The sequence below is a fragment of the Actinomadura meyerae genome, from assembly GCF_900188445.1.
GTDB classification, from domain to species: domain Bacteria; phylum Actinomycetota; class Actinomycetes; order Streptosporangiales; family Streptosporangiaceae; genus Spirillospora; species Spirillospora meyerae.
The window spans coordinates 1-54959 of the sequence record NZ_FZOR01000006.1 but is presented as its reverse complement, the minus strand read 5'-3'; the positions used below and the strand labels follow the sequence as shown (position 1 = coordinate 54959).

The following is a 54959-nucleotide window of genomic DNA, read 5'->3' as shown; positions in this document are numbered from 1 at the left end:
AGCACGACCGGGCGGCGGAGGAGATCATCCGTGAGGTGCTCGCCAAGGAGACCCCGGGCAGCCTCGTCGTGGGCGAGGAGGGCGGCGCGCGCGCTTCGGACGGCGCGCAGGACGGCGGGCGGGACGGCGGGGAGGACGGCGGGGAGGACGGCGTCCGCTGGTACGTCGACCCCATCGACGGCACCGCCAACTTCGCGGTCGGCCTGCCGTTCTTCTGCGTTTCCATCGGTGCCGTCGCGGGCGGCGAGGTCGTCGCGGGGGCGGTGTACGACCCGGTGCGGGACGAGATGTTCAGCGCGTCGCTCGGCGGCGCGACCTGCGACGGCGAGCGGATCGAGAGCCGCGGCGCGGACCGCGACGCGACGGCCGTCCTCGCCACGTCCTACCCCAGCGCGCGCGAGCTGGAGCTCGGCCGGGACGAGGCGCTGCACCGCTTCGGCCGGATGGTCGACGCGTTCGCCACGCTGCGCCGCCCCGGCAGCGCCGCGCTGACCCTCGCGCACGTCGCCGCCGGCTGGACCGACGTCGCCTACGACCCGTCCATCAACGCCTGGGACATCGCCGCCGCGCTGCTGCTGGTCCGGCAGGCGGGCGGCACGTACCTGCCGCTCGGCGGCGAGCCCGGCGCGCCCGACCACGAGGCGCCCGGCTACCTGGCGCACGTCGGCGGGTTCGACCTCGCCGGCTCGGTCCTGAGCGAGGTGGCGGGCGCGGCGGCCCCGGGCGGCCGGCGCTCCGCGCGGGGGAGCGCCGACGAGTAGCCGGCGCCGCGGTACCCGCGGCGGTCACAATGCCCTGACAGATCGTTGACACGCCGTCCTGACCTTCAGCAGACTCGGCGGGGCCGGAGCGCGTCCCCGAAGAGGGTGAGCTGATGATCAAGGATCGTGTCGCCGGAGCCCCGATCTCGTGGGGGGTGTGCGAGGTGCCCGGCTGGGGCCACCAGCTCGCGCCCGCGCGGGTGCTCGCGGAGATGCGCGACCTCGGGCTGGCCGCCGCCGAGTTCGGGCCGGACGGCTTCCTGCCCGCCGGGGCCGCCGAGCGCGCGGCGCTGCTCGCCGGGTACGGGCTGCGCCCGGTGGGCGGGTTCGCGCCGGTCGTGCTGCACGATCCGGACCGCGACCCGCTCCCGGAGGTGCGGAGGATCCTGTCCGGCTTCGGCGCCGGGCCCGGAGCCGGCGTGGAACGCTCCAGTGAGCGCCTCACGCTGGTGCTGGCGGCCGTCACCGGCCTGGCCGGCTACGACGAGCGCCCCGCGCTCGACGCCGCCGGCTGGGCGGCGCTGCTCGGCAACCTCGACCGGATCGGGGCCGCCGCCGCCGGCGCCGGGGTCCGCGCGGTCCTGCACCCGCACGCCGGGACGATGGTGGAACGGTCCGACGAGGTCGCCCGCGTGCTCGACGGGTCGTCCATCCCGCTGTGCCTCGACACCGGGCATCTGGTCATCGGCGGCACCGACCCGGGTGGCCTCGCCGCGCGCGTCCCCCACCGGATCGCGCACGTCCACCTCAAGGACGTCGACGCCGCGCTCGCCGCCGCCGTCCGGACCGGCGCGACCGCCTACACCGACGCCGTCCGCGCCGGCATCTACCGCCCGCTCGGCGCGGGCGACATCGACATCGGCGGGATCGTCCGCTCCCTCGAGGGCGCCGGCTACGACGGCTGGTACGTGCTCGAACAGGACATGATCATCGACACGGAGCCCGCACCCGGCTCCGGCCCGGCCGCCGACGTCCGCGCCAGCGTCGACTTCCTCACGGCGCTCCGCGCATGACCGGAGGAGGGCATATGGGCACGAGACTCACCGTGGGCCAGGCGGTCGTCCGCTTCCTGGCGGCGCAGTACAGCGAGCGGGACGGCGAACGGCGGCGCTTCTTCGCCGGATGCTTCGGGATCTTCGGGCATGGCAACGTCGCCGGGCTCGGCCAGGCGCTGCTGGAGCACGCCGACGACCTCCCCTACTACATGGCCCGCAACGAGCAGGCGATGGTGCACACGGCGTCCGGCTACGCCCGGATGAACGACCGGCTGTCCACGTTCGCCTGCACGGCGTCCATCGGGCCCGGCGCGACCAACATGGTGACGGGTGCCGCGCTGGCGACCGTCAACCGGCTGCCGGTGCTGCTCCTGCCCGGCGACATCTTCGCGACCCGTCCCGCCAACCCCGTCCTGCAGGAGCTGGAGGACGCGCGGTCCTACGACGTGTCGGTCAACGACTGCTTCAAGCCGGTGTCGAAGTACTGGGACCGCGTGAACCGTCCCGAGCAGCTCCCGAGCGCGCTGCTCGCGGCCATGCGCGTCCTCACCGACCCGGCCGAGACCGGCGCCGTCACGCTCGCCCTGCCGCAGGACGTCCAGGCGGAGGCGTACGACTGGCCGGACGAGCTGTTCGCCCGCCGGGTGTGGCGCGTCCCGCGCCCCGTCCCCGAGCCGGCCGCGATCGAGGAGGCCGCCGCCGTGCTCCGCTCGGCCGAGCGCCCGCTCATCGTCGCGGGCGGCGGCGTGATCTACTCGCGGGCCACCGCCGGCCTGCGCGCCTTCGCCGAGCGGACGGGCATCCCCGTCGCCGAGACGCAGGCGGGCAAGGGCGCCCTGCCGTGGGACCACGAGTGCTCGGTCGGCGCGATCGGCGCGACCGGGACGGCGGCCGCGAACGCGCTCGCCCGCGAAGCCGACGCCGTCATCGGCATCGGCACCCGCTACAGCGACTTCACCACCGCCTCGCACAGCCTTTTCGCGGACCCGGGCGTCCGGTTCGTCAACATCAACGTCGCGCGTCCCGACGCCCTCAAGCTCGCCGGGATACCGGTCGTCGCCGACGCCGGGGAGGCGATCGGCGCGCTCGACGCGGCGCTCGACGGCCACTCCGTGCCGGACGCGTACCGCGCCAGGGCCCGGGAACTCGCCGGGCGGTGGAACGCCGTCGTCGACAGGGCGTTCGGCGACGGGGCGTTCGGCGACGGGGCGTTCGGCGAGCGCCGCGGCGGCCCGCCCGCGCAGGCCGCGGTCATCGGGGTCGTCAACGAGGTGTCCGGCCCCCGCGACGTGGTCGTCTGCGCGGCCGGGTCCATGCCCGGCGACCTGCACAAGCTGTGGCGCACGCGGGACCCCAAGGGCTACCACGTCGAGTACGGCTACTCCTGCATGGGCTACGAGATCGCCGGCGGCCTCGGCGTGAAGATGGCCGCCCCCGACCGCGAGGTGTTCGTCCTCGTCGGCGACGGCTCGTACCTGATGATGGCGCAGGAGCTGGCCACGGCCGTCGCCGAGGGAGTCAAGCTCGTCGTCGTCCTGGTCGAGAACCGCGGCTACGCCTCCATCGGGAACCTGTCCGAGAGCGTCGGCGCCGATCGGTTCGGCACCCGCTACCGGGTTCGCACCGGCACCGGGCTGGACGGCGGCGTCCTGCCCGTCGACCTCGCCGCGAACGCCGCCAGCCTCGGCGCCGACGTGCTCCGCGCCGAGGGCGTCGACGGGTTCCGGGACGCCCTGCGCGCGGCGGTCGCGTCGCCGCGCACGACCGTCGTCCACATCGAGACCGACCCGCTCGCCCCCGCCCCGGACAGCGAGGCGTGGTGGGACGTCCCCGTCGCCGAGGTCTCCGCGCGGGAGTCCACCGCACGGGCCCGCGCCCGCTACGACGACGACAAGAAGACCCAGCGCCACCACCTGTGATCCTTCAGTGATCTCCGGGCCGCGCACGGCCCCGCGACCGGAGAGTGCCCTGGGGCTTCGCCGGACGGCCGACGGCCGTTCACCGGCGGTTCAGGGGCGGCGGCCAGGCTCCCGCGTGATCCCCACACGTGAAGGAGTCCCCCATGTCCGTCACCCGTCGCGGAGTCGTCAAGGGCGGCGCGGCCGGCGCGCTGTCCATCGCCCTCGCCGGAAGCCTGGACGGAATCTTCCAGACCTCCGCGGGCGCCGACACCGGCGAGGCGTTCGGCTACGGCCCGCTCGTCCCCGACCCCAAGGGCATCCTGGACCTGCCCAGAGGCTTCCACTACAAGGAGCTGTCGGTGGAAGGCGACCCCATCTCCGAGGGCGTCGTGGTCCCCGGACACCACGACGGGATGGCCACCTTCCCCGGCAGCCGGCACGGCCGCACCCGGCTGGTGCGCAACCACGAGCAGGGCACCAACGGCACCCGCGCGGTCGGCCGCCCCGAGCTGACCTACGACCCGGCCGTCAACGGCGGCACGACCACCCTGGAGGTCGACAGCCGCGGCAACCTGCTGTCGCAGTACGTCTCCCTCGCCGGGACGGCGGTGAACTGCGCCGGCGGACGCACCCCCTGGGGCACCTGGCTGACCTGCGAGGAGACCGAGGGCGTCGGCGGCGAGACCAAGAGCCACGGCTGGGTGTTCGAGGTCGACCCGGAGGGCCGCCGCACCGAGCCCGTCCCGCTGACCGGCCTCGGCCGCTTCGCGCACGAGGCCGTCGCCGTCGACCCGCACACCCTCACCGCCTACCTCACCGAGGACGCGTCCGGGCCGTTCGGACTGTTCTACCGGTTCCGGCCCCGCGCCCACCGCGGCGGCTACCACGCCTACCTGCGGGGCGGGAAGCTGGAGGCGATGAACGTCCGCGGCGTCGAGGACCTGTCCCTCGTCACCGAGCCCGGCACCCGGCTGCGGGTCGAGTGGCTGGACGTCCCGGACCCGTCGGCGAAGAAGACCTCCGTCCGCAGGCAGTTCGACACCGTCACCCGCAGCCAGAAGCTCGAAGGCTGCTGGTGGGGGCACGGGAAGGCGTACTTCGTCGCGAGCTTCTCGAACACCGGCGACGGCGCCGCCCGCGACCACGCCGGGCAGGTCTGGACCTACGACCCGCGCCGCGACACGATCGAGCTCCAGCTGATCTTCAAGCCGGGCGGCCGGTTCGACGGCCCGGACAACATCACCGTCTCCCCGTACGGCGGCGGCGTGATCCTGGCCGAGGACGGCGACGGCGAGCAGTACCTCGTCGGCACCACCCGCAAGAACAAGCCGTTCGCCATGGCCCGCAACGCCCTCAACGGCAGCGAGTTCACCGGTGTCACGTTCTCCCCGGACGGCCGCACCCTGTTCGCCAACCGCCAGTCGGACCCGGGCGCGACCTACGCCATCACCGGCCCCTGGCACCGGCTCCGCGGCTAGGCACCGGTTGGGCACCGGTTGGGCACCGGTTGGGCATCGGCGCCGGGAACGGGCCGCCGGGATCAGGCGAGGCCCCGGCGGGCCACCGCCGGGGGGCGGGTGCCCTCGATGGACGCGACCATGTCCAGGACCTGGCGCATCCCGTCCGCCTGGGACTCCGGCACCCGGAACCACACCGCGCCCAGCCACGCGTAGACGGACGCCGCGGCGAGCAGCCCGGGATCGGGCTCCCGCGCGTCCGTCTCCAGCGTCACGAGCACGGCGCCTCCGGAGGCGGCGAGCCGCTCCACCCGGCTCGCGGGGGGCGCCGTACCCGCGTCCACCGCACCGTCGGGAACCGGTGCGCCGGGTGGAAGGACCATCCGCCGTTGCATGCTCATACCGCCAAGCGTGGCACGATCGGAGTCCGGGGAACGTCTCTCACAGGGACGCAGGCAGATCGGAGCGTGATGGTCACCGTGGTGCTCGTCCTGGCCGGCCTGGCCGTGCTGGGCGCCGTCGTCGCCCTCGCCATGGGGCGGGGCGGCGAACTCGCCGAGACCCATCCGGACTATCCGCCGCTCCGGGTGGGCACCGACGGGCGCCCCATCCTCCCGGAGGGCTCCCGGCTCAGGTTTCCCGCGACGATCTGGGGCTACCAGATGCAGGTGACGGACGAGGCCGTCCACCGCCTCACCGAGGCCCTGCGCGAGCGCGACGCCCGCGTGGCCGACCTCGAACGCCAGCTCGGCGACCTGCGGCGGCGGACGGGCGGGGACACCCCGGCGATCGGCGCCCTGCACGGTCTGGAGGAGCCCGGCGGGCAGGTCGTCCTCCGCAAGGACGACCCGCCGGAGAGGGAGAACCCGCCGGAGAAGCAGACCGTGCCGGAGAAGCAGACCGTGCCGGAGAAGCAGACCGTGCCCGCCGAGAAGGGGGCCGCGCCCGCCGAGGACGAACCGGGGGAGGAGCACCGATGAGCCGAGTCGCCGTCCACGCCGAGGCGGTGTCCGCCGCGCCGCCCGAGCGGGTCTTCGAGATCCTCGTCGACTGGCCGCGGCACGCCGACTGGATGCCGTTCACCACCGCCGAGGGCGGCACGAAGCCCGGTGACGAGATCAGGGCGCGGACGGGCGTCGGCCCGGTCGGGTTCGTCGACACGATGGTCATCACCGACTGGCAGGACGGCCGGCGGGTCGCCGTCCGGCACACCGGCCGCGTCGTGCGCGGCGAGGCGTGGTTCAAGGTCGTTCCTGAGGGGACGGGCAGCCGCGTCGTCTGGGCCGAGCGCATCGACCTGCCCCTCGGCCCGCTCGGCCGCGCCGGATGGCTCGTCGCGGGCCCGGTCGTCAAGGCGTTCCTCGGCCTCGGGCTCCGCCGCCTCGCCGTCCTGTCGGAGGCGTGAGGTAGAACGGGCGGGTGAGCACCGCGATCATCGGCGAGGACGGGCTGGGCCGCTGCCCGTGGGGGCTGTCGACGCCCGACTACGTCGCCTACCACGACCACGAGTGGGGCCGTCCCGTCCGCGACGACCGGGGCCTGTACGAGAGGCTCTGCCTGGAGGCGTTCCAGTCGGGCCTGTCGTGGCTGACCATCCTGCGCAAGCGCGAGAACTTCCGGGCCGCGTTCTGCGGCTTCGACCTCGAGAAGGTCGCCGGGTTCGGCCCGGACGACGTCGAGCGCCTGATGGGCGACGCCTCCATCGTCCGGAACCGGGCGAAGATCGAGGCGGCGGTGGGCAACGCCCGCGCCGCGCTCGACCTCCCCGGCGGCCTGGCCGCGGCGGCCTGGCGCTACGCCGACCCCGCGTCCCCGGCCTACACCGACACGGCCGACGTCCCCGCCTTCACCGACGCCTCGAAGGCGCTCTCCAAGGAGCTGAAGAAGCACGGCTTTCGCTTCGTCGGCCCCACCACCGCCTACGCCCTGATGCAGGCGTGCGGTCTCGTGGACGACCACCTCACCGGCTGCCACCGGCACGGCGCGTACCGGTAGCCCGCCCCGGCTCGGCCCGACCCCGGCGCGCTCCGTCTCCGGCGCGCTCCGTCTCCGGCGCGCTCCGTCTCCGGCGCGCTCCGGCCCCAGGCCCCCGCTACTCCGACTTCGCGGCCTCCAGCACGGGGACGCCGGCGGCCCGGCGGGCCGGGAGCGCGGACGTCGCCAGGGCGACCGCCGCCGCACCGGCGATGACGGCCGGGAACAGCCACCACGGCGGGTCCGGCGACAGGAACGAGCTGCCCGTCGCGACGTGCATCAGGAACACGCTGCCGAGCGCCGTCCCGACGCCGAGCAGGCCGCCGAGCAGCACGACGGTCGCGGCCTCCCAGCGGACGATCGCCCTGATCTGGTCGACCGTCGCGCCGACCGCGCCGAGCAGCCCGAACTCGCGGGTCCGCTCCCCGACGCTCATCGAGACCGTCGTCGCCATCCCGAACACGGCGAGGACGAGCGCCATCCCGATGAACCCGTAGAAGACCTTCAGCCCGCTCGTCATCGCGCTCTTGGCCGTGTCGACGTAGGCGCCCTTGCCGAGGACCTCGACGCCGGGCGTGTCCGCGAACGCGCGGGCGAGGTCCCGCTCGGAGCCGCCCCGCGCGAGGACGACCTGGGCGGGCGCGTCGGGATCGAGCCGGTCCATGGTCGCCGCCGACACCAGCGCCTGGTCGGCGAACAGGTGCGACGGGTCGTGGTAGGCGGCGGCGACCGTCAGCGGCACGCGGCCCTCCGCCCCGCGCACGACGATCTTCTGGCCCTTCCTGATCTTCTGGCCCTCCATCACGGCGGAGGTCAGGGCGATCTCGCCGTCCCCGAGCCGGGGCGGCCGCCCGCCGAGCCGCAGCACCTGCGGCAGCGCCGCCTGGTCGGCGCCCGTCACCGCCAGGTAGACGGGCTCGGGCGGCTCCTCGGGCGACGGCCGCTTCGGCGGCGGCGAGACGAGCTTGATCTCCGACACCGTCAGCGCCGCGGCGGCTGTCACGCCGGGCACGGCGGCGGCCTTGGCCGCCGCGTCGCGCGGCAGCGGCGCCGGGCCGGCGGACGTCACGTCCGTCGCGGCGATCGCGTGCTCGGCCCGCATCACCTGCTCGCCGGTCTCGGCGAACCGCGCGTTCACCGACACGACGGTCAGCGCGGTGGTGCCGACCAGCGCCACGCCCACCATCAGCGACGACGCGGCCGACGACACCCGGCGCGGGCTGCGGGTGATGGTGGCGCGGGCGAGCCGCCCGGCCTCCCCGCTGGCGGCCGTCCCGATCCGGCCGACGAGGCCGCCCAGCGGGCCGACGAAGAACGGGGCGAGGACGGCGAGCGCCGCGACCGTCGTCATGCAGCCCATCAGGACCATCACGCAGATGCCGACCGTGCGGTCCGGGCCGGGCGGCTCCTCGTACCTGATCCCGAAGACGCCGCCGAAGAAGATCCACGCGACCGCGAACACGGCGAGGGCGCCGAGCACCCGGGGCCGGCGGCGGGCGGCCGTGCCGTCGCCGCTCGCCGCCCGGATCGCCTGCATGGGGGAGATCCGCGCGGCGCGGCGCGCGGCCCGCCAGGCGGCGAGCTGGGTGACGACGACCCCCGCCGCGGCAGGGACCGCGAGCGCGATCCACCCGTACTGCGCGTCGGCCGCGGTGATGTCGAAGCCGTCCGCGGCGAACAGCCGGGTGAGCAGCGCCGACACCGGGTAGCCGAGCAGCACCCCGGCGGCCGACCCGACGGCGCCGAGCGCCAGGGCCTCCCACCGGATGAGCCGCTTGATCTGGCGCGGCGTCGCGCCGATCGCGCTGAGCAGCGCCAGCCGGCGGGTCCGCTGCCGCACCAGCGTGCCGAACGTGTTGGCCACGACGAACAGCCCGACGAACACCGCGACGCACGCCAGCATGCCGATGGCGCCGCCGATCGACGCGCCCGCCGCCTGGAGGTCGGCCGACTGGGCGTCGCGCACGTCCGCGGCGGTGCGGACGGTGACGTCCTGCCCGAGGGCGCGGGCCAGGTCCCCGCGGAGCTTCTCCGGCGCGACGCCCGCCGCGGCCTTCACCCACACGCCCTGCCAGGTCCCGGCGGGAAGGCCCGCCGCGGCCTGGACGGTCGCGGGCGGCGCCAGCAGCAGGTCGCCGCTCGCGACGGAGCTGTGGTCCTGCACGGTGACGATCCCGACGAGCTTCAGGGTGCGGCTCTCCTTCGGCAGCAGCACCCGCACCGGGTCGCCCACGTCGAGCTTCCCGGCCCGCGCCACATGCCGGGTCACGGCGATCTCGCCGTCCGCGGCGGGCGCCCGGCCCGACTCCAGGTGGTACGGGTTGAGCCGCGCGTCGGACGTCCAGGGCCGCAGCGTCATCCCGGCCCCGGCGGGCGGCAGGACCGCCTTGCCGCCCGACCCGTGCGCGGTCACCGGGACCATCGCGTCCCCGGCCGCCGCCGCCACGCCCGGACGGCCCGAGACCGCGCTCAGCGCGACCCGGCCGTCCGGGGTGGCGTACGGGTCGTCGGTGTCCACCGACCCGCCGAGGACGAGCACGTCGGACCGGGCGTACTCGCTGGCGTCACTGCCCGACACGGCCTCCTGGGCCCGCAGCGTGAACTGCAGCGAGCCCGCGATCAGCCCGATCGAGAACGCCGCCGCCAGCAGCGTCGCCGCCAGGCGCATCCAGCCCTCGGCGAAGGAGCGGCGCGCGATCAGCCACACCGCGCTAGCCCTCCATCCGGCGCATGACGTCGTGCACCTGGTCGATGGTGGGGGAGTGCAGCTCGCGCACGATCGCCCCGTCGGCGAGGAACAGCACCCGGTCGGCGTGCGCGGCGGCCCCCGGGTCGTGCGTCACCATGATCACCGTCTGGCCGTAGGCGTCCACCGCGCGGCGCAGGAACCCCAGCACCTCCGCGCCCGCGCGGGAGTCGAGGTTGCCGGTCGGCTCGTCGGCGAACAGCACCTCCGGCCGGGTCAGCAGCGCCCGCGCCACCGCGACCCGCTGCTGCTGCCCGCCGGACAGCTCGCTCGGCCGGTGCGCGAGGCGCCCCCGCAGCCCCAGCGCGTCCACGATCGTGTCGAACCACTCCCGGTCGGCGCCCCGGTTCCCGAGCCGCCCGGTCAGCCGGATGTTCTCCTCGGCCGTCAGCATCGGCAGCAGGTTGAACGACTGGAACACGAACCCGAGCCGGTCCCGGCGCAGCTTCGTCAGCGCGGTCCGGGACAGCTTCGTGATGTCCACGTCCCCGATCAGCACCGAGCCGGAGGTGGCCGTGTCGAGCCCGGCCAGGCAGTGCAGGAACGTCGACTTGCCGGAGCCGGACGGACCCATGATCGCGGTGAACCGGCCGCGCGGGAACTCGGCCGAGACGCCGCGCAGCGCGGTCACCGCGTGCTCGCCCGCCCCGTAGGACTTGACGAGGTCGCGGGCCACGGCGGCATGGTCGTGGAGCCGGTCGACAGGGGTTGCGACGGATGTCTTGGTCATGCCGTCAAGACAACCGCCGCCGCCCCCCGGGGCACATTGGCGGAGGCTCCCCACTCGATGCTGGGGAAAGCCCTACCTTCAGTGGCCGCGACCCGCCTTCAGCGGCCTTCGAACTCCGGCTGCTGCTTCTTCAGGAACGCCTCGGTGGCGTTGCGGTGGTCGGCGGTCTCGGCGCACTCGTCCTGCAGTTCCGCCTCCCGCTCCAGCGCGGACGCCAGGTCGTGGGTCGCCGCGTGGTCGAGCGCCGCCTTCACCGCGCCGTAGGCGACCGTCGGGCCGGCCGCGAGCCGCCGCGCCAGCTCCACCGCCGCCGGGGCCAGCTCGTCCGCCGGGACGACCCGGTTCACCAGGCCGAGCTCCAGCGCCCGCTCCGCCTTCACGGGCTCGCCGAGCAGCAGCAGCTCGGCCGCCTTCGCCTTGCCGACGAGGCGCTGCAGCGTCCACGACATGCCGCTGTCGGGCGCGAGGCCGATCCCGGTGAACGCGGTCGCGAAGCGGGCCTTGTCGGACGCGACGATCAGATCGCACGCGAACGCCAGCGACGCGCCCGCGCCCGCCGCGACGCCGTTCACCGCCGCCACCACGGGTTTGCGCATCCCGGCGAGCGCCAGCACGATCGGGTTGTAGTGCTCGCGGACGGTGCCGTCCAGCCCCTTGCCCGCCGCGAGGTTGTCGGCGTGCTCCCGCAGGTCCTGCCCCGCGCAGAAGGCCCTCCCCGCGCCGGTCAGCACCACCGCGCGGGCCTCCTGGTCGGCGGCCGCGCGCACCACCGCCGCCCGCAGCCGCTCCTTCATCTCGGTCGTCAGCGAGTTCATCCCGTCGGGGCGGTTGAGTGTGATGGTCCCCACACCGTCGGTCACGTCGTACAGCACGGTCTCAGACATCGGCGTCCTCCCGGTTCTCCCGCAGATCTTCCCATCTTCCGATCTGGAGGCTGATCGTTACCACTTCGCGCCCGGAAGACGAGATAATGGACCACTACTGATGACGCGGATGCGACACGCGGCCACGCGGCCAACGGTGTGCGAGGCCGCGGCCCTGACGCAGGAAGGGGAAGCACGCATGGCGGCGATGAAGCCGCGGACGGGAGACGGTCCGCTCGAAGTGACCAAGGAGGGACGCGGAATCGTCATGCGGGTCCCCCTCGAAGGCGGGGGCCGCCTCGTGGTCGAGCTCTCCGCCGACGAGGCCAAGGAGCTCGGCGAGGCGCTCAAGGGCGTCGTGGGCTGACGGCGCACCGCTCCCGGCCTTTCTGGTGACGGTCCCGGCGACGCCGCCGGGGCCCTTGCCATTTCCGCACGCGTTCGATCCAGACCAGGGGGGACCAGCACCATGCCCATCGAGACCCGCGTCCAGGGCGCCGGCGGCACCGTCTCGGGGACGGCGGCCGAACTGGACGCCGAGGTGGTGGCGGTCCCCGTCGCGAAGGGGCCCGCGGGGCCCGCGGCGCCCGCGGCGGAGGTCGCCGGGTCGCTGCCCTTCACGCTGGACGAGCTGCTCGCGCTGCACAGGGCCAAGGGCGAGCCCGGCGAGATCACCTCGACCCATGTCCGCGTCGGGGACCGGGTCCGCGAGCTGCTGCTGTACGGGGTGGGCGACGCGGCCCCGGCCGACCTGCGCAGGGCCGGCGCCGCGCTGGCCCGCCGCGGCAGGGGCCGGACGGCGCTCGTCGCCGGCGTCCCCGCCGGCGACCTCGCCGCGTTCGTCGAGGGCGCGCTGCTCGCCGGCTACGAGTTCAAGATCGGCGCGCCGCCCGCCCGGAAGGCGCTCGGCACCCTCGCCGTGCTGACCGAGGCCGGGCCGGAGGCCGGCGCCCCGGCGATCGAGCGCGGCACCGCGCGGGCGCGGGCCACCGCGCTGGCCCGCGACCTCGCCAACACCCCCTCCGCGGAGAAGGACCCGTCCTGGCTCGCGGCGCGGGCCGAGCGGGTCGCCGCCGAGGCGGGCCTGACCGTCCGGGTCCGCGGCGAGAAGGAGCTGGCCGAGGGCGGCTTCGGCGGGCTGCTGGCCGTCGGGTCGGGCTCCGCCCGCCCGCCCCGGCTGATCGAGCTGTCCTACCGGCCCGACGAGCCCGCCGACCGGCACGTCGTCCTCGTCGGCAAGGGCATCACGTTCGACAGCGGCGGCCTGTCGCTGAAGCCGAACGACGGCATGAAGACGATGAAGACCGACATGGCCGGCGGCGCCGCGGTCATCGGCGTGCTGAGCGCGCTGCGCGGCCTCGGCGTCCGGGCCCGCGTCACCGGCCTGGTCGCGGCGGCCGAGAACATGCCGTCCGGGTCGGCGATGCGCCCCGGCGACGTCATACGCCACTACGGCGGCAAGACCTCCGAGATGCTGAACGCCGACGCCGAGGGCCGGCTCGTCCTCGCCGACGCGCTCGCCTACGCCGCCGCCGAGCTGGCCCCCGACGCCGTCGTGGACATCGCCACGCTCACCGGCGCCGCGAAGGTCGCGCTCGGGCTGCGGCACGCGGCGCTGTTCGCGACCGACGACGACCTCGCCGCCGCCCTCACCCGGGCCGGGACGGCGGCGGGCGAGCCGGTGTGGCGGATGCCGCTGACGGCCGACCACCGCGCCGCGATCGACTCCGACATCGCCGACGTCGCCAACATCGGGCGCGGCGGCCACGGCGCCGGCGCCACCACCGCCGCGCTGTTCCTGCGCGAGTTCGCGGGCGACCGCCCCTGGGCCCACCTCGACATCGCCGGGCCCGGCCGCGCCACCGCCGACGACGCCGAGATCACCCGCGGCGCGACCGGCTACGGCGTCCGGCTGCTGCTCGACTGGCTGGCCGCCTGACCCGCGGCCGCCCGGTCACTTCGTCCGGCGGTCGACCACCGGGACGCGGCGCCGCCGCCGGGCCTCCTTGACGATCTCGGGGAGCGTCGCGTCCCAGCCCGCCTCCACCGGGAAGCACCACGGCACGGCCGCCGCCGTCGCCGGGACGTCCCGCATCGTCAGCGCGACCAGCCCCGGCCGCTCCGACGTGCGCGCCAGTTCCGCCAGCTCCGCCGTCGGCAGGAACACCACGTAGTCCTGCTCGCCGCGCCGGGTCCCCGGCACGCCCCGCCGCAGCGCTGCGATCGCGGCCACCTCGTCCCACGGCAGCGACCGCCCGGCCGAGCGCGGCAGCGGCCAGCGCGCCGGGCGCCGCACCGCGTCGCCGTCCAGCTCCAGCACCGGACGGCGCGCCAGCATCGCGCCCGCCGACACCAGCAGGCCCGCGCCGAACAGCGCGATCCCCGTCGCGCCGAGCACCATGAACGTGACGCTCGCCACGCCGGGACCCCGCACCGCGCCGCCCGTGACGAACGCCACGGACGCCGCGAACAGGATCCCGAACGCCACGAGCTGCCAGACCCCGCGCCACGTCACCCGGTTGCGCACCGAGAACAGCTCGCGCGTCTCGGCGGTCTCCACCGCCTGGTCGTCCGCGGCCATCGGCATGTCCTTTCAGAGGAGGCTCAGAGGAGGCCCAACCCGCCGTGCCATTCTCCGAGGGGCGCCCCCGGACCCGCAGTGGGGCCGACCGGTCAGCCGCGCTTCACCGCGCAGAGCAGCCCGTCGCCGACCGGGATCAGCAGGGGGACGAGGCGCTCGTCCTCGCGGATCATCCGGTGCACCTCGCGGATCGCCTCGGTGTCGGGGTCGCGGACGGCGGAGTCGGCGACCCGGTCGTGCCACAGCGCGTTGTCGAACGCGACCACGCCGCCGGGGCGCAGCAGGCGCAGCGCGTCCGTCAGGTACTCGGGGTACTCCCGCTTGTCGGCGTCGCAGAACACCATGTCGTAGGCGCCGTCGGTGAGCCGGGGCAGCACCTCCAGCGCCGGCCCGGTGATCATCCGGGTGCGGAAGCCGGACAGCCCCGCCTCGCGGTAGGCGATCTTCGCCAGCCGCTGGTGCTCGGGCTCGATGTCGACGCTGGTGAGCACCGCGTCCTTGGGCATCCCGCGCATCAGCCAGACGCCGGACACGCCGCAGCCGGAGCCGACCTCGACGACCGTCCGGGCGCCGAGCAGCGTCGCGATGAAGCGCAGCGCCGCGCCGCCGGCCGGGCCGATCGGCGCCGCGCCGACCTCCGCCCCGCGCCGCCGGGCGGCACGGAGCGGTTCGTCTTCGGGGAGGAAATCCTCCACGTAGGCCCGGGTGGCCTGAATGGCGTCGATGGCTGCCTCCTCGCGGGACCCCCGCATGCCTCATGCTGGAAAGACCATATCGTTGACAGGGAACCGACCGGAGTTTCCGCGCGTTGTAACGAGTGAAAGCAGAAGCACGCACTAAGTCACGAGCACTCAGCAGTGGTTCAGCAACCGCCCCAGCCCAGGCGAGACCGTGCCGTTCCAAGGCGAGACCTTGGCTCACGAGAGAGGAACAGCCCGGCACCATGGGAGTCGCAGCACTCAGTTTCAGAAGCGCTGTGGGGGTCGGCGCCAGGCAGGGGCTTGGGAACGCCGCTCGCACTCGAGAGAACGCCCCCGAGGCCGAGTGGGCGCCGCCGTCCTGGGACGAGGTCGTCCGCGAGCACTCGGCGCGCGTCTACCGGCTCGCCTACCGGCTGACCGGCAACCAGCACGACGCCGAGGACCTCACCCAGGAGGTCTTCGTCCGCGTGTTCCGGTCGCTGTCGAACTACACGCCCGGGACGTTCGAGGGCTGGCTGCACCGCATCACCACGAACCTGTTCCTCGACATGGCGCGGCGCCGCCAGCGCATCCGCTTCGAGGGGCTCGCCGACGACGCCGCCGAGCGGCTGCAGGGCCGTGAGCCCACGCCCGCGCAGGCGTTCGACGACACCAACTTCGACGCCGACGTCCAGGCCGCCCTCGACGCGCTGGCCCCCGAGTACCGTGCGGCCGTGGTGCTGTGCGACATCGAGGGGCTGTCCTACGAGGAGATCTCGGCCACGCTCGGCGTCAAGCTCGGGACCGTGCGCAGCCGCATCCACCGGGGGCGCGCGCAGCTGCGCGCCGCGCTGGAGCACCGCGCGCCGACGCGGCGCCGGCCCGGCACGCGGAACGACTACCAGGCGGCTGCCGAAGCGCGCACGGCCGCGGCCGACGCGGCGCCGGGGGGCGCGCACGCGGCGGCCGTCCAGCCGCTGCCGGACGGGGCGTAAAGCCGTACCCAACGCGCGCGGTGCGGGACCGCGCGCCTGATCGAACGGAATCGACGGAGGCGGCGTGAGTTGTCTGGGGGAGCGTCTGACCGCTCTGGTCGACGAGGAGCTGGGGCATGAGGAGCGCGACCGCGTCCTGTCCCACCTCGCGGGATGCGCCCAGTGCCGGGACGAGGTCGCCGAGCTGCGCAAGGTCAAGCGGCGGCTGCGCGGCCTGTCCGCCGGCCCCGCGGCGGACGGCGCCGACGCCCTGCCGACCCCCGACTTCCTGAACCGGCTGCGCGCCATGCCGGCGTCCGCCGGGCCGCCCGCGCCCGCCGGTCCAGCGCAGGCCCCGCCGCCCGAGGCGCCCGCGCCGCCGGAGCGGCCCGCCGCGCAGGCGCCGCCCGCGCGTCCCGCCCGGCCGCTGCGCTCACCCGCCCGCCCGTCGCGGACATCCCCCGCGGGGCGCCCGCGCGACACCCGCCCGCCCGGCCGCGCCGCCGCCGTCCAGGTCCACCCGCGGCGCCGCTACCTGGTCGTCGGCGCCGCCACGCTCTTCCTCGGCCTGGGCACCGCCTCCTACGTCGCCGGAGGCGAGCAGGACCAGCCCTCCGTCACGCCCGCGTTCGACCGGTTCGCCGTCGAGCACGCGCTGACCTCCGGCGACGCGCCGATGACCGACCCGCTCACCGACCCGGTCTACCAGGTCCAGGTCTCCCCGGGGCCGTGACCGCGCCGGCCGCGACCCGCACGGGGGGCGGCACGGGGCGGGGCAGGCGCTGCGCCGCCCTGGCCGGCGGCCTCGCGGGGGCGCTCGCCCTCGCGGTGCTGCTGACGGGCGACCCGGCCGCCGCGCGCCGCGTCCGCAGCGACCCCGGCGCCGTGGGGCTGCTGCGCGCCGCCGCCGACGCCGCGCAGCGCGTCCCCTACGAGGGCAGCCGCTTCCTCACCACGTGGAGCCGCAGCCGGTCCGCCACGTCCCGCGCCACCGTCGCGCACCGGCCCGGCGAGGGCATCCGGTACCGGTCCGCGGACGGCGGCGGGACCGGCCACCGGCCCGAGTCCGCCGCCGGTGCCAGCACCGGCTTCACCCCGGAGACCCTCGCGCTGCTCACCCGCAACTACTCGGTGGTGCGCGCGGCCGACGGCGTGGTCTGCGGCCGCCGGGCCCGCGTCGTCGAGGCCCGCCGCCCGGACGGCAGCCCGGCCGGGCGCTTCTGGCTCGACCGCGAGACCGGGCTGATGCTGCACCGCGAGCTGATCGACGCGACCGGGCGCCCGGTGGTCGTCACCGGGTTCACCGAGATCAGCTTCACGACGCCGCCGCCGGAGCCGCCCGTGCGGGTGACGCCCCGCGGCGGGCTGCTGCGCTTCCCCGGATCGAGCGCGGACGACGCCGCAGACGCCGACGGCGCGTGGGGCGAGCGCCTCGACGCCACCGGGATCGCCTGGCTGCGCGACCGCGGCTGGCCCGTCCCCAGCGACCTGCCCGGCCGCCTCACGCTCTTCGACGTGCGCCGCGAGAAGGACGGCGGCTCCGTCCACCTCAGCTACTCCGACGGCCTCGCCGCCGTCTCGGTGTTCGTGCAGCGCGGCGCGCTGGACGAGGCGGGGATGTCGGGCTGGCAGAAGACCGTCCGCCGCGGCCGGACCGTGTACCGTCGCGAATCGCTGCGGCGCTGGGCCGTGTCCGCCGGGAAGGGGTACGTCTTCACCGTCCTCACCGACGCGCCGCAGAGCACGGCCGACGCCGTCGCGGTCAACATGCCGCGCGGCGGCCCCGACACGCTCTGGAAGCGGCTGTCCAGGGGCACCAGGCGCCTGGTGTCGGCGGCGAATCCGTTCGACTGACCCGGGATGAGCGCGTTACTGATAGGTCTTATGCTCGCCACATGCCTTTCGGGGCAGCATGAGCACGGATGACGAGGACCATGCTCGGTAGGAGAGATGGGGATGACGGAAGACAACCGCGGGCCGGTCAGGGCGGCGGCGGAGGACGACGAGGTCGCCTCCGCCCGGGAGCCTGAGCGGCGGGAGGCGGCGGCTCCTCCCGAGACGGTGACCGACCGGGAGATCCCCCTGGAGCCGCCGGCGGACGACGCCGAGCCGGCCGACGACCCGGAGCCCCGCGAGCCCGGCACCGAGGGCGACCGGCTGGTGGCCGGGGGGTTCGCGCCGCCCGACTCGCTCGGCGCCCCGGCGGACACCAACGAGGACGTGCTCTCCCGCGGCGGTGCCGGCATGGCGCCGCAGGAGGTGCCGCTGCAGGACGTCCCGCCGCGGGACATGCCGCAGCCCCCGCCGCCCGTCGCGCTCGACAAGGCCCCCGTGGAGGACGACCGGCCGCGGCCCGGGTTCGTCCCGCACAACCAGGACCCGCACGCCGCGCAGGGCGGCCCCTACGGCGGCTGGCCGCAGCAGTCCCACCAGGGCCCGCCGCCCGCGGACGGGAGGCCGCCGCTCGCGCCGCCGCCCGCGCCGATGGGCCCGCCGCCCGGCGGGCCCGGCCCCCGCCCGATGTCGGGCTATGGGATGCCGCCCGGCGGCACCGGCCCCAACTGGGCGCCCGTGCCCGCGATGCCGCCGTCCGCGCGCGGCGGCCCGGGCCTCGGGCTGCTCGCCGTCGTCGCGCTGATCGTCGCGCTCGTGGCGGGCGCGCTCGGCGCCGGGATCGGCGTCATCGCCACCAACGACGACGACGGCGCGGTGAGCCTCGGCGGCAGCAGCAGCAGCGACGGCAAGGTCCAGGCCCGCCCGCCGGACTCCGTCGCCGGCGTCGCGCAGCGGGTGCTGCCGAGCGTCGTGATGATCCGGGTGCGGTCCGCGCAGGGCGAGGTCGGCGGCACCGGCTTCATCGTCAACGGCGGCTACGTCGTCACCAACAACCACGTCGTCTCCGGCGCGGGCGGCGGGCAGATCCAGGTCGTGTTCAACGACAAGAAGACGCTGCCCGCGACCGTCAAGGGCGCCGACCCGGGCTCGGACGTCGCGGTGATCAAGCCGGAGGGTCGGCACTCGCTGCCGCCGCTGCCGCTCGGCGACTCCAGCAAGATCGCCGTCGGCGACCCGGTGATCGCGATCGGCTCGCCGCTCGGCCTGCAGGGCTCGGTCACCACCGGCATCGTCAGCTCGCTGAACCGGGCCGTGCCCACCCAGGGCGAGGGCGGCGGCGACGCGTCCTACCTGAACGCCATCCAGACCGACGCGGCGATCAACCCCGGCAACTCGGGCGGCCCGCTGGTGGACGCGAAGGGCCGCGTGATCGGCATCAACACCGCCATCGCGACGGTCGGCGGCCAGTCGCTCGGCGGGGAGCAGAGCGGCAGCATCGGCCTCGGCTTCGCGATCCCGATCAACCAGGGCAAGCGGATCGCCGAGGAGATCATCCGCAGCGGCACCGTCCGGCAGGCCAAGCTCGGCGTCTTCCCCGACCCGCGCTACCAGGACGGCGGCGCCCGGATCCTGACCCAGCAGGTCAACGGACAGGACCCGGTCATCAAGGGCGGCCCGGCCGACAAGGCGGGCCTCAAGCCCGGCGACGTCATCACCAAGGTCGACGGCCGCCCGATCGAGGACGCCACCGACCTGATCGCGCAGATCCGCAGCCGGGCCCCCGGCGACCGGATCACCGTCACCTACGAGCGCGGCGGCAAGGAGGCCACCGCGCAGGTGACCCTCGGCGCCGACTAGCGGCGCGTCGGCCGGCTGAGGCGGAGGTCCGCTTCGTCCGGTCTCGGGATACGCTGATGGGGCCGGTCCGGGCGGACCGGCCCCTGACGGTTGTGGAGGACGGGTTGTTCGACGTCGGACTCGGTGAGATGGCGGTGCTCGTCGTCCTCGCCCTGGTCATCTTCGGGGACAAGCTGCCGCAGGTCGCCGGGCAGGCGGGCCGCATGCTGCGGCAGTTCCGGCAGATGGCCGACAGCGCCAAGGCCGACCTGCAGGAGGGGCTCGGGCCGGAGTTCAAGGACTTCGACATCAACGACCTGAACCCGAAGACGTTCGTCCGCAAGCACCTGTTCGAGGACGAGGACACCACGACCCCGACCGCCAACGGCACGGGCCTGTTCGACGACACCCCGCTCCCGTCCAAGCCGGCCGGCCCCCTCCCGGCGGGCGAGCGTCCGCCATTCGACTCGGAAGCGACCTGAGCGAACGCATGAGAAGGCCCCACCGGACGTCCGGTGGGGCCTTCTCATGCTAGTGATCCAGGGGCGAGCTCCCGGGCCTACCTGCCCTTGGGGCTGATGCCCAGGGACATGCCGGCGAGGCCGCGGCTGCGGCCGGCGAGCTTGTCGGCGATCGTGCGCAGCTCCTTGGCGGCGCCCGCGTCCGGGTCGGACAGGACGAGCGGGGTGCCGTTGTCGCCGCCCTCGCGCAGGCGCGGGTCGATCTGCACCTGGCCGAGCAGCGGGACGCGGGTCCCGAGGGTCTGGGTCAGGGCGTCCGCGACCGTCTGGCCGCCGCCCTCGCCGAAGATGTGCTGCTGCTCGCCGCAGTGCGGGCACGCCAGGTAGGACATGTTCTCGATCACGCCGACGACCTGCTGGTGCGTCTGCGCGGCGATCGCGCCGGCCCGCTCGGCCACCTCGGCGGCGGCCTGCTGCGGGGTGGTGACGACGAGGATCTCCGCGGACGGCAGCAACTGCGCGACGGAGATCGCGATGTCGCCGGTGCCGGGCGGCAGGTCCATCAGCAGGATGTCGAGGTCGCCCCAGTAGACGTCCGCGAGGAACTGCTGGAGCGCGCGGTGCAGCATCGGCCCGCGCCACACGACCGGCTGGTTCCCGGCGGTGAACATGCCGACCGAGATCACCTTCACGTCGTGCGCGGACGGCGGCATGATCATGTCTTCGACCTTGGTGGGCGGGGTGTCCACGCCCAGCATCCGCGGCACCGAGTGGCCGTAGATGTCGGCGTCCACCACCCCGACCTTGCGGCCCTGCGCGGCCAGCGCGGCGGCGAGGTTCACCGTCACCGACGACTTGCCGACGCCGCCCTTGCCGCTCGCGACCGCGTACACCTTGGTCAGCGAGTTCGGCTTGGCGAAGGGGATCTCCTTGGCGGGCTGCCCGCCGCGCAGCTTGGTCTGCAGCGCCTTGCGCTGCTCCTCGCTCATCACGTCCAGCTCGACCTGGACCGAGGTGACCCCGTCGAGACGGGAGACGGCCTCCGTGACGCGCTTGCTGATGGTGTCCCTCATCGGACATCCGGCCACGGTCAGGTAGACGCCGACGCGGACGGTGCCGTCCGCCTCGATGTCGACGCTCTTGACCATGTCGAGCTCGGTGATGGGCTTGTGGATCTCAGGATCGTTCACCGTGGCGAGAGCCTCGGTCACCCGCTCGGTCGTCAACTGGGAGGCCATGCGTCCATGGTATGAACCCGGGGGCCCGATCCGTTAATCAGGGTGTCCGTCCTCACACACCGGGTGCGTCTCCATCGCGTGCGGGCCCCGCCAGCCGTAACATCGGTGCGGTGACCACCGGTACCCTCCCGGCCGCCGAGCCGGCCGTCTGGCGGACCATGCTGCGGGCCCAGGCGCGGATCTCCCGCCGCCTCCAGGCCGACCTGCTGGCCCGCCACGGCCTCGCCCTCGCCGCCTACGACGTGCTGATGCACCTCGGCGAGGCGCCGGACGGGCGGCTGCGGATGAACGACCTCGCCGACCGGGTCCTGCTGTCGCGCAGCGGCCTGACCCGGCTGGTCGACCGGATGCAGCGCGACGGGCTGGTGGCGCGGCAGTCCTGCGCCGACGACGCCCGCGGCCTGTTCGCCGTCCTCACCGCCGCCGGCCGGGACCGGCTCGCCGAGGCCACCCCCACCTACCGGCAGGGCGTCCGCGACTACCTGCTCAGCCGGCTGGACGAGCCCGACCTGCGCACCCTGGAGCACATCCTCGGCAAGCTCGCCGACGAGCCCGTTCCCGCCTGAGCGGCTAGCGGACGTTCTCCCCGGCGTCCATCTCCTTCAGCATCTGCTGGAGCTCCGAGCGCAGGAAGTCCCGGGTGACGACCTCGTTCAGCGCGACCCGCAGCCCGGCGATCTCCCGCGTCAGGTACTCGGTGTCGGCGATGGCGCGGTCGCCGCGGGCCCGGTCCTGCTCGTACTGGACGCGGTCCCGGTCGTCCTGCCGGTTCTGCGCGAGCAGGATCAGCGGCGCCGCGTAGGACGCCTGCAGCGACAGCATCAGCGTCAGGAAGATGAACGGGTACGGGTCGAACTTCAGCGCGGCCGGCGCGAGCAGGTTCCAGACGATCCACACGGTGACGAAGACCGTCATGTAGACGATGAACCGGGCGGTCCCGAGGAACCGCGCGATCCGCTCCGACAGCCGCCCGAACGACTCGGGGTCGTAGTGGATCCGCGGCAGCAGGGTGCGGCGGACCTCCCGCGGCTGGTCCAGGCGCCCGGTCATCGGCCGTGTCGTCATCATGTGGTCCCCCGGAGAGCCTCTTCCTCGGGATCCGCGGCGCCCTCGGCGGCGGCGTCCATCGCGGCCCGCTCCCGCCAGTCGTCGGGCAGCAGATGGTCGAGGACATCGTCGATCGTCACCGCGCCGAGCAGGTGGCCGTCCTCGTCCACGACGGCGCCGGCGACGAGGTTGTAGGTGGCCAGGAACGCCGCGACGGCCTCCAGCGTCATGGTGGGCCGCAGCGGGTCCAGCTCGGTGTCCACGATGCCGCTGACCAGCGTCGGCGGCGGTTCGCGCAGCAGCTTCTGGAAGTGCACGGTGCCGAGGTACTGGCCGGTCGGCGTCGCGGTCGGCGCCCGGCACACGTACACCTGCGCGGCCAGCGCCGGGTTCAGGTCGGGGCGGCGGATCAGCGCGAGCGCCTCGGCGACCGTCGCGCCCGGTGCGACGATCACCGGGTCGCTGGTCATCAGCCCGCCGGCCGACTCGTCGGGGTAGGTGAGCAGCCGCCGCACCGGCGCCGCGTCCTGCGGCTCCATCAGGGCCAGCAGCCGCTCGCGCTGCTCGGCGGGCAGCTCGCCGAGCAGGTCCGCCGCGTCGTCGGGCCCCATCGCCTCCAGCACGTCCGCGGCCCGCTCCACGCCGAGCGTGCCCAGGATCTCGACCTGGTCGTCCTCGGGCAGCTCCTCCAGGACGTCGGCGAGCCGCTCGTCGGCCAGCGCGACCGCGACCTCCGCGCGCCGCTTCGGCGTCAGCTCGTGCACGATGCCGGCGAGGTCGGCGGGCTTCATCCGCTCGAACGCGGCGATCAGCCCGGCGGCGCCCTGGCCGTACTCGACCGCGGAGAACCCCTCCACGGCGTCCCAGTCGACGACCAGGCTCTCCCCGCGCTTGCGCAGGCCGCGGCCGGTGCGGCGGACGACGGCGACCTTGGTGACCAGCCAGTCGCGGGTGCGGGTGGGCTCCATCGCCACGTCCGCCACGGAGACCGGCTCGCCGGAGTCGCGGAACCGGACGGTGCGGTCCAGCATCTCGGCGATGACGAGCGTCTCCGACTCGCGCTTCTGGAAGCGGCGCACGTTCAGCCGCCCGTCGAAGATGATCGCGTCCGCCTCGATCATCGTCACCCGGGTGACCGGCAGGAACACCGGCCGCCGCGGCGCGACCTCCACCACCAGCCCGAGGACCCGCGGCGGCCGCGGCGCCAGGCGCAGCGCGACGACCACATCGCGGACCCGTCCGACCTGGTCCCCGGCGGGGTCGAACACCGCGATGCCCGCGAGCCGGGCGATGAACACCCGCGTCGGAGCTGCGCTCATGGGCAGGACACTACCCATGATCCCCCGGTCGATCCGGACCCGGCACGCACACCGGACGCTTCCGGCGAGGAGTGTCACATCCCGGGCACTCGCCCCGTCGTCACGGGCGTGAAAGAGTTGCCGATGATGAACGACGCCTTCGAGGAGCACCGCAACCTGCTGTTCGCGGTGGCGTACCGGATGCTCGGCACGGCCGCGGACGCCGAGGACGCCGTGCAGGACGCCTGGCTGCGCTGGTCCGCGGCGGACCGGTCCGGCGTGGCCGACCCGAAGGCGTACCTCGTCCGGATCACCACCAACGTGGCGCTGGACCGGCTCCGCTCCGCGCAGGCCCGCCGCGAGACCTACGTCGGGCCGTGGCTGCCGGAGCCGATGCTGACGTCCCCGGACGTCGCCGAGGACGCCGAGATGGCCGAGTCGGTGTCGATGGCGATGCTGGTCGTGCTGGAGACGCTGAGCCCCCTGGAACGGGCCGTCTTCGTCCTCAAGGAGGTCTTCGGCTACCCGTACGCGGAGATCGCGCGGGCGCTGGACCGGTCGGAGGCGTCCGTGCGGCAGCTCGGCACCCGCGCCCGCAAGCACGTGGAGGCCCGGCGGCCGCGCTTCGAGGCCCGCGGCGCCGACCGGCGCGCCGTGACCGAGCGGTTCTTCGACGCGGTGGTCGGCGGCGACATCAACCGGTTCATGGAGGCCCTCGCCCCCGACGTCGCGCTGTGGTCGGACGGCGGCGGCAAGGTCCGCGCACCGCGCCGGGTGATCCTGGGCGCCGACAAGGTGGGCCGCTTCTTCGCCGGCGTCACCGGGCATAGCTACCAGGGCATCGAGCCGGAGGACATGCGGTTCGAGCGGGTCGACCTCAACGGCGAGCCCGCCATCGTGGTGTCCGGGCCGTCCGGTCCGATCAGCGCGTTCACCGCCGCCGTCGGCGGCGACGGCCGGATCAAGGCCATCCACCTGGTCGCCAACCCCGACAAGCTGCGCGCCCTCGCGGAGGGCCGCCGCCTGCCGATGTGAGCTCGACCGCGCCGCCGGGCCGGGGCGCCCCGGCGGGCTAGCGGTCGGCGCGCCGGCGCTTGCCGCCGAACATGCGCGGCGGCGTCCCGGCGGTCGTCGCCGGGGTCGGCACCGGCCGGACGGCCGCGTACCCGTCCGAGGCCGTCTCGACCTCCTCCACCGGGGTCAGCCGGACGATCCACGACTCGGCCGCCCACGTCTCCACCTGGCCCTCGTGCGTGCGGGCGTTCAGGCGCTCCTTGGCGAGGACCGGCGTCACGGCGTCCCACAGCTCGGTGCCGGGCTCGACGACCTCGGCGTCCGCGGTGAAGGAGACCAGCCGGCCGCCCTTGTCCTTGCTGCGCAGGACGACCGTGACCCGGTCGGCCTCCGGCAGGCCCGGCAGCGGCTGCTCGCCCTCCCCGCCGGTCAGCACGTAGGCGGAGCCGTCGTGCCACACGTGCCAGGCGGCCCGCGGCTGCGGCAGGCCGGGCAGGTCCAGCCACAGCAGCCCGGACTTCTTGGCCGCCTCCTCCACCAGCGCCCTGTTCAGACCCATGCCGGAAGGGTCTCACACCCGCTGGATAGCATCCCGGCCATGCGCTCACGACGTACCACGCTCGCCGTCCCGGGCAGCAACCCCCGCTTCATCGAGAAGGCGCAGGGCCTGCCCGCCGACGAGATCTTCCTCGATCTGGAGGACGCCGTCGCGCCGTCCGCGAAGGAGGGCGCCCGCTCGACCGTCGTCGCCGCGCTCGCCGAGGGCGACTGGTCCGGCAAGACCCGGGTGGTGCGCGTCAACGACCTCGACACCCCGTGGGCCTACCGGGACGTGATCGAGGTCGTCGAGGGCGCCGGCTCCCACCTGGACGCGATCATGCTGCCGAAGGTGTCGGACGCGACGCACGTCCAGTGGCTCGACCGGCTGCTCACCCAGATCGAGCGGGCGACGGGCCTGCCGGAGGGCGGCATCGGCATCGAGGCGCAGATCGAGGACGCCCGCGGCCTGACGCACATCGACGCGATCGCCGCGTCCTCGCCGCGGCTGGAGACGCTCGTCCTCGGGCCCGGCGACCTCATGGCGTCCCTCAACATGAAGACGCTCGTCGTGGGGGAGCAGCCGCCCGGCTACACCGAGGGCGACGCCTACCACCACATCCTCATGCGGATCCTGATCGCCGCCCGCGCCCACGACCTCCAGGCCATCGACGGGCCGTACTTCAACGTCCGCGACGTGGAGGCGTTCACGCGGGTCGCGCGGCGCTCGGCGGCGCTCGGCTTCGACGGCAAGTGGGTGCTGCACCCGTCCCAGATCGAGACCGGCAACGAGGTCTTCTCCCCGACGCAGGACGACTACGACCGCGCCGAGCTGATCCTCGACGCCTACGACCACGCGCTGCGGGAGGGCCGGGGCGCCGCCCGGCTCGGCGACGAGATGATCGACGAGGCGTCCCGGAAGATGGCGCTCGTCATCGCCGCCAAGGGCCGCGCGGCCGGGCTGGCCAGGACGAAGCGCTTCGACCCCGCCGGGAACTGAGGCCCCGTACGATTCGTCCCACGTACGCGAAGGTCAACGGGGAGGGGTCGAGCGTTGTCAGAACCTGGGGAGACCAACGGGTGGGCGCCCCCGGACCCCGCCCCTCCCGCCCCCGATCCCGACCCCGTCGCTCCCGCCTCACCGGAGCCGCCCGTCCCGCCGCGGGCGCAGCAGCCGTACGCGGCCGGAAACGGCCAGGGCTACGCGCCGGGCATGCCCTACTGGCCCGGGGCGCCCGCACAGCCCGACGGCTGGGGACAGGTGCAGCCGGACGGCTGGGGACAGGCACAGCCGGACGGCTGGGGCCAGGCGTACGGAACCGGCCAGTACCCGGCCCCTCAGTACGGCGCGTACGGCGCTTACGGGCCCGGCGCGTACTACGGGCCCGCGTACGGCATGCCGCCGACCAAGCGGTCCTGGACGGTGGCCCTGCCGCCGGACAGGCCGTACCACCAGGCGGCCCGGAACGAGGCGCACCGGTGGTGGCGCCCGCTGGTGGGCGCCATCTCGATCCTCGTGGTCGGGATGGCGGGCATGCTCGGGCTGATGATCGCCGGGATGGTCGTCCAGCTGGCGGCCACCGGGGACGCCCCCGACCCCGCCGCGGCCGAGGGCGACTCGATCTTCGGCAACAGCACCGCCGACGTCGCGTTCAACCTGGCGGCGCTCGCCCTGTTCCTGCCCGTGGTGTTCGGGGCGGCGTGGCTGGTCCAGCGGCGGCGGCCAGGCACCGTGTCGTCGGTCGCGGGGCGGCTGCGGTGGCGATGGATGCTGGTGTGCTGCGGCCTGGCGATCGCGTTCTGCGTCGTGTCCTACGGGACGTCGATCGTGGCGGCGATCATGATGGACGACCAGTCCGGCGGTGACGAGCACTGGGTGGGCTGGGGCGAGTTCCTGCTCCCGGCGATCCTGATCGTCCTGCTGGTGCCGTTCCAGGCGGCGGCGGAGGAGTACGTGTTCCGCGGCTGGCTGCTCCAGGCCGTGGGGGCGTGCACGCTGGAGAACGCCAGGAGCCGTATCGGGCAGGTGTTCAGCGCGGTCTTCCGCACCCCCTGGCCCGGCATCGTGCTGGGATCGGCGCTGTTCACGGCCGGGCACGGCTATACGAGCTGGGGCATCCTCGACATCTTCCTGTTCGGCGCCATCGCGGCGTGGCTGACCGTGCGGACGGGCGGGTTGGAGTGCGGCATCGCCCTGCACGTGTTCAACAACCTGATGGCGTTCCTGCTCCCGGCGGCCGTCGGCAAGCTCGACATGGAGCAGGGCTCCGTGCCCTGGCAGGTGGTCCTGGCGGACGTCATCCCCATGGTGCTCTACGCCGCGGTGGTGGTGCTGCTGGCGCGGCGCATGCGGATACAGCGGCGCACAGCGGGCGACGAGGTCCCGACCACGCCGGAGCCCGAGCCGCTGCCGGTGCCGTAGCGGCCCGCCTCACAGCCCGCCTCAGCGCCCGCATCACAAGCCTGCTTCAGAGGACGCCCCACTCGGCCAGCGCGTCGAGCAGCCCCGGCGTGACCGGCAGATCGGCGAGGTCGTCCGGACGCACCCAGGCCACGTCGTCGGCGTCGTCGCCCGCGCGGAGCGTCCCGCCGGTGACGGTGGCCGCGTAGTCGTGGATCTCGTAGACGACGCCCTCGGGCCCGGGGCGCTCGACCGTCCCGGCGAGGGCGCCCACGGCGACGTCCAGGCCGGTCTCCTCCCGCAGTTCGCGCGCGACGGCCGCCGGATCGTCCTCGCCGGGCTCGACCCGGCCGCCCGGAATGGACCACAGGCCCGCCCCGGGCGGGCGCCCGCGCCGCACCAGCAGCAGCCGCCCGTCGCCGTCGCGCACGATCCCGCCCACGCACCGTGTTCTCATGGCTCCATTTTGTCCCCCCTTTTCCCGGCGGCGACCTGCGCCGACTTGACGGGGCGGGACACGGCCGCGCAGTGTGGGTATCCATGAGGGCGGAGCCCATGTGCCCGCGCTGCTCGGGTCCGCTGAGCGCGCCGGGCCTCTGGTCGAGCGACTGGAATTGCGGTGTGCACGGTGCCGTGCTGCCGCGGCAGCCGTCCAAGCGCCCCGGCCCCGAGGGGCTCGCCGCCGTGCTGAGCGACGCGCGGGTCCCGGTCTGGACGCCCTGGCCCCTCCCGCCCGCCTGGCTCGTCACCGGATTCGCCACGGTCGGCGACGACCGCTCCGGCGCGCGGGCGACGGCCGTCGCCGTGTCCGGGCCCGGCCTGCTGCGCGGCCCCGCCGACATGCTGCTGATCGCCGAGGAGCCCGGCATCGGGCTCGGCGCCCACTACGCCGGGCTGGAGGGCTCCGACCCCGGCGAGGGGTTCAACGGCGGCCCGCCGCACGTGAAGCTCGACGTCAGCGGCCCCGCCGCGACGTGCGGGCGGTCGGTGCCCATGTGGGCGGTCGGCGACCGGCCCGACCGGGCCGTCTACGTCGGCGAGGCGATGGGGAACTGGCTGTGGGCGGTGCTGTGGCCCGCCGACGCGGGCGTCCTGATGCTGGAGAGCCAGAACCTCCTCGACCTGCGCGAGCCCGGGATGGAGATCGACCTCCCCTACGGCGCCTACAGCCCCCGGCTCGACGAATGACGCGGGCTTGACGAAAGACGCGGGCGGGCCGCTGATGCGCATCGACCTGCACTGCCACAGCGACGTGTCCGACGGCACCCGGCCGCCCGCCGAGGTCGTCCGCCGGGCGGCGGAGCGGGAGCTGGACGTCGTCGCGCTGACCGACCACGACACCGTCGCCGGGTGGGACGAGGCGGCGGCCGCCGCGCCGGAGGGCCTGACGGTCGTCCCCGGCATCGAGCTGTCCTGCCAGGAGGGCGGCCGCAGCATGCACCTGCTCGGCTACCTGTTCGACCCGGAGCACCCGCCGCTCGCCGCCGAGCTGGCCCGGATCTGCGACGACCGGGTGGCCAGGGCGCAGGCCATGGTCGACCGGCTCCGCGAGCTCGGCGTGGACGTCACCTGGGGGATGGTCCGGGCGCTCGCGCACGGCGAGGCGGTCGGGCGCCCGCACATCGCGCGGGCCATGGTCCAGGCCGGCGCGGTCAGGACGGCCGACGAGGCGTTCACCGAGGAGTGGATCGCACAGGGCGGCCGCGCCTACGCCGAGCGCTACGCCCTGGACCCGGAGCGCGCGATCCGGCTCGTCCGCGCCGCCGGGGGAGTGTGCGTGCTGGCGCACCCGCGCGCCCGCCGCCGCGGCTACGTCTTCGAGGACGAGGTGATCGAGCGCCTCGCCGGCGCCGGGCTCGCCGGCGTCGAGACCGACCACCCCGACCACGCCCCGGAGGACCGCGCCGCCCTGCGCGCCCTCGCCGCCGCGCTGGGCCTCGCCGCGACCGGCTCCAGCGACGACCACGGCGCGCTGACCGGCGACCGGCTCGGCGCGGAGACGACCGCCCCGGAGGCGTTCGAGCGGCTCGCCGCCGCCGCTTCCGGCGGTGATCCCGCCGTGCCGGAACGCGGCGGCGAAGCGCGGTAGGGTGCGTGGCGTGGACGCGCGCATCGAACAGGTGGTGACGTCGGGGAAGCTCACCCTGGACGACACCGAGTACGACGTCGATAACAACACCTACATCGTCGGCGACGACGAAGAGGTCATCGTGATCGACCCGGCGAACGACGCCGAGGCCATCCTCAAGGAGGTCGGCGACCGCGAGGTCATGGCCGTCATCCTGACCGACGGCAACGAGCACCGCCTCAGCGTGGTGCTCGAGGTCGCCGCCGCCGGGGAGGAGGACGAGGACGACTGGGCCCCGATCGCCATGCACCGCGCCGACCGGCTGCTGTGGCGCGACTACTTCGGCCGCCTCGCCAAGGAGGAGGACGACGAGGACGACGCCAAGGCGCTGCGCGCCCTCGAGCCCGACATCTGGCTGGAGGACGGCGGCGTCTTCGAGATCGGCGACGCCCAGCTGGAGGTCGTGCACACCCCGGGCCACACCCCCGGCAGCGTGTGCGTGATCAGCGAGCAGCTCGGCGTGCTGTTCTCCGGCGACACCCTGCACCGCGGCCGGCCCGGCTCGGTCGGCGGCGTCTACGAGGACCTGCGCAAGCAGCTCAACTCGATCGGCGCGCTGCTGACCCCGCTGCCGAAGGAGCTGAAGGTGCTCCCCGCGCAGGGCGAGGAGACCACCGTCGGCGACGAGGACGCCCGCTGGGAGACCTGGGGCTCGCTCGCCAACGAGTCCGACGACTGAGCGGCCGGGCATGGAGCAGCTGGGCTTCGACGGGATGCCCCAGCGGCTGTACACGTGCACGCCGTCGCGGTTGAACACCTGGCTGGACTGCCCCCGCCGGTACCGGATGACCTACCTGGACCGTCCGATGCCGCCGAAGGGCCCGCCGTGGGCGCACAACAGCGTCGGCGCGAGCGTGCACAACGCGCTGGCCGGATGGTGGCGGCTGCCCCTCGGTGAGCGCACGCCCGAGGCCGCCGGGACGCTGCTCGTCAGGGGGTGGCTGACCGACGGCTTCCGCGACGAGGAGCAGTCGGCGCAGTGGCGCGAGCGGGCCCGCGAGATGACCGAGCGGTACGTCGCCGGCATCGACCCGGCCGACGAGCCGGTCGGGGTGGAGCGCACGGTCGCGACCCGTACCGACCGGATCGCCGTCTCGGGCCGCATCGACCGGCTCGACGCGCGCGGCTCCGAGCTGGTCGTCGTCGACTACAAGACGGGCCGGCACGTGCTCACCGCCGACGACGCCCGCGGCTCCCTCGCCCTGGCGATCTACGCGGTGGCGGCGTCCCGCGTCCTGCGCCGCCCGTGCCGCCGCGTCGAGCTGCACCACCTGCCGTCCGGCGAGGTCGCGGTGTGGGAGCACACCGACGAGTCGCTCGCCCGGCACATGCGCCGGGCCGAGCAGATCGCCGCCGAGGCCGCCGCGGCCGACGAGGCGTACCGGAGCCGCGTCCCGAAGCCGCGGCCGGGCGAGCACGCGCCCCACGACGAGCTGTTCCCGCCGCGTCCGGGCAACCTGTGCTCGTGGTGCGACTTCGCCCGGCACTGCCCCGAGGGCCGGGAGGCCGCCCCGCGCAAGGAGCCGTGGGCGGCGCTCCCGGTCGACGTCGCCTAGGCCGGCGCGAGCTGCCGCCGGCTCGGCCAGCGGCGCGGGTCGCGGAGCCCGAACAGGCCCTTGCTCACGTCGTAGCCCTCGGCCGCGAGCCGCTGCCGGGACCGTTCGAGCATGTCGCGGGTGTTCTTCGCGAACGCGTAGTCGTGCACCTTCTCCGGCACGGAGTTCATCGCGAGCCGGAACGACCTGAGCGCCGCCGTCACCGCCGGCTGCGGCACCTCGGGCAGCGCCCCGTACATCTCGCGGGCCCAGTCCGGCAGCGAGTAGTAGCAGAGCGCGCCGAACGGGAAGTAGCCCGGCTTGCCCGGCGCGAGGAACTTCAGGTTCTCCGGCATCGTCGGCCACATCAGGAACCGGACGGTCTCCGCCGCCTCCTCGGTGACCCGCAGCCGCGGCCGCATCTCGGCGAAGAACGCCTCCATCTCGGCGACGCTGCCGGGGACGTCCTCGGCGTGCAGCCCGACGAGCGCCGCCGACGCGCGCTGCTCGTCCAGGTACCGGTCGGCCATCGCGGCGGTCAGCGGGAGCCCGGCGCGCCGCGCCACCTCCAGGTAGGAGTAGACCTCGGCGCAGTGCACCCACAGCAGCAGCTCGGGCTGGTCGAGCCGCTCCTTCCTGCCGGTGTCGTGGTTGAGGATGCGCAGGCTCCGGTGGATCTCGCGCACCCGGTAGGCGGCCTCCTCGACCTCCTCGGGGCTGCCGAACGTGCCGAGCCCGACGAAGTCGGACGTCCGCTGGAGCCGCCCGAACGGGTCCTCACGGAAGGTGGAGTTCTGCCAGACGCCCCACATCGCCATGGGGTGGAGCGCCTGGAGCATGAGGCTCCGCACCCCGCCGACCCACATGGACCGGTCGAGATGGACGCGCCAGGTGACGCTCTCGGGGGGCTGGACGGTCGCGGGCATTGACACACCTCCATGAGACAAACTCATGTAAGTGTGTCATTACCCCTCGCCGCCTGCGACACCACCCCCCCGTGTCGCCGTCCCGGGGAGATACATAAAGAATTAATATAAATCTGCTATGCTTCCTGGTCATGAGCCGCCGAGACGCCGCGCACGGCGCTTCCGATGACATCGGGTCGGCCCTCTACGACCTGGCGACCAGGGCCGTGAGGCGCCTTCCCCGGGACATGAGCCTGACGTCCGCCGCCACCCTGGCGACCCTGGCCAGGACCGGCCCGCGGCGGATCACCGACCTGGCGGCGGCCGAGGGCGTCACCCAGCCCGCGATGACCGCCCTGGTCCGGGTGATGGAGGAGTCCGGGCTGATCGAGCGGAAGGGCGATCCGTCCGACCGGCGGGTCACGCTGGTGTGCCTGACCGAGGCCGGCGCGTCGTACGTCCGGACGCGGCGCCGGGCGGGCGTCGACGCGTACGCGCGGTTGATCGACGAACTCACCGCTGACGAGGTCGGGGCCTTGGCGGCGGCCCTTCCGGCGCTGCGGCATCTCGCGGAGCTCGAAGCCCCCGCCCGAGACGAGTCGGGCCGGTGACCGCGGCCGGGGCGCATGACCGGCCCGCGAGCACCGCCTCGACGCGTGCCGAGGCGCGCCTGCTGGTCCCCGCCCTGATGTTCATCGCCCTGGTCGTGGCGGCGGTCGCCAGCCTCGGGGCGCCGCTCATCACCAGCGTGGCGACCGCGTTCCACGTCTCCCTCGACAGCGCGCAGTGGACGCTGACCATGCCCCTGCTCAGCGGCGCCGTCGCCACACCCGTCCTCGGCCGGCTCGGAGCCGGTCCGCACCGGCGGGCCGCGATCCTCGCCACGCTGGCGGTCGTCGTGGCCGGGAGCGCGCTCACCGTGCTGCCGCTGCCGTTCGGCTGGCTGCTCGCGGGCAGAGCGGCCCAAGGCGCCGGGCTCGGTCTCACGGCGCTGATGATGGGCGTGGCCCGCGACCACCTTCCCGAGGAGCGCGGCGCGTCCGCGATCGCCCTGATCTCGGTGGTCTCCATCATCGGCGCCGGCGTCGGCTACCCGCTGGCCGCGCTGCTCGCCGAGGCCGGCGGGCCGCGGGCCGCCTACGGCCTCGGCCTGCTCGTCACCGCTGCCGCCCTCGTGACCGCGTGGCGCTCCATGCCCGCGGCTCCCGGAGGCCGCTCCGCCCGCGTGAACACGGCCGGTGCGCTCGTCCTGGCGGGCGGGCTGCTCCTCGTCCTGCTGCTGGCCGGCGAGCGGAGCCTGTGGAGCCGGCACCTCGCCCTGGCGGTGACCCTTGCCGTCTCCGCCGTACTCCTGCTGTGCGTCTGGACCCTTTCCGAGCTGCGAACCGAGACGCCCCTGATCGACGTCCGGGCGGTACGGCACCCGGCGGTCGCCGGGGCGAACATCGCCATGTTCGTCGGCGGGATCGGCATGTACCTCCTGCTCACGCTCATCACCCGCTACGCGCAGACGCCGCACGACGCCGGCTACGGGTTCGGGCTGAGCACCTTCGTGGCGGGGCTGGTCCTCATCCCGTTCTCCGTGCTGGGGTTCGTCGCGGGCAAGCTCACCCCTCGGATTCGCGCACGGGTCGACGGCCCGCTGCTCCTGGCCGGCAGCGCCGCCATCGTCGGCGGCGGGTTCGTCCTGTTCGCGGCGGCCCGGTCCAACCTGGCCGAACTGCTCGTGGCCATGGGCGTGCTGGGCTTCGGCGTCGGCGGCTTCTCGGCCGCCATGCCCGGCGTCATCCTGGCCGTCACGCCGAAGAGCGAGACGTCGAGCGCCATGGGCTTCAACTACGTCGTCCGCAGCGTCGGGTACTCCCTGGGCAGCGCCATCGGCGGTCTGGCCTTGGCGGCCGGCACCGGCACCGGCCGCCTCTTCCCGGACGACGGCGCCTACACCACCGCGGCGCTGGTCGGCGTCGCCGCGATGGCGGTCACGACGATGACCGGCCTCGTCCTCGCCCGCCGGCGCCCACCCGAGACCGATCCGGTCGCGATCTAGAACATCGATCCCGAACACAGGAGGAACCGTGGCCAAGGGCTACTGGGTCAGTGTCTACCGCACCATCACGGACCCCGAGAGGCTTGCCGCCTACAACAAGCTCGCCGGTACGGCCGTCCGGGCCGCGGGCGGGCGGACCCTCGCCCGTGGCGGGCGGGTCGCGCCGTACGAGACCGGCGTCGCCGAGCGCGTCGTCCTGGTCGAGTTCGACAGCTTCGAGGAGGCGGTCGCCGCACGCGAGAGCGCGGCCTACCAGGAGGCGCTGGCCGTCCTCGGCGACGCCGTCGAGCGCGACTTCCGCGTCATCGAAGGTCTCGGCTGACGACCGGTGGCCATGCGGCACCCGGGGTGAATGAATTTTCAGCTAACCTTCGGCTTTTCCGTCGTCGCGCTGTGTGCCGCCGCCACCCGGAAAGCGGTCATCCGGGTATCCGGCGGGATGCGGCGCGCGCTACGCCGCAAACGGGTGCTCCCGGGTATGAGGGTGACGAGAATGGCGGCGGCACGGCCGAAAATTGTTAGTGACTTAGTACTTCGGCTGCTTGACGGGGTTCCGGAGGCTCCCTACAGTCGAGTAACTTACAGATTGATCTTGGAGTGGCGGGCCCGCGTGCGCGGCGTCCGCGCGCTCTGAGAATGGTCATTCACGGCTTCGCCGCATTCTCCCCACCCACGGCACGGAGTTCGTTTCGGCGTGCCCGGAAACGGTCCGCGCCGGGGCCGGGAAATGCGCAGGCGCATTGTGGGGTGCAATGTGAGTTCCAGAATCGCGATCGTCGGCATGGCATGCCGGTTCCCCGACGCCTCGTCCCCCGACCAGCTGTGGGACAACGTCCTGGCCGGGCGCCGGTCGTTCCGCCGCATCCCGTCGCAGCGGATCCGGCTGGAGGACTACTACAGCGCCGACCGGACCGCCGCCGACCTGATCTACATCACCGAGGCGGCGCTGCTGCGCGACTGGGAGTTCGACCGCGTCCGCTTCAAGGTCGCCGGATCCACCTTCCGCAACGCGGACCTGACCCACTGGCTCGCGCTGGAGACGGCGGCCGAGGCGCTGGCCGACGCCGGGTTCCCCGAGGGCCGCGGCGCGCCCGGTGAGACGACCGGCGTCCTGGTCGGCAACTCGCTGACCGGCGAGGGCATCCGCGCCGCGCAGATGCGGCTGCGCTGGCCGTACGTGCGGCGGGTCGTGGCGGACGCCCTCAAGGGCGACGTCGACCCCGACCGGCTGGCGACGCTGCTCGCGGAGCTGGAGCACTCCTACAAGGCGCCGTTCCCCGTCCCCGACGGCGACTCCCTGGCGGGCGGCCTGTCCAACACGATCGCCGGCCGGATCTGCAACCACTTCGACTTCAACGGCGGCGGCTACGTCGTCGACGGCGCGTGCGCGTCCTCGCTGCTGTCGGTCATCACCGCGTGCAACGGGCTGGTCTCCGGCGACATGGACCTCGCCGTCGCGGGCGGCGTGGACATCAGCGTCGACGCCACCGAGCTGATCGGCTTCTCCCGGGCGGGCGCTCTCGCCGTCGACGAGATGCGCGTCTACGACCAGCGGTCCGCCGGGTTCTGGCCCGGCGAGGGCTGCGGCATGGTCGTGCTGATGCGCGAGGAGGACGCGGTCGCCAAGGGCCACCGCGTGCACGGCTTCATCGACGGCTGGGGCGTGTCGTCGGACGGGGCGGGCGGCATCACCCGGCCGGAGACCGACGGGCAGCGGCTCGCACTGGACCGCGCCTACCGCCGCGCCGGGTTCGGCCCGGACGAGGTCGCCTACTTCGAGGGGCACGGCACCGGCACGGCCGTCGGCGACGCCGCCGAGCTGGAGACGCTGATCGAGGCGCGCCGCGCCGCCGGCGGGTCCGCCGCGCCCGCCGCGGTCGGCTCGATCAAGGCCAACATCGGGCACACCAAGGCCGCCGCCGGCGTCGCCGGGCTGATCAAGAGCGTGCGGGCGGTCGGCGCGGGCGTGCTGCCGCCGACGACCGGCTGCGAGCGCCCCCACCCGCTGCTGGACGAGGCGGGCGACGCACTGCGCGTGCTGCGCAAGGGCGAGGCGTGGCCGGAGGGCGCGCCGCTCCGCGCGGGCGTCAGCGCGATGGGCTTCGGCGGCATCAACACGCACATGGTGGTCGAGGCGCCGCGGCCCGCCCGCCGCGCCCGGCTCGGCGCCCGCACCCGCACCCTGCTGAACTCCCCGCAGGACGCGGAGCTGTTCGTGCTGGACGCCGACTCGCCCGCCGCGCTCGCCGAGCGGGCCACCGCGCTGGCGCCCGTCGCCGAGGCCGCCGCGCGCTCGGAGCTGCCCGACCTCGCCGCGCACCTGGCCGGGAGCCTGGACCGGAGGCCGTGGCGCGCCGCCGTCGTCGCGAGCACCCCGGCGAAGCTCGCGGACGCCCTGCGCCGCGTCGCCGAACTGGCCGAGGTGGGGGAGCGGCACATCGACCCGGCGTCCGGCGTGTTCGTCGGCGGGCCGGGCGAGCAGCCCCGCATCGTGTTCCTGTTCCCCGGCCAGGGGTCGGGGACCCGCTCGGACGGCGGTGCGCTGCGCCGCCGCTTCGAGACGGTGGACGAGCTGTACGAGACGGCCGCGCTGCCCGCCGGCGCCGACCAGGTGGAGACCGCCGTCGCCCAGCCGCGCATCGCGACCGCCTCGGCGGCCGGGCTGCGGGTGCTCTCCGCGCTCGGCGTGGAGGCCGGCGCCGCCGTCGGGCACAGCCTCGGCGAGATCACCGCGCTGCACTGGGCTGACGCCCTCGACGAGGAGGCGCTGCTGCGGATCGCGGCGGCGCGCGGGGCGACGATGAGCGAGCTGGCCGCCGGCGACGGCGCGATGGCGAGCATCGCCGCCGGCGCCGCCGCCGTCGCCGACCTGCTCGCCGAGCAGGACGACGGCGTCGTCATCGCGGGCCACAACGGCCCCCGGCAGACCGTGGTGTCCGGGCCGGTGGACGGGCTGCTGCGCGTCATCGGCCGCGCCACCCGGGCGGGGCTGCAGAGCGTCCGGCTGCCGGTGTCGCACGCGTTCCACTCGCCGCTCGTCGCACCCGCCGCCGAGGCGTTCGAGGCCCGGCTGCGGGACGAGCCGCTCGCGCCGGTGCGCCGCCAGGTGTTCTCCACGGTGACGGGCGAGGCGCTGGCGGCCTCGACGGGGCCGGAAGCGCTGCGCGACCTGCTGCGGGAGCAGATCACGGCGCCGGTGCGGTTTGCTGATGCGCTCGCTAATGCCGCCGGAGGCGCGTCGGGGGGTGCGGGGGGTCGTCCCCCCTCGGACAACGGGGCGGCCGACCTGCTGATCGAGGTCGGGCCGGGGCAGGTCCTCACCCATCTCGCCCGGGAGATCACCGGCGTGCCGGCCGTCGCGACCCGCACCGACGAGGACTCCCTGGCCGGGCTGCTCGGCGCGCTCGGCGCCGCGTTCGCCGTGGGCGCGGGCGTCCGCGTCGGCGAGCTGTTCGCCGACCGGCTGATCCGGCCGTTCGACCCGGAGACCGAGCCGGGGTTCATCGCGAACTTCTGCGAGATCGTCCCGGAGGTGGACGCCGCGCTGCTCGCCGACGCGTCCGCCCGCGCCGCCGCGCCGGGCGCGGCCTCCGGCGGGGACGTCCCCGAGGAGGTCGGCACCGATGACCCGCTGCTGCTGATGCGGACGCTGGTCGCGCGCCGCGCGGAGTTCCCGCTGGAGGCAGTCCAGGCCGACAGCAAGTTCCTGGACGACCTGCACCTCAGCTCCATCGTGGTGTCGGAGCTGGTCGGCGAGGCCATGCGCACGCTGGACCTGCCCGAGACCGCGGCCCCCACCGGCTACGCGACCGCCACCCTCGGGCAGGTCGCCGAGACGCTGCAGGAGCTGGTCGCGACCGGCGGCGCCGGGGCGGAGGACGCCGAGGCCGCCGCCGCCAAGATCGTCCCGCCGGGCGTCGGCCCGTGGGTGCGGGCGTTCGCGGTGGACCGCCGCGAGACGGCGGTGCCCGGCCGGGCCGCGCCGCGCTCCGCCGGTTCCTGGCGGGTCGTCGGCGACCACCCGGCCGCGGGGGCGCTGCGGGAGGCGCTGGAGGCGGCGGAACTGGGCGAGGGCGTCCTGGTGGTCGTCGCGTCCGGCACCGACCGGCTCGCGACGCTGCGGGCCGGCGCCGACGCCGTCCTCACCGGCAAGGACGTGACGCGCTGCGTGATCGTCCAGGACGGCCCCGGCGCGGCCGGGTTCGCCAAGACGCTGCACCTCGAGGCGCCGTGGGTGGCGACCACGGTCGTGACCGTCCCGCTCGGCGACCCCGCCGCCCCCGGCCTGGTCGCGGCGGACGCCGCCGCCACGAGCCGGTTCCGGGAGGTGATCCACGACGGCGGCGCCCGCCGCGAGCCCGTCCTCGCGCCGGTCGATCCGCACGGCACCGACCTGCCGCTCGGCGCGGACGACGTGCTGCTCGTCACCGGCGGCGGCAAGGGCATCTCCGCCGAGTGCGCGCTCGCCCTGGCCCGCGAGAGCGGCGCGCGGCTCGCCCTCGTCGGCCGCTCGGACCCGTCCGGCGACGCGGAGCTGACCGCCAACCTCGAACGCATGGCGGCCGCCGGGGTCACCGCCCGCTACCTGCGCGCCGACGTCACCGACGCCGCCCGCGTCGCGGCCGCCGTCGCCGAGGCGGAGGCCGAGCTCGGCCCGGTCACCGCCGTCCTGCACGGCGCGGGCGGCAACGTCCCGAAGCTGCTCGAAGAGCTGACCGACGACGACTACGCCCGCACCATCGACCCCAAGGTCGCCGGGCTGGAGGCCGTCCTCGCCGCCGTGGACACCGCCCGGCTCCGGCTCGTCGTCACCTTCGGCAGCATGACCGGACGCGCGGGCCTGCGCGGCGAGGCCCACTACGCCGTCGCGAACGAATGGCAGAGCGACCTGGTGGAGCGGCTCGCCGCCGAGCACCCGCACTGCCGGTTCCGCGCCGTCGAGTGGTCGCTGTGGTCGGGCGTCGGCATGGGGGAGCGGCTCGGCTCGGTCGAGAACCTGTCCCGCGCGGGCGTCACCACGATCACCCCCGACCAGGGCGTGGCGATGCTGCGCGCCCTGGTCGCCGACCCGGACGCCCCCGTCGTCGCCGTCGTCACCGGCCGGTTCGGCGAGATGCCGACGGTCTCGTTCGGCACGGGCGAGCCGCCGCTGCTGCGCTTCCTGGAGCGGACGCGGGTGAACTACCCCGGCATCGAGCTGGTCGCCGACTCCGAGGTCGGCTGGGGCAGCGACCCCTACCTCGCCGAGCACGTGTTCGGCGGCGGGACGGAGGCCGTGCTGCCCGGCACCGTCGGCATGGAGATCATGGCGCAGGCCGCGGCGGCGCTGCTGGAGCTGGACGCCCCGCCCGTCATGTCCGGCGTGGAGTTCCTGCGCGCGATCGCGGTCCCGCAGGACGCGACGGTCACCGTCCGGGTCGCCGCGCTGCGCACCGGGCCCGGCAGCGTCACCGCCGTCGTGCGGTGCAGCACCACGAGCTTCCAGGTGGACCACTTCCGCGCGGTCTGCGAGGTGCCCGCCGGGACGCCGAAGGGCACCGGGCTCGTCCGGCAGGACAACGCCGCGCTGCCGCCGATGGCGATCGACCCGCAGACCGAGCTGTACGGGCCGATGCTGTTCCACGGCCCCCGGTTCCGGCTGATGGGCGACATCCGCCGCGCCGACGCGCGGCACGTCACCGCCCGGCTGCTGCCGGACACCCGGGTTCCCTGGTTCGGCCGCTACCTGCCCGCCACGCTGCTGCTCGGCGACCCCGCCGCCCGCGACGCCTACATGCAGCCGCTCGCGCTGTGCGCGCCGACCGTCCTGGCGATCCCGGCGGGCGTCGAGCGCCTGGTCCCCGGGCCGAACGCGGGCGCGACGGCGGCGTTCGTCCACGCCCGCTACCGGCTGGACGGCGACTGCTGGGACATGGACGTCACCGACGAGGACGGCGAGCTGATCGAGACCTGGGAGGGCTTCACCACCCGGATGGTGGAGAAGTTCCCGCTGCCGGCCGGATGGGTGCCCGCGCTGCTCGGCCCCTACATCGAGCACGCCCTCGTCGCGTTCGGCCTCGCCGGGCGGGCGGTCGTCGACACCGACCCGGACGGCGGGCGCCGCGAGGCCGCCGAACTGGCCGTCCGGCGGCTGCTCGGCGGGGACGTCGTGCTGCGCCACCGGCCGGACGGCAAGCCGGAGGCGAGCAGCGGCGACACCGTCTCGATCGCGCACTGCTCCGGCGTCACGCTCGCGTCCAGCACCCCCGGCTGCGACCTGGAGCTGGTCACCGCGCGCGACCGCGACGCCTGGGCGGGCCTCCTCGGCGCGGACGGGCTCGCGCTCGCCGACGCCCTGCACGCCGACGTCGACGACGACTTCGACACCGCCGCGACCCGCGTGTGGGCCGCGGGCGAGTCGGCGGTGAAGGCGGGGCTGCCCGCCGGGACGCCGTTCGTCCTGCACTCCACCCACGAGGACGGGTGGGCCGTGCTGGCCGCCGGGGACGCCCGCGTGGCGACCATGGCGACCGGGATCCGCGGCGTCGCCGGACCCGTCGTCCTCGCCGTGCTCACCGGGGAGGCCGCGGCGTGAGGGGCTACGAGTACCGGCACATCGTCACCATCGAGGACACCGACCTCCTCGGCAACGTCAACTACGTCAACTACATCAGCTGGCAGGGCCGCGCCCGCGAGCTCTGCCTGCGCGAGTACACGCCCGACGTCGTCGCCGGGTTCGGCGACGGGGTCCGGCTGCTCACCGTGAGCTGCCAGTGCGAGTACCTCCGCGAGCTGACGATCTTCGACGAGGTGGTCGTCCGGATGACGCCGGGCGAGGTCGGCCAGACCCAGATGACCATGAAGTTCGAGTACTGGCGGCAGCGTCCGGGCGGGGAGGAGCTGGTCGCCACCGGCGAGCAGCGCGTCGCCTGCGTCCGGCCCGACGCCGACGGCAACATGGCGCCCGCGCGGCTCCCGGAGTCGATGCGCCGCCTCGTCGACGCCGTGACGGCCGGCCGCCGGTGAGAGGAGACCCGATGGAAGGCGTGTCCGCGACGGCCCGCTGGACGGCCGCGGCGCGCGCGGTGGAGACCCGCCGCGCCGACGCCCTGTTCACCGACGCCCTCGCCGAGGCGCTCGCCGGCCCGGAGGGCTTCGCCCGCTGGGAGCGCTACGACAACCCCGGCACGACCGAGTTCCTCGCCATCCGCACCCGCTGGCTGGACGAGGTGATCGCCCGGTCCGCGCCGGCCCAGGTCGTGCTGGTCGCGGCGGGCCTGGACACCCGGTCGGTGCGGCTGCACTGGCCGTCCGGGACCGTCCTGTACGAACTCGACCAGGCCGCGCTCATGGAGTGGAAGGAGAAGAGGCTCGCCGAGCTGGAGGCCGTCCACCGCTGCGACCGGCGCGGCATCGGCACCGACCTGACCGGGCCGTGGGACGGGGACCTCCGCGCCGCCGGGTGGGACGCCTCCGCCCCCACCCTGTGGGTCGCCGAGGGCCTGCTGTTCTACCTGACCGAGGGGGACGCCCGCACCCTGCTGGAGCGGCTGGCCTCCCTCTCGGCTCCCGGCAGCGTCCTGGCCGGCGACCTGATCGCCCACCAGTCGATGATCAGCGAGTTCACCCGGGAGGGCCTTGCGCGCCTCCGCGCGGACGGCTGCCCCTGGCTCTGGGGGACCGACCGTCCGGAGGAGTTCCTGAGCTCCTGCGGGTGGACTCCCGAGCAGGTGCGGCTGCCCGGCGAGGACGGCGCGTCCTACGGCCGCTGGCCCTGGCCGCCGCTGCCCCGCGACACGCTCGGGTTCCCGATGAACTACCTGTTCACGGCCACGGTCTGACCAGCGGCGGTCCGAGCAGGCCCGGCCCGAACGGGAGCGGTCCGAGCGGCCGCGATGTGAGCCGCCGCCCCCCGCGGACGCGTCAGGCGCCGCGGGGGGTGTGCGTCACAGCGGCTCGTCGCGAACCACGTCCAGGTTCATGAACTTCGGCCCGGAGCTGCACAGCCCCTGGATCCGCTCGGCGATCCGCCGCGTCTCCGGCAGGTCGCTGTTGCGCATCGCCTCCTCGTAGGACGGGAACTCGACGATGTCCACGAAGTGGGCCGGGTTCTCGTGGTCCTTCGTGTGGAACTCGTGCGTCGCCGTGCGCTTGCCCTCGGTCGCGCTCGCCCACTCGTCGAACAGCCCGTCCAGCTCGTCCTGGCGGTCGGTCTCGTACTCGATGATCTGAACGAAGGTCATCCGCGTCAGCTCCCCGCCATCGCGGGCTCGTCCTTGAGGCCCGCGCGGATCTCGTCCCGCAGCTCGGGGGTGTCGTCGTGCCCGTGCACGGAGGCCGCGTGCTCGGCGGCGGCGCGGACGACCTCGTCCTCCTCGCCGCTGATGGTGAGCGTGCAGCCCGACTCGCTCGGCATGTCCCTGCAGTCGGCCATCTTGCGCATGTCCCCTCCTCGCCGGCCCAGGCCCCGGCACGCGGAGGGCGCGCTCGCGGCTCCGCGGCACCGGCCGTCCGGGCCCGTCGCGCCGCATCGCCACATCCACCTTCAATCGTGACATATGCCCATGTCAGAGTGAAGACGGGCGGCTCAGTCCGCGGTCAGGCCCGCGTAGTACGCGCACTGCGCCGGGTAGTAGTCGTCGAAGTCCGGGGCGGGGGCACCCGCCAGCGAGGCGGCCAGCCGGTCGAGGTAGTACTCCCACCCCGGGCCGGTGGTGCTCACGTCGGTGCCGGGATCCAGATGGTGCGTGAAGGTCAGCGTCGTCACGCCCCCGGCCTCGTCGAGCCGGGCCTCCAGATGCCAGCGCCCGTACTCGTCGACGGTCTCGACCTCGAGCCTGCGCGGCGGCTCGCAGGCGAGGATCGTCATGTCGCTCTCGGGCCGCCCCTCCTCGTGGGTGAGCGTGAGCCGGACGGTGGCGCCGGGCCGGCCCTCCCCGCTCCAGTGCGCGAACCAGCGGGCCGTCCGCTCCGGCTCGGTGATGCCCGCCCACACCTCCTCGATCGTCGCCTTGAACTCGCGCGTCATCCGCAGGTCGGCACCGGTCGCCGTGGCGAGCAGCCGGCCTGTCGGCGTCGGTCGGGTCATCCCGTTCTCCTCGAAGTCGCGGGCGGGTCGCCTTCGTCCGGTCGCGCGCACCGGTCGCGCCGCGTCCGGTGGACCTCTGTCTCCAGGGCGTCGAAGCGCGCCTCCCAGGCGTCCCTGCGGGCCGCCGAGAGCCACCGGTCGATCTCGGCCAGGGGACCGGTGTCGACCCGGTAGTGGCGCTCGCGCCCCACCGGCTCGGCCGTGATCAGCCCCGCCTCCCGCAGCACCCGCAGATGCCGGCTCACCGCGGGGCGGCTGATCTCCGGGAACGCCGCGGCCAGCGCCCCGGCCGTCCGCGGCCCTTCGCCGAGCAGCACCACGATGCGCCGCCGCACCGGATCCGCCACCGCCTCGAAGACGTCCACGGTGATATGTAACCTTAGTGTTACGCGTTTTGTCCAGCGGGCGTACGGGCGGATTTCGGGGTCGGTCCGGGGGTCGGTCCGGGGGTCAGTCCGTGCGGAGGCCGACGTGGGCGCCGACGTCGTCGCCGCGGGCCGCGTCCAGGACGGCGGCGAGCAGCCCCGGGAAGCGGGCCTCCAGGTCGTCGCGCCGGAGCGTGACGTAGCAGCGGGTGCCCTCCTCGCGCGTCCGCGTGATGCCGGCGTCGCGCAGGACGCGCAGGTGGTGGCTGAGCGTCGACTTGGCGACCGGCGCCCGCAGCTCGCCCCAGCCGCGCTCGCGGCCGTCGGCGAGGACGCGCACCAGCCCCACCCGGATCGGGTCGCTGAGCGCCCCCATGACACCGACGAGGCCGATCTCGTCCGGAGCCGGATGGCGCGCTCGCTTCATGCCGCCATGCTACTTTGTTCGATGTTCGCCGAACATCGAACATAGGGAGCTTCGTGGACTTCACCGGTACGACCGTCATCGTCACCGGCGCCGGCTCGGGCATCGGCCGCGCCGCCGCCCGCCTCTTCGCCGGCGCGGGCGCCCGCGTCCTCGGCGTCGGCCGCCGGAAGGACGCCCTGGACGAGACCGCGGGCGGCCACCCGGGGATCGCCGTCCACCCGGCCGACCTGCGCGCCCCGGACACGGCCCGGGCCGTGGTCGACGCGGCGGTGTCCCGCTGGGGACGGCTGGACGTCCTGGTCAACAACGCCGGTGCGACCAGGATGATGCCGCTCGCGGAGACCACCGCCGAAGGCATCGCGGGCCTCTTCGAGCTCAACGTCACGGCCCCGAGCCTGCTGGCGCGCGCCGCCCTGCCGCACCTGTGCGACAGCAGGGGAGCGATCGTCAACGTGTCCAGCACCTACGGGCACCGCCCGCTGCCCGGCGCCGCCCACTACGCCGCGTCCAAGGCCGCCCTGGAGCAGCTCACCCGCAGCTGGGCCCTCGAACTGGCCGACGACGGCGTCCGCGTGAACGCGCTGGCCCCCGGCCCCACCGAGAGCGAGGCCCTGAGCGCGGCGGGCCTGCCGCCCGCCGCCGTCGAGGAGGTCAAGCGGGCGGAGGCGGCCCGCATCCCGCTGGCGCGCCGCGGCGACCCCGCCGAGGTGGCGGCCTGGATCGTCCGCCTGGCCGATCCGTCCAGCACCTGGCTGACGGGGCAGACCCTGGCCGTGGACGGCGGCCTCAACCTCACCTGATGATGGGGGCATGCGATATTGGTGGGGCTGGGGACATGTGGAGGACGCGGTCACGGGCGCGGAGCGCGCTGCGCTGATCGACCGGGTGGCCGGGCTGCTGCCCGGCGCCGACCTGACCGGCCACGAGCCCCCAGAGGTCGGCGACCTCGACGTTCGGCCCCCGCGTGTCACCGCGCCCCCGTCCCTGGCCGCGCTCTGCTCCGACGACCCGGCCGACCGGCTCGGCCACGCCCGGGGCAAGGCGTTCCGGGACGTCGTCCGCAACCTGCTGGGGGAGCTGGGCGAGGTTCCCGACCTGGTGGTCAGGCCGGGGACCGAGAGCGACGTGGTCGATGTCCTCGACTGGTGCGCCGGCGCCGGGATCGCCCTCATCCCGTACGGCGGGGGCAGTTCGGTCGTCGGAGGCGTGGAACCCCGCGGAGGCGGGCCCGCGATCAGCCTCGACCTGGGCCGCCTGGCCGATGTCGTAGAGATCGACACCACCGCCAGGGCGGCCCGAGTCCAGGCGGGCGTCTACGGCCCGGCGCTCGAAGACCACCTGCGGCCGCGGGGCCTGACCTTGCGGCACTTCCCCCAGTCGTTCGAGTTCTCCACGCTCGGCGGGTGGCTGGCCACCCGCTCGGGCGGCCACTACGCGACCGTCCTCACCCACATCGACGACATGGTGGAAGCCCTGCGGGTGGTGACTCCGGCGGGAGTGAGCGAGTCCCTGCGCCTGCCCGGCTCGGGCGCGGGCCCCTCACCGGACCGCCTGTTCCTCGGCTCGGAAGGGACCCTCGGCATCATCACCGAAGCATGGATGCGCCTCCAGCAGCGGCCCCGCTGGCGCGCGGGGGCGTCCGTGCTCTTCACCGCCAACGACGACGCCGTTGACGCGACGCGGGCTCTCGCTCAGTCGGGGCTGAACCCGGCGAACTGCCGCCTCCTCGACCCGATGGAGGCACTGCTGAACGCCGGTACGGACTCACCAGGCGGGGTCCTCGTCCTGGGCTTCGAGTCGGCCGACCACCCGGTGGACGCGCTCCTGGACCGGGCCCTGGAACTCTGCCGCGACCACGGCGGCCGGCCGCAGCCCCGCGCGAAGCGCGACGCGTCCGACACCTGGCGCGCCGCGTTCCTGCGCATGCCCTACCAGCGCGACGCCCTCGCCGCCCACGGCATGATCGTCGAGACGTTCGAGACGGCCTGCACCTGGGGCGCCTTCCCCGCCCTGCGCGAGGCCGTCCTCGCGGCGGCCCGGCGGGCGATGGACGAGGCCGGCGCCCAGGGCGTCGTGACGTGCCGCTTCACCCACGTCTACCCGGACGGCCCCGCGCCCTACTTCGGCGTGTACGCGTCCGGCCGCTGGGGCTCGACCGTCGCCCAGTGGGACGAGATCAAGACGGCCGTGTCGGACGCCCTGTCCGCCCACCGCGCCACGATCACCCACCACCACGCGGTCGGCCGCGACCACCGCCCCTGGTACGACCGCCAGCGCCCGGCCCCGTTCGCCGCCGCCCTCCGCGCCGTCAAGTCGACCCTGGACCCGGCGGGGATCCTCAACCCGGGCGTCCTGATCGACCCGTCCTGACCGCCCCCGTTCAGGCGGTCGCGTCGAACGCGATCCACACGTCGGGCGGCAGGTCGGGCCGTGACGCTACAGGGAGTCGCGGAGGCCGGTGAGGAAGGCGGCGGAGTCGGCGGGGGGCAGGGCCACCGCCTCCACCTTCCGCCAGGTGTCCCAGAGGTCGCCTCCGGCGACGTCGATGCCGAGGATCGTGTGGACGAGGGAGACGCGGTCGGGCCGGCCGGGGAACTCCAGCACGTCGAACGAGCCGTCCAGGCCCGCGTGGACGCCCGTCTCCGGCGGGATGACGCGGACGGTCGAGGCGCCGCCGAGGCCGAGCAGGTGGCCGAGCTGCGCGCGGAAGACCGCGGGCGGGCCGCCGTGGTGCTGGAGGGTCAGCCCGTCGAGGACGACCTCGAGCGTGCGGGGCGCTCCGCCCGGGCGGTGCCGTTGGCGGCTGCTGAGCAGGTCCCACTCCTCGTCCACGTCGACCTCGGGGATGTGGTGCTCGAACACCAGCCGCGCGTACGCCTCGCAGCGGACCAGCTCCGGCAGGTGGCCGATGCCGAAGACATGGATGAGCGGCGACTCCGACTCGACCGTGTAGATGTCGCGGACGAGGGCCTTGAGGCGCCCCACGTGGCGGGCCAGCCAGGGCGGGCCGGCCGGGCGGGACGCGAGGTCCACCAGCATCTCGCGCATGCGCGGCGGGGCGCCGTAGGCGTCCAGGATGCCGGCGACCTGCTCGGGCGTGATCGGCCCGAAGCCCGTCTCGACGCGGGCGAGCCAGTCGGCGTCGACGCCGAGGTGGGATGCCGCCTCGGCGTAGGACAGTTCGAGGATCTCCCGGATCTTCCGCAGATGCTGCCCCAGGCTCCGCGCGTTGATGTTGGGGGCTCGGTAATCCACCGGCATGCCCTCAGGGTAGGCCGGTCGCGACTCCGTTGCGCGGCTTTCTGATTGCTCACCGTTACATCCGGGTTTGTGGTTCTTCGTCAGGGAGCCGTCAGGGTTCTCAGCTCGCTGAGGGATTCCCGGATGACGTCCGTGAACTCCCGCCCGGCGGGTGCGTCGAGCCAGCGTTCGAAGGCGACCTTGAAGACGGCGATGCCGGTCTCGGCGGTGAGAGTGGCGGCCGGGCCGGGGACGCCGCGCTCGCGCAGGGCGTGCGCGAGCGCGGCGGCGAACGCCGCCATCTTGATCAGCTCGCGCTCGCGGAGCTCCGGGTTCGCCAGGATGATCTCCTGGCGGCGGGCGGCGCGGTCGCGGTGGCCCGCGAAGACGCCGCCGGCGGCCTCCAGGGCGGCGGCCGTCGCCTCCAGCGGGGTCGCGGCGGCGGGCGCGCCGGCGGCGGCGGTCGTCAGGAGGTCCAGCAGCTCCGCCGTGCCGCCGAAGAGGACCTCGCGCTTGTCGGCGAAATGCCGGAAGTAGGTCCGCTCGGTGACGCCCGCGCGGGCGGCGATCTCCGCGACGGTCGTCTTCTCGAACCCGCGCTCGCCGTACAGGTCCAAGGCCGCCTGCTCGAGCCGGCCGCGCGCGTTCGGCTCCCATCGCCCCATGCCGGGGATCCTAGTCGATGACAGTCACTGACATCGGCGTGGTAGCGTGATGACAGTGACTGACATCGGTCGTGGTACTGGAGGTTTCTCATGCGCGTGTTCGTCACCGGGGCGTCCGGCTGGATCGGGTCCGCCGTCGTCCCCGAACTCATCGGCGCGGGGCACCGGGTCGTCGGGCTCGCCCGGTCGGACGCCTCGGCCGCCGCGCTGGACAGGGCCGGAGCCGAGGTCCGGCGCGGCACCCTGGACGACCTCGACGTCCTGCGGGACGCGGCCGCCGCGTCGGACGGGGTGATCCACCTGGCGTTCAAGCACGACGTCGCCTTCGACGAGGGCCGCTTCCCGGACGCCGCCGCGGCGGACCGCCGGGCGGTCGAGGCGTTCGCCGACGCGCTCGCCGGTACCGGCCGGCCGTTCGTGCTCGCGTCCGGGCTGCTCGGCCTCGCGCCGGGACGCGTGGCGACCGAGCGGGACGAGGGCGGCGCCGCCGAGTGGGGAGAGGGGCCGTCGCTCCGGCAGGCCACCGCGAAGCTCGTGCTCTCCCTGGCCTCGCGCGGGGTCCGCTCGTCCGTCGTCCGGCTCCCCCCGACCGTGCACGGCGACGGAGACCGGGGGTTCATGGCGGGGCTGGTCGCGATCGCCCGCGACACCGGCGTCTCCGGTTACGTCGGGGACGGGGCCGACCGCTGGCCCGCCGCGCACGTCCTGGACGCCGCGAACCTGTTCCGGCTGGCGCTGGAGAAGGCCCCGGCGGGGTCCGCGCTGCACGCCAGTGCCGACGAGGGCGTGCCGCTCCGCGCCATCGCGGAGGTGATCGGGCGCCGGCTCGGCCTGCCGGTGGAGTCCATCGCTCCGGAGGACGCCGCCCGGCACTTCGGCTGGCTCGCCGCGATGGTCGGGGTCGACAGCCCGGCGTCGAGCGCGCTGACGCGCGAGCTGCTCGGATGGCGGCCGGTCCAGGCCGGGCTGCTCGACGACCTGGACAAGGGCCACTACTTCGCCTGAACGAAACGTCGGCGGGCCCCGGCGCGTTACTTCAGGCTCTGCTCCGTCTCCGTCCAGAAGGTGCGGAGGGCGGCGGCCGTGGTCTCCGGGGCGTCCCAGGCGGGGGAGTGGGCGGCGCCGGGGATGACGACCTTGGCGGCGTTCAGGTTCTCCGCCATGGCGGCCTGGACGGGCGGCTCCCAGACGTCGTCGTCCTCGCCGTACAGGACGAGGGTGCGCAGCCCGGAGTCGGCGCAGTGCTTGGTCAGCTCCTCGACGCGGTCGGGGGCGGTGAGCAGCTCGTCGGCCATGCGGGCGAGGCCCTTCGGGGAGTTGCCGACGGTGCGGGCCCGCAGGAACGCCAGGATCTCGGGCTCCACGCCGCGGCCCAGGTAGTCGGGTTCGAGGGCGAGCTCCCAGATCTGCGCGAGGCCGAGCTCGGGCAGGGCGTCGCGCAGGGCGCGGGCCTTCGCGGCGGCCTGCCCGGTCGCGGCGGCCGGGCCCGAGCTCATCAGGGTGAGCGACGCCGGCAGCGCCCCCGACAGGACGGTCTCCCGGCAGACGAGGCCGCCGAACGAGTGCCCCACGAGGTGGACGGGGTCGGGCCCGAGGACGTCCAGCAGGGACGCGATGTCGGCGCCGAGCGCGGCGCGCGTGTAGGCGGCGTCGTCGTCCGGCCCGATCGACTCGTACTGGCCGCGCATGTCGACGGCGACGACGCGGCGGCCGGACGCGGCCAGGGTCTGCAGGACGGCGAGGAAGTCCTCCTTGCTGCCGGTCAGCCCGGGGACGAGCAGCGCGGGCCAGCGGTCGGGCACGCCCGAGCCGGGGAGGGCCTCCAGCGCGGCGAACGCGCCGCGGGAGGTCTCGACGGTCGTCCGGCTCACGCCGGGGGGCAGGGTCAGGAACCGGGGCGTACTCACGGAGCACCAGCCTAGTCAATGGGTCCGGACGGACATCGGTGAAAAAGTTTCGGTGGTACCGTCACCAGCGTGCCTTCCACACCGGCCATCTCCGCGCACCGCCGGGACGAGGCGGGGCTGACGGGGCTCACCGAGGCCGCCGCGTCCGGCGCCGAGTACGTGGAGATCGACATCAGGCGGACGGGCGACGGACGGCTCGTCGTGCACCACGATCCCGAGGTCGCCGGGCTGCGCCTGAACCGGCTGAGCTACGCCCGCGTCCAGGACCTCGCCACCCGGCCCGTGCCGCTGGTCAGCGAGGCCATGGAGGTCATCGCGGGCCACGCCAAGGGGCATCTGGACCTCAAAGAGCGCGGCTGCGAGCACGAGACCGTCGCGCTCGCGGTGGAGGCGTTCGGCCGGGACGGGTTCGTCGTCACCACCCGCGAGATCACCTCGCTGATGGAGATCAAGAAGAGCTTCCCCGGCGTGCGGACCGCGCTGTCGGTGGGGCGCAACCTGTGGGAGCGCGGCGCCGCGCACGACTTCGCGCCGCTGCGCCTCATCCGCCGCGCGGGCGCCGACATGGTCGCGCTCAACCACCGGCTCGCCCGCGTCGGCGTGCTGCGGCAGTGCGGCCGCGCCGGGATCCCCGCCATGATCTGGACGGTCAACGCCGAACCGGTGATGCGGCGCTTCCTCGGCGACCCGCGCGTCGCCGTCCTGATCACCGACCATCCCGGTACCGCGCTGCGGCTCCGCGACGGCCGGGGCCGCCCGATCGGGCGCACCCGCCCGTAGCGGGACGCGGAGCGTCGCGGCGGGCCGGGAACAGCACGACCCGGGCCGGGAACAGCACAACCGCGAGACCGGGTGCGGTCTCGCGGTCGTCCCAGGTGATCAGGCCGTCTGCGATGCCTCGGCCTGCGAGGCCGCCGGCTTGCCGGCACGGGTGCGGCGGCGGGTGCGGCTCCGCTTGCGCTCGGTCGCCACGGCGTCGACCATGGTGCCGTCCGGCGCGCCACCGGACGCGGCGTCGGGCGCGGTGCCGGACCCGGCGTCGGACCCTGCCTCGGACGCGGCGGTCTCGGCCCCCGCCGCGGCCGCCTCGACGGGCTTACCGCCGCGGGTGCGGGTCCGGTTGCGCTTGCGGCGGCGCGGCCGCTCACGCTCCCGGTCCCGGTCCCGGTCGCCGCGGGTGTGGCTGCGGATCCGGCCGGTCTCGCCGATGTCCTCCAGCTCTTCGGCGTCCAGCCCGGCGCGCCCGTGCCGCTGCTCCTTCGGCAGCGTCCCCTTGGTGCCGGCGGGGATGCCGAGCGCCTCGAAGAAGTGCGGGGACGTGGAGTAGGTCTCCGGCGGCTCGGCGAACGGCAGGCCGAGCTGCCCGTTGATCAGCTTCCACCGGGTGAGGTCGGACCAGTCGATCAGCGTGACCGCGACGCCCTCCTTGCCCGCGCGGCCGGTGCGGCCGATGCGGTGCACGTAGGTGTCGGCGCTGTCGGGGCACTCGTAGTTGACGACGTGGGTGACGTCGTCGACGTCGAGCCCGCGGGCCGCCACGTCGGTGGCGACCAGCACGCCGATCTTGCCGTTGCGGAACGCGCGCAGTGCCCGCTCGCGCTGGCTCTGCCCGAGGTCGCCGTGCACGGCGGCGGCGTCGAAGCCGCGCTGCGCGAGGTCGGCGGCCACCCGGTCGCAGGCCCGCTTGGTCTGGCAGAAGATCATCGTCAGCCCGCGGCCCTCGGCCTGCAGCAGCCGCGCCAGCATCTCCGGCTTGTCCATCTGGTGGGCCTGGAAGACGTGCTGGACGACCTGCGGCGTCGCGTCCGACTCGGTGTGCGACTCGGCCCGCACGTTGGTGGGCCGGGTCAGGTACTGGCGCGACAGCGCGACGATCTCGCCCGGCATGGTCGCCGAGAACATCATCGTCTGGCGCTGCGCCGGGATCCGCTTGATGATCCGCTCGATGTCGGGCAGGAACCCGAGGTCGAGCATGCGGTCGGCCTCGTCCAGCACCAGCACGCCGACCTTGGACAGGTCGAGGTGCTTCTGCTTGACCAGGTCGAGGAGGCGGCCCGGGGTGCCGACGACGACGTCGACGCCCTCGCGGAGCGCGTTGATCTGCGGCTCGTACGCGCGGCCGCCGTAGACCGACAGCACGCGGGTGCCGAGCTTGCCGCCGGCGACCAGCAGATCGTCGGTGACCTGGAGGGCCAGCTCGCGGGTCGGGGCGACGACGAGGGCGCGCGGCTCCTTGCCGCCGTGCTCGATGCGCTGCAGCAGCGCGGCGCCGAACGCGAGGGTCTTGCCGGTGCCCGTGCGGGCCTGGCCGATGATGTCGTGCCCGCCCAGGGCGATCGGGAGGGCGAGTTCCTGGATGGGGAACGCTTCCACGATGCCCTCTGCTTCAAGGGCGTCTGCTATCTCGGGTACGACCCCGAGTTCACGAAAGGTAGTCAGGGCTTTCAGCCTCCAATATGCGGGGTCTCCGCTCCCGGGTGCGGCGCGGTTCCCCGGTGCGACCGCGTCCTCGCGGACACGCCGTCGTTCCGGTGGCCGCGCGCTCGCGCGGGAGGGACCAGCCGTTGCTCAAATCTCTCGGCGACCGCAGTCAGGGGTTGAAAGCAGTCACTCGCTGTGGCTGCGTGCGGTCACACTCCGCCACGCAGTGTACCGACCGCCGGTTACATACACCAATAGCCGATCACACGTCTCAACGTTCGCGCGGTCGCGCGTATTCCATGCCCCGTCCGCCAGGCATTATCCGGTGGGGGCGGAGGCGCCTCGCGGGACCCGGCCGCCGCCCTGCCGCGCGGCCACATCCGGACACTCCGTGGCCGGCGGCTCCGCCGCCGGCCCGGTGATCGCGCAGAGTTAGATCATGGCCGCTCAGCCCGCCGCCGAGACCCCGCCCTGGCGCGTCGACGGCTTCACCGAGGTCCGCGAGCTCGGGGCGGGCGCGCAGGGCCGGGTGGTGCTGGCCCGGCACGCGGGCTCCGGCGCCCCCGTGGCGATCAAGTACCTGGCCCGGCGGGACGGCGACGAGCGCGCGGTCGAGTCGCTGCGCGCCGAGGCGGTCATGCTGGGCCGGGTGGACGACCCCCACGTCGTCAGGCTGTACCGGTTCGTGAGCGCCGAGCGCGGCGTCGCGCTGGTGATGGAGGCGGTCAACGGGGTCTCGCTGAAGCGGATCCTCGCCGAGCACGGCGCGCTGGAGCCGGAGGCCGCGCTCACCGTGCTGAAGGGGTCCCTGCGGGGCCTCGCCGCCGCGCACGCGGCCGGGGTGGTGCACCGCGACTACAAGCCCGCGAACGTCGTCGTCCGGGCGGACGGGCTGAGCAAGCTGATCGACTTCGGCGTGGCCGCGCTCGCGGGGGACGGCGGCGGGTCGGGCACGCCGGCCTATATGGCCCCGGAGCAGTGGGAGAAGCGGCCCGCCTCCCCGGCCACCGACGTGTACGCCGCGACCTGCGTGTTCTACGAGTGCGTCACCGGGCGGCGGCCCTTCGGCGGCGACCTCGCGGCGCTCGCGGGCGCGCACCTGCGCGCGCCCGTGCCGGTGGAGGGCGTGCCCACCGCGCTGCGCGACCTGATCGCGCGGGGGATGGCCAAGGCCGCCGATGACCGCCCGTCCGGCGCCGCCGACTTCGTCGCCGAGCTGGACGCCGTCGCGTCCTCGGTGTACGGGGCGGGCTGGGAGGCGCGCGGGGTGCGGGCGATGGCGGGCGCGGCGGTCGCGCTCGCCGCCGTCTTCCCGCTGGTGGCCGCCGGGCTGGCCCCCGCCGGCGCGGCCGCCGGAACCGCCGCGGGCACGGCCGCGGGCACGGCGGCGGCCACCGGCACCGCGGCGGGCGTGACTGCCGGCGGCGGGGTCTCCGCGGCGGTCGCCGCCAAGGCCGCCGGGGCGGTGATCGCGGCGACCGCCGTCGCGGCGGGCGGCGCGGGCGTGTACGCGGCGAGCACCGGCGGCGACGCGGCGCCCGCGGACCGGCCCCGGGCCGTCCAGGTGCGGCCCGTGTCGTTCACGCGGACGTCGAGCGGCCCGACGACCCGCGTCACGGCGCGGGTGCCGCATGTCTCCGGGCTCCCGGCCGGGCTGGCGGGCAGGGTGAACGCGCTCATCCGGGAGCCGGCCGAGCGGTGGGCGGCGACCGCCGCATCGGACCTGGCGGCCTTCGCGCCGAGGGACGACCCGGCGAACCCCTACACGGGCAAGGTCGAGTACGACGTCGGCCTCAACGGCCCCAGGCTCTTCTCCGTCCGCTACACCTTCAGCGGGACGGCCATGACGCGGAACACACCCGCCATACGCGTGGTCACCGTCGACCTCACCACCGGGCGGGCGCTGGCGGCCCGCGACTTCCTCCGCCCCGACGCGCTGACCCAGGCGCGCATGAGCGCCCTCACCCGCCTGCTGGGCGAGTACGGACCGGGTCACGGTGCCCTGTGCGACGAGGGCCCGTTCTGGGACGCCGATGGCCGCAGGTACACCGGCAAGCCGTCGGACGCACAGGACCTCACCCCCGCCCTGGTGAACGAGGGCGTCCTGCACATGCTGCCGACGCGCCAGGGGATCGACTTCTACCCGCCGGTGGCGCGCATGGGGTACTCGATGGCGTGCGGCCGGGAATGGCGGGCGTTCCACATCCCCTACCGGCGCCTCGGCAGCTTCGTCCGGCCGGACGTCTTCCGCGCGGCGGGCGCCGCCGTCCCCACGCCCTGAGCCCTTCCGCGGCTTCGGAAGCCGTGAAGGCCCCCGCCTCGCGGGCGGGGGCCTTCACGGAGTGCCGGGCGCGCGTCAGACCGCGCGCCGCGCCGTTAGAACGTGCCGCGCCGGGTGCGCCAGCCGCGCCCGCGGCCGCCGCGTCCGCCGTGCCCGCGCGCGTTCATGCCGGTCAGTCCCGCCACTCCGAGCGCCGCGATCACGACGGCGAACACGAAGGCGATGAGCGTGCCCGCACCGAGCGCGTTCGCGATGACACCGCCGAGGACGGCGCCGGCGACCCCGATGAGGATCGTCAGCAGAACGCCGATCGGGTTCCGCCCCGGGACGAGCAGCCGGGCCAGGGCTCCGATGACGGCACCGACGACGATGAACCAGAGAATCGTCGTGAGCATGTCGATCATCCATTCCTTCTCCGTGGGCCGGACGGCCCGTGAACGGTGATCGGTATGCCCCTTATGTCAGGTTAAAACAAAGCGCAGGTCAAAGGCCCGGCGACACCACACGACGCGGGCCGGGCCGGCTGCGAGGTCAGGCGTACTGCGAGGATGCTCTTATGGATGTCAAGCGGCGAGTCTAAGATCGTTTGTGGTGATGATCTGGTAGAGCTCGCGGGCGACGTAGCGTTTGAGGCATCGGAT

At 74.7% G+C, this 54959-nt stretch carries 55 protein-coding genes (1 of these 55 running past the window's edge); 33 read left to right on the top strand and 22 right to left on the bottom strand.

All coding sequences use genetic code 11. The features are described 5' to 3' along the window. The 4 genes from CHF16_RS08625 to CHF16_RS08610 all read left to right on the top strand — a co-directional run. A protein-coding gene (locus CHF16_RS08625) for an inositol monophosphatase family protein (protein WP_089325404.1) crosses the window boundary here: on the top strand, positions 1 to 761 show its 3' portion. It extends 142 nt beyond the left edge of the window; only the last 761 of its 903 coding nucleotides appear in the window; the start codon falls outside the window, past its left edge; its stop codon occupies positions 759 to 761. 113 nt (positions 762 to 874) lie between these two features. Continuing rightward, positions 875 to 1774 carry a TIM barrel protein gene (locus tag CHF16_RS08620; RefSeq protein ID WP_089325403.1) on the top strand — a complete coding sequence of 300 codons (900 nt, stop codon included), beginning with the start codon at positions 875 to 877 and terminating at the stop codon, positions 1772 to 1774. A gap of 14 nt (positions 1775 to 1788) precedes the next feature. Then, on the top strand, positions 1789 to 3675 hold the full coding sequence (gene iolD, locus CHF16_RS08615) for a 3D-(3,5/4)-trihydroxycyclohexane-1,2-dione acylhydrolase (decyclizing) (RefSeq protein WP_245868294.1): 1887 nt from the start codon (positions 1789 to 1791) through the stop codon (positions 3673 to 3675). Positions 3676 to 3818: 143 nt separating this feature from the next. Beyond that, positions 3819 to 5135 carry an alkaline phosphatase PhoX gene (locus CHF16_RS08610; RefSeq protein WP_179271442.1) on the top strand — a complete coding sequence of 439 codons (1317 nt, stop codon included), beginning with the start codon at positions 3819 to 3821 and terminating at the stop codon, positions 5133 to 5135. Positions 5136 to 5197: 62 nt separating this feature from the next. Here the strand turns inward: CHF16_RS08610 and CHF16_RS08605 are convergent, their stop codons facing one another. After that, positions 5198 to 5515 (bottom strand): hypothetical protein, encoded by a 318-nt coding sequence (locus tag CHF16_RS08605; protein WP_089325400.1) that lies wholly within the window; start codon positions 5513 to 5515, stop codon positions 5198 to 5200. Between the two features lie 69 nt (positions 5516 to 5584). Here CHF16_RS08605 and CHF16_RS08600 point away from each other — a divergent pair, with 69 nt between their 5' ends. The 3 genes from CHF16_RS08600 to CHF16_RS08590 are packed head-to-tail and all read left to right on the top strand — an operon-like array spanning position 5585 to position 7109. Then, positions 5585 to 6094: a hypothetical protein gene (locus CHF16_RS08600; protein WP_089325399.1), complete on the top strand. Its 510-nt coding sequence runs from the start codon at positions 5585 to 5587 to the stop codon at positions 6092 to 6094. Further along, positions 6091 to 6519: an SRPBCC family protein gene (locus tag CHF16_RS08595; RefSeq protein WP_089325398.1), complete on the top strand. Its 429-nt coding sequence runs from the start codon at positions 6091 to 6093 to the stop codon at positions 6517 to 6519. The genes CHF16_RS08600 and CHF16_RS08595 overlap by 4 nt, the downstream gene beginning before the upstream one ends. Before the next feature lie 14 nt (positions 6520 to 6533). After that, complete coding sequence (locus CHF16_RS08590) at positions 6534 to 7109, top strand: DNA-3-methyladenine glycosylase I (RefSeq protein ID WP_089325397.1); 576 nt, start codon at positions 6534 to 6536, stop codon at positions 7107 to 7109. Positions 7110 to 7206: 97 nt separating this feature from the next. On the opposite strand, the gene CHF16_RS08585 is transcribed toward CHF16_RS08590, so the two are convergent. From CHF16_RS08585 to CHF16_RS08575, 3 genes are all read right to left on the bottom strand, one after another. Continuing rightward, positions 7207 to 9795, bottom strand: coding sequence for an FtsX-like permease family protein (locus tag CHF16_RS08585; RefSeq protein ID WP_089325396.1), 2589 nt, complete (start codon positions 9793 to 9795; stop codon positions 7207 to 7209). A gap of 4 nt (positions 9796 to 9799) precedes the next feature. Then, positions 9800 to 10564, bottom strand: coding sequence for an ABC transporter ATP-binding protein (locus CHF16_RS08580; protein ID WP_089325395.1), 765 nt, complete (start codon positions 10562 to 10564; stop codon positions 9800 to 9802). A gap of 98 nt (positions 10565 to 10662) precedes the next feature. Next, positions 10663 to 11448, bottom strand: a complete 786-nt coding sequence (locus CHF16_RS08575; protein ID WP_089325394.1) for an enoyl-CoA hydratase-related protein — start codon at positions 11446 to 11448, stop codon at positions 10663 to 10665. A gap of 178 nt (positions 11449 to 11626) precedes the next feature. On the opposite strand from CHF16_RS08575, the gene CHF16_RS08570 reads away from it, so the two are divergent. Next, positions 11627 to 11794, top strand: coding sequence for a DUF3117 domain-containing protein (locus CHF16_RS08570; RefSeq protein WP_083946426.1), 168 nt, complete (start codon positions 11627 to 11629; stop codon positions 11792 to 11794). Between the two features lie 102 nt (positions 11795 to 11896). Continuing rightward, a complete protein-coding gene (locus tag CHF16_RS08565) occupies positions 11897 to 13366 on the top strand; it encodes a leucyl aminopeptidase (RefSeq protein ID WP_089325393.1) in 1470 nt (489 codons plus the stop codon). Between the two features lie 15 nt (positions 13367 to 13381). On the opposite strand, the gene CHF16_RS08560 is transcribed toward CHF16_RS08565, so the two are convergent. Continuing rightward, positions 13382 to 14008 (bottom strand): hypothetical protein, encoded by a 627-nt coding sequence (locus tag CHF16_RS08560; protein ID WP_089325392.1) that lies wholly within the window; start codon positions 14006 to 14008, stop codon positions 13382 to 13384. A gap of 92 nt (positions 14009 to 14100) precedes the next feature. After that, positions 14101 to 14760, bottom strand: coding sequence for an O-methyltransferase (locus CHF16_RS08555; RefSeq protein WP_089325391.1), 660 nt, complete (start codon positions 14758 to 14760; stop codon positions 14101 to 14103). Between the two features lie 191 nt (positions 14761 to 14951). Here CHF16_RS08555 and sigE point away from each other — a divergent pair, with 191 nt between their 5' ends. From sigE to CHF16_RS08530, 5 genes are all read left to right on the top strand, one after another. Next, the gene (gene sigE, locus CHF16_RS08550; RefSeq protein ID WP_245868293.1) at positions 14952 to 15683 is read left to right on the top strand and encodes an RNA polymerase sigma factor SigE; all 732 of its coding nucleotides are present in this window, start codon (positions 14952 to 14954) and stop codon (positions 15681 to 15683) included. 64 nt (positions 15684 to 15747) lie between these two features. Next, complete coding sequence (locus CHF16_RS41815; RefSeq protein WP_089325390.1) at positions 15748 to 16395, top strand: anti-sigma factor family protein; 648 nt, start codon at positions 15748 to 15750, stop codon at positions 16393 to 16395. Next, complete coding sequence (locus CHF16_RS08540) at positions 16392 to 17516, top strand: sigma-E factor regulatory protein RseB domain-containing protein (RefSeq protein ID WP_089325389.1); 1125 nt, start codon at positions 16392 to 16394, stop codon at positions 17514 to 17516. Before CHF16_RS41815 ends, CHF16_RS08540 begins: the two co-directional genes overlap by 4 nt. 102 nt (positions 17517 to 17618) lie before the next feature. After that, entirely contained in the window at positions 17619 to 19355 is a 1737-nt protein-coding gene (locus CHF16_RS08535; protein ID WP_089325388.1) for a trypsin-like peptidase domain-containing protein, read from the top strand. A 104-nt stretch (positions 19356 to 19459) separates the two neighbouring features. Continuing rightward, complete coding sequence (locus CHF16_RS08530; RefSeq protein WP_089325584.1) at positions 19460 to 19816, top strand: sec-independent translocase; 357 nt, start codon at positions 19460 to 19462, stop codon at positions 19814 to 19816. A gap of 77 nt (positions 19817 to 19893) precedes the next feature. Here CHF16_RS08530 and CHF16_RS08525 read toward each other — a convergent pair whose 3' ends face one another. Then, positions 19894 to 21033, bottom strand: a complete 1140-nt coding sequence (locus CHF16_RS08525) for an Mrp/NBP35 family ATP-binding protein (RefSeq protein ID WP_089325387.1) — start codon at positions 21031 to 21033, stop codon at positions 19894 to 19896. 110 nt (positions 21034 to 21143) lie between these two features. Here CHF16_RS08525 and CHF16_RS08520 point away from each other — a divergent pair, with 110 nt between their 5' ends. Next, positions 21144 to 21599, top strand: coding sequence for a MarR family winged helix-turn-helix transcriptional regulator (locus CHF16_RS08520; RefSeq protein ID WP_245868292.1), 456 nt, complete (start codon positions 21144 to 21146; stop codon positions 21597 to 21599). A gap of 4 nt (positions 21600 to 21603) precedes the next feature. Here CHF16_RS08520 and CHF16_RS08515 read toward each other — a convergent pair whose 3' ends face one another. Together CHF16_RS08515 and CHF16_RS08510 are read right to left on the bottom strand one after the other, a co-directional pair. Further along, the gene (locus tag CHF16_RS08515) at positions 21604 to 22098 is read right to left on the bottom strand and encodes a DUF1003 domain-containing protein (protein WP_089325385.1); all 495 of its coding nucleotides are present in this window, start codon (positions 22096 to 22098) and stop codon (positions 21604 to 21606) included. After that, positions 22098 to 23399 (bottom strand): magnesium transporter MgtE N-terminal domain-containing protein, encoded by a 1302-nt coding sequence (locus CHF16_RS08510; protein ID WP_089325384.1) that lies wholly within the window; start codon positions 23397 to 23399, stop codon positions 22098 to 22100. Before CHF16_RS08510 ends, CHF16_RS08515 begins: the two co-directional genes overlap by 1 nt. Before the next feature lie 123 nt (positions 23400 to 23522). Between CHF16_RS08510 and CHF16_RS08505 the strand changes: the two genes are divergently transcribed. Then, positions 23523 to 24413, top strand: a complete 891-nt coding sequence (locus CHF16_RS08505) for an RNA polymerase sigma-70 factor (protein WP_089325383.1) — start codon at positions 23523 to 23525, stop codon at positions 24411 to 24413. Between the two features lie 37 nt (positions 24414 to 24450). On the opposite strand, the gene CHF16_RS08500 is transcribed toward CHF16_RS08505, so the two are convergent. Further along, positions 24451 to 24951 carry a hypothetical protein gene (locus CHF16_RS08500; RefSeq protein ID WP_089325583.1) on the bottom strand — a complete coding sequence of 167 codons (501 nt, stop codon included), beginning with the start codon at positions 24949 to 24951 and terminating at the stop codon, positions 24451 to 24453. Positions 24952 to 24990: 39 nt separating this feature from the next. Here CHF16_RS08500 and CHF16_RS08495 point away from each other — a divergent pair, with 39 nt between their 5' ends. Continuing rightward, complete coding sequence (locus tag CHF16_RS08495; protein WP_179271441.1) at positions 24991 to 25929, top strand: HpcH/HpaI aldolase/citrate lyase family protein; 939 nt, start codon at positions 24991 to 24993, stop codon at positions 25927 to 25929. 54 nt (positions 25930 to 25983) lie between these two features. After that, on the top strand, positions 25984 to 27351 hold the full coding sequence (locus CHF16_RS08490; RefSeq protein WP_143227915.1) for a CPBP family intramembrane glutamic endopeptidase: 1368 nt from the start codon (positions 25984 to 25986) through the stop codon (positions 27349 to 27351). A gap of 46 nt (positions 27352 to 27397) precedes the next feature. Here CHF16_RS08490 and CHF16_RS08485 read toward each other — a convergent pair whose 3' ends face one another. After that, on the bottom strand, positions 27398 to 27787 hold the full coding sequence (locus CHF16_RS08485; protein ID WP_089325381.1) for an NUDIX hydrolase: 390 nt from the start codon (positions 27785 to 27787) through the stop codon (positions 27398 to 27400). 83 nt (positions 27788 to 27870) lie between these two features. Between CHF16_RS08485 and CHF16_RS08480 the strand changes: the two genes are divergently transcribed. From CHF16_RS08480 to CHF16_RS08465, 4 genes are read left to right on the top strand one after another with little or no spacing between them, the layout of a single operon-like run. Continuing rightward, a complete protein-coding gene (locus CHF16_RS08480) occupies positions 27871 to 28518 on the top strand; it encodes a DUF6758 family protein (RefSeq protein ID WP_089325380.1) in 648 nt (215 codons plus the stop codon). A 34-nt stretch (positions 28519 to 28552) separates the two neighbouring features. Beyond that, positions 28553 to 29419 (top strand): PHP domain-containing protein, encoded by an 867-nt coding sequence (locus tag CHF16_RS08475; RefSeq protein WP_089325379.1) that lies wholly within the window; start codon positions 28553 to 28555, stop codon positions 29417 to 29419. 10 nt (positions 29420 to 29429) lie between these two features. Beyond that, positions 29430 to 30137, top strand: a complete 708-nt coding sequence (locus CHF16_RS08470) for an MBL fold metallo-hydrolase (protein ID WP_089325581.1) — start codon at positions 29430 to 29432, stop codon at positions 30135 to 30137. A 10-nt stretch (positions 30138 to 30147) separates the two neighbouring features. Then, positions 30148 to 31014: a RecB family exonuclease gene (locus tag CHF16_RS08465; protein WP_089325378.1), complete on the top strand. Its 867-nt coding sequence runs from the start codon at positions 30148 to 30150 to the stop codon at positions 31012 to 31014. Here the strand turns inward: CHF16_RS08465 and CHF16_RS08460 are convergent. Continuing rightward, positions 31011 to 31919 (bottom strand): oxygenase MpaB family protein, encoded by a 909-nt coding sequence (locus tag CHF16_RS08460; RefSeq protein WP_089325377.1) that lies wholly within the window; start codon positions 31917 to 31919, stop codon positions 31011 to 31013. The genes CHF16_RS08465 and CHF16_RS08460 overlap by 4 nt on opposite strands. 131 nt (positions 31920 to 32050) lie before the next feature. On the opposite strand from CHF16_RS08460, the gene CHF16_RS08455 reads away from it, so the two are divergent. The 6 genes from CHF16_RS08455 (at position 32051) to CHF16_RS08430 (ending at position 41765) form a co-directional block, all read left to right on the top strand. Continuing rightward, positions 32051 to 32509 carry a MarR family winged helix-turn-helix transcriptional regulator gene (locus CHF16_RS08455; protein WP_245868291.1) on the top strand — a complete coding sequence of 153 codons (459 nt, stop codon included), beginning with the start codon at positions 32051 to 32053 and terminating at the stop codon, positions 32507 to 32509. Continuing rightward, positions 32506 to 33945, top strand: a complete 1440-nt coding sequence (locus tag CHF16_RS08450; protein ID WP_218826591.1) for an MFS transporter — start codon at positions 32506 to 32508, stop codon at positions 33943 to 33945. Before CHF16_RS08455 ends, CHF16_RS08450 begins: the two co-directional genes overlap by 4 nt. Positions 33946 to 33973: 28 nt before the next feature. Then, the gene (locus CHF16_RS08445) at positions 33974 to 34267 is read left to right on the top strand and encodes a DUF1330 domain-containing protein (RefSeq protein ID WP_089325376.1); all 294 of its coding nucleotides are present in this window, start codon (positions 33974 to 33976) and stop codon (positions 34265 to 34267) included. Between the two features lie 432 nt (positions 34268 to 34699). Then, positions 34700 to 40519: a type I polyketide synthase gene (locus CHF16_RS08440; protein ID WP_245868290.1), complete on the top strand. Its 5820-nt coding sequence runs from the start codon at positions 34700 to 34702 to the stop codon at positions 40517 to 40519. Beyond that, positions 40516 to 40950, top strand: coding sequence for an acyl-CoA thioesterase (locus tag CHF16_RS08435; protein ID WP_179271440.1), 435 nt, complete (start codon positions 40516 to 40518; stop codon positions 40948 to 40950). The genes CHF16_RS08440 and CHF16_RS08435 overlap by 4 nt, the downstream gene beginning before the upstream one ends. An 11-nt stretch (positions 40951 to 40961) precedes the next feature. Further along, positions 40962 to 41765: a class I SAM-dependent methyltransferase gene (locus CHF16_RS08430; RefSeq protein WP_089325373.1), complete on the top strand. Its 804-nt coding sequence runs from the start codon at positions 40962 to 40964 to the stop codon at positions 41763 to 41765. Between the two features lie 105 nt (positions 41766 to 41870). Here the strand turns inward: CHF16_RS08430 and CHF16_RS08425 are convergent, their stop codons facing one another. The 5 genes from CHF16_RS08425 to CHF16_RS08405 form a co-directional block, all read right to left on the bottom strand. Continuing rightward, entirely contained in the window at positions 41871 to 42167 is a 297-nt protein-coding gene (locus tag CHF16_RS08425) for a hypothetical protein (RefSeq protein ID WP_089325372.1), read from the bottom strand. Positions 42168 to 42172: 5 nt separating this feature from the next. After that, a complete protein-coding gene (locus CHF16_RS08420; protein ID WP_089325371.1) occupies positions 42173 to 42367 on the bottom strand; it encodes a DUF1059 domain-containing protein in 195 nt (64 codons plus the stop codon). Between the two features lie 144 nt (positions 42368 to 42511). Continuing rightward, positions 42512 to 43012 (bottom strand): SRPBCC family protein, encoded by a 501-nt coding sequence (locus CHF16_RS08415; protein WP_089325370.1) that lies wholly within the window; start codon positions 43010 to 43012, stop codon positions 42512 to 42514. Next, the gene (locus CHF16_RS08410) at positions 43009 to 43377 is read right to left on the bottom strand and encodes an ArsR/SmtB family transcription factor (protein ID WP_218826590.1); all 369 of its coding nucleotides are present in this window, start codon (positions 43375 to 43377) and stop codon (positions 43009 to 43011) included. The genes CHF16_RS08415 and CHF16_RS08410 overlap by 4 nt, the downstream gene beginning before the upstream one ends. A gap of 85 nt (positions 43378 to 43462) precedes the next feature. After that, positions 43463 to 43804, bottom strand: a complete 342-nt coding sequence (locus tag CHF16_RS08405; RefSeq protein WP_089325369.1) for an ArsR/SmtB family transcription factor — start codon at positions 43802 to 43804, stop codon at positions 43463 to 43465. A gap of 53 nt (positions 43805 to 43857) precedes the next feature. Between CHF16_RS08405 and CHF16_RS08400 the strand changes: the two genes are divergently transcribed. Both CHF16_RS08400 and CHF16_RS08395 read left to right on the top strand, forming a co-directional pair. After that, positions 43858 to 44604 (top strand): SDR family NAD(P)-dependent oxidoreductase, encoded by a 747-nt coding sequence (locus tag CHF16_RS08400; protein ID WP_245868289.1) that lies wholly within the window; start codon positions 43858 to 43860, stop codon positions 44602 to 44604. Between the two features lie 10 nt (positions 44605 to 44614). After that, entirely contained in the window at positions 44615 to 46174 is a 1560-nt protein-coding gene (locus CHF16_RS08395) for an FAD-binding oxidoreductase (protein WP_089325368.1), read from the top strand. A gap of 66 nt (positions 46175 to 46240) precedes the next feature. Here the strand turns inward: CHF16_RS08395 and CHF16_RS08390 are convergent, their stop codons facing one another. Together CHF16_RS08390 and CHF16_RS08385 are read right to left on the bottom strand one after the other, a co-directional pair. Next, positions 46241 to 47065, bottom strand: coding sequence for a helix-turn-helix domain-containing protein (locus CHF16_RS08390; protein WP_089325367.1), 825 nt, complete (start codon positions 47063 to 47065; stop codon positions 46241 to 46243). A gap of 80 nt (positions 47066 to 47145) precedes the next feature. Beyond that, entirely contained in the window at positions 47146 to 47709 is a 564-nt protein-coding gene (locus CHF16_RS08385) for a TetR/AcrR family transcriptional regulator (protein ID WP_089325366.1), read from the bottom strand. A 90-nt stretch (positions 47710 to 47799) separates the two neighbouring features. On the opposite strand from CHF16_RS08385, the gene CHF16_RS08380 reads away from it, so the two are divergent. Beyond that, positions 47800 to 48714, top strand: coding sequence for an SDR family oxidoreductase (locus CHF16_RS08380; RefSeq protein WP_089325365.1), 915 nt, complete (start codon positions 47800 to 47802; stop codon positions 48712 to 48714). Positions 48715 to 48740: 26 nt separating this feature from the next. On the opposite strand, the gene CHF16_RS08375 is transcribed toward CHF16_RS08380, so the two are convergent. Beyond that, positions 48741 to 49616, bottom strand: coding sequence for an alpha/beta fold hydrolase (locus CHF16_RS08375; RefSeq protein ID WP_089325364.1), 876 nt, complete (start codon positions 49614 to 49616; stop codon positions 48741 to 48743). Positions 49617 to 49685: 69 nt separating this feature from the next. Here CHF16_RS08375 and CHF16_RS08370 point away from each other — a divergent pair, with 69 nt between their 5' ends. Beyond that, entirely contained in the window at positions 49686 to 50396 is a 711-nt protein-coding gene (locus tag CHF16_RS08370) for a glycerophosphodiester phosphodiesterase (protein WP_089325363.1), read from the top strand. Positions 50397 to 50495: 99 nt separating this feature from the next. Here CHF16_RS08370 and CHF16_RS08365 read toward each other — a convergent pair whose 3' ends face one another. Beyond that, entirely contained in the window at positions 50496 to 51989 is a 1494-nt protein-coding gene (locus CHF16_RS08365) for a DEAD/DEAH box helicase (RefSeq protein ID WP_218826589.1), read from the bottom strand. A 487-nt stretch (positions 51990 to 52476) separates the two neighbouring features. Between CHF16_RS08365 and CHF16_RS08360 the strand changes: the two genes are divergently transcribed. Then, a complete protein-coding gene (locus CHF16_RS08360; protein ID WP_089325361.1) occupies positions 52477 to 54318 on the top strand; it encodes a serine/threonine-protein kinase in 1842 nt (613 codons plus the stop codon). A 95-nt stretch (positions 54319 to 54413) separates the two neighbouring features. Here CHF16_RS08360 and CHF16_RS08355 read toward each other — a convergent pair whose 3' ends face one another. Then, a complete protein-coding gene (locus tag CHF16_RS08355) occupies positions 54414 to 54722 on the bottom strand; it encodes a GlsB/YeaQ/YmgE family stress response membrane protein (protein WP_245868288.1) in 309 nt (102 codons plus the stop codon). Between the last annotated feature and the right edge of the window lie 237 nt (positions 54723 to 54959).

What these genes read in the sequence shown, in the direction of transcription:
- CHF16_RS08620 (WP_089325403.1), top strand. Translation starts at nt 875, where the DNA reads ATGATCAAGGATCGTGTCGCCGGAGCCCCGATCTCGTGGGGGGTGTGC.
- iolD (WP_245868294.1), top strand. Translation starts at nt 1,789, where the DNA reads ATGGGCACGAGACTCACCGTGGGCCAGGCGGTCGTCCGCTTCCTGGCG.
- CHF16_RS08610 (WP_179271442.1), top strand. Translation starts at nt 3,819, where the DNA reads ATGTCCGTCACCCGTCGCGGAGTCGTCAAGGGCGGCGCGGCCGGCGCG.
- CHF16_RS08605 (WP_089325400.1), bottom strand. Translation starts at nt 5,515, where the DNA reads ATGAGCATGCAACGGCGGATGGTCCTTCCACCCGGCGCACCGGTTCCC.
- CHF16_RS08600 (WP_089325399.1), top strand. Translation starts at nt 5,585, where the DNA reads ATGGTCACCGTGGTGCTCGTCCTGGCCGGCCTGGCCGTGCTGGGCGCC.
- CHF16_RS08595 (WP_089325398.1), top strand. Translation starts at nt 6,091, where the DNA reads ATGAGCCGAGTCGCCGTCCACGCCGAGGCGGTGTCCGCCGCGCCGCCC.
- CHF16_RS08580 (WP_089325395.1), bottom strand. Translation starts at nt 10,564, where the DNA reads ATGACCAAGACATCCGTCGCAACCCCTGTCGACCGGCTCCACGACCAT.
- CHF16_RS08575 (WP_089325394.1), bottom strand. Translation starts at nt 11,448, where the DNA reads ATGTCTGAGACCGTGCTGTACGACGTGACCGACGGTGTGGGGACCATC.
- CHF16_RS08570 (WP_083946426.1), top strand. Translation starts at nt 11,627, where the DNA reads ATGGCGGCGATGAAGCCGCGGACGGGAGACGGTCCGCTCGAAGTGACC.
- CHF16_RS08565 (WP_089325393.1), top strand. Translation starts at nt 11,897, where the DNA reads ATGCCCATCGAGACCCGCGTCCAGGGCGCCGGCGGCACCGTCTCGGGG.
- CHF16_RS08560 (WP_089325392.1), bottom strand. Translation starts at nt 14,008, where the DNA reads ATGGCCGCGGACGACCAGGCGGTGGAGACCGCCGAGACGCGCGAGCTG.
- CHF16_RS08555 (WP_089325391.1), bottom strand. Translation starts at nt 14,760, where the DNA reads ATGCGGGGGTCCCGCGAGGAGGCAGCCATCGACGCCATTCAGGCCACC.
- sigE (WP_245868293.1), top strand. Translation starts at nt 14,952, where the DNA reads ATGGGAGTCGCAGCACTCAGTTTCAGAAGCGCTGTGGGGGTCGGCGCC.
- CHF16_RS08535 (WP_089325388.1), top strand. Translation starts at nt 17,619, where the DNA reads ATGACGGAAGACAACCGCGGGCCGGTCAGGGCGGCGGCGGAGGACGAC.
- CHF16_RS08525 (WP_089325387.1), bottom strand. Translation starts at nt 21,033, where the DNA reads ATGGCCTCCCAGTTGACGACCGAGCGGGTGACCGAGGCTCTCGCCACG.
- CHF16_RS08515 (WP_089325385.1), bottom strand. Translation starts at nt 22,098, where the DNA reads ATGACGACACGGCCGATGACCGGGCGCCTGGACCAGCCGCGGGAGGTC.
- CHF16_RS08510 (WP_089325384.1), bottom strand. Translation starts at nt 23,399, where the DNA reads ATGAGCGCAGCTCCGACGCGGGTGTTCATCGCCCGGCTCGCGGGCATC.
- CHF16_RS08505 (WP_089325383.1), top strand. Translation starts at nt 23,523, where the DNA reads ATGATGAACGACGCCTTCGAGGAGCACCGCAACCTGCTGTTCGCGGTG.
- CHF16_RS08500 (WP_089325583.1), bottom strand. Translation starts at nt 24,951, where the DNA reads ATGGGTCTGAACAGGGCGCTGGTGGAGGAGGCGGCCAAGAAGTCCGGG.
- CHF16_RS08495 (WP_179271441.1), top strand. Translation starts at nt 24,991, where the DNA reads ATGCGCTCACGACGTACCACGCTCGCCGTCCCGGGCAGCAACCCCCGC.
- CHF16_RS08485 (WP_089325381.1), bottom strand. Translation starts at nt 27,787, where the DNA reads ATGAGAACACGGTGCGTGGGCGGGATCGTGCGCGACGGCGACGGGCGG.
- CHF16_RS08480 (WP_089325380.1), top strand. Translation starts at nt 27,871, where the DNA reads ATGAGGGCGGAGCCCATGTGCCCGCGCTGCTCGGGTCCGCTGAGCGCG.
- CHF16_RS08475 (WP_089325379.1), top strand. Translation starts at nt 28,553, where the DNA reads ATGCGCATCGACCTGCACTGCCACAGCGACGTGTCCGACGGCACCCGG.
- CHF16_RS08465 (WP_089325378.1), top strand. Translation starts at nt 30,148, where the DNA reads ATGGAGCAGCTGGGCTTCGACGGGATGCCCCAGCGGCTGTACACGTGC.
- CHF16_RS08460 (WP_089325377.1), bottom strand. Translation starts at nt 31,919, where the DNA reads ATGCCCGCGACCGTCCAGCCCCCCGAGAGCGTCACCTGGCGCGTCCAT.
- CHF16_RS08455 (WP_245868291.1), top strand. Translation starts at nt 32,051, where the DNA reads ATGAGCCGCCGAGACGCCGCGCACGGCGCTTCCGATGACATCGGGTCG.
- CHF16_RS08430 (WP_089325373.1), top strand. Translation starts at nt 40,962, where the DNA reads ATGGAAGGCGTGTCCGCGACGGCCCGCTGGACGGCCGCGGCGCGCGCG.
- CHF16_RS08425 (WP_089325372.1), bottom strand. Translation starts at nt 42,167, where the DNA reads ATGACCTTCGTTCAGATCATCGAGTACGAGACCGACCGCCAGGACGAG.
- CHF16_RS08420 (WP_089325371.1), bottom strand. Translation starts at nt 42,367, where the DNA reads ATGCGCAAGATGGCCGACTGCAGGGACATGCCGAGCGAGTCGGGCTGC.
- CHF16_RS08415 (WP_089325370.1), bottom strand. Translation starts at nt 43,012, where the DNA reads ATGACCCGACCGACGCCGACAGGCCGGCTGCTCGCCACGGCGACCGGT.
- CHF16_RS08405 (WP_089325369.1), bottom strand. Translation starts at nt 43,804, where the DNA reads ATGAAGCGAGCGCGCCATCCGGCTCCGGACGAGATCGGCCTCGTCGGT.
- CHF16_RS08395 (WP_089325368.1), top strand. Translation starts at nt 44,615, where the DNA reads ATGCGATATTGGTGGGGCTGGGGACATGTGGAGGACGCGGTCACGGGC.
- CHF16_RS08390 (WP_089325367.1), bottom strand. Translation starts at nt 47,065, where the DNA reads ATGCCGGTGGATTACCGAGCCCCCAACATCAACGCGCGGAGCCTGGGG.
- CHF16_RS08385 (WP_089325366.1), bottom strand. Translation starts at nt 47,709, where the DNA reads ATGGGGCGATGGGAGCCGAACGCGCGCGGCCGGCTCGAGCAGGCGGCC.
- CHF16_RS08380 (WP_089325365.1), top strand. Translation starts at nt 47,800, where the DNA reads ATGCGCGTGTTCGTCACCGGGGCGTCCGGCTGGATCGGGTCCGCCGTC.
- CHF16_RS08360 (WP_089325361.1), top strand. Translation starts at nt 52,477, where the DNA reads ATGGCCGCTCAGCCCGCCGCCGAGACCCCGCCCTGGCGCGTCGACGGC.
- CHF16_RS08355 (WP_245868288.1), bottom strand. Translation starts at nt 54,722, where the DNA reads ATGATCGACATGCTCACGACGATTCTCTGGTTCATCGTCGTCGGTGCC.